Source organism: Ruoffia tabacinasalis, from assembly GCF_042652985.1.
Lineage (GTDB): Bacteria > Bacillota > Bacilli > Lactobacillales > Aerococcaceae > Ruoffia > Ruoffia tabacinasalis.
Genome location: NZ_JBHSHQ010000016.1, coordinates 57,672 through 100,096 on the forward strand (window position 1 = coordinate 57,672; position 42,425 = coordinate 100,096).

40 protein-coding genes, 1 rRNA gene, 1 pseudogene, 1 riboswitch and 2 other annotated features (1 of these 45 only partly in view) are annotated in these 42,425 nt (G+C 37.9%); of the genes and pseudogenes, 33 read left to right on the top strand and 9 right to left on the bottom strand.

Annotated features, from left to right (window positions below):
* The 3 genes from ACFO5Y_RS03125 to ACFO5Y_RS03135 form a co-directional block, all read right to left on the bottom strand.
* On the bottom strand, positions 1-619 hold the 5' portion of the coding sequence (locus ACFO5Y_RS03125) for an LPXTG cell wall anchor domain-containing protein (protein ID WP_197104072.1). It extends 1,427 nt beyond the left edge of the window; only the first 619 of its 2,046 coding nucleotides appear in the window; it begins with the start codon at positions 617-619; its stop codon lies off the left edge, out of view.
* Positions 620-779: 160 nt separating this feature from the next.
* Positions 780-2,069 (bottom strand): adenylosuccinate synthase, encoded by a 1,290-nt coding sequence (locus ACFO5Y_RS03130; RefSeq protein ID WP_197104071.1) that lies wholly within the window; start codon positions 2,067-2,069, stop codon positions 780-782.
* A gap of 310 nt (positions 2,070-2,379) precedes the next feature.
* On the bottom strand, positions 2,380-3,327 hold the full coding sequence (locus tag ACFO5Y_RS03135) for a C39 family peptidase (protein ID WP_197104070.1): 948 nt from the start codon (positions 3,325-3,327) through the stop codon (positions 2,380-2,382).
* 276 nt (positions 3,328-3,603) lie between these two features.
* Between ACFO5Y_RS03135 and ACFO5Y_RS03140 the strand changes: the two genes are divergently transcribed.
* The 6 genes from ACFO5Y_RS03140 to ACFO5Y_RS03165 all read left to right on the top strand — a co-directional run bounded on the left by ACFO5Y_RS03140 (position 3,604) and on the right by ACFO5Y_RS03165 (position 8,399).
* Positions 3,604-3,939: a MerR family transcriptional regulator gene (locus tag ACFO5Y_RS03140; RefSeq protein ID WP_138403749.1), complete on the top strand. Its 336-nt coding sequence runs from the start codon at positions 3,604-3,606 to the stop codon at positions 3,937-3,939.
* A gap of 27 nt (positions 3,940-3,966) precedes the next feature.
* A complete protein-coding gene (gene glnA / locus ACFO5Y_RS03145) occupies positions 3,967-5,310 on the top strand; it encodes a type I glutamate--ammonia ligase (RefSeq protein ID WP_138403748.1) in 1,344 nt (447 codons plus the stop codon).
* Positions 5,311-5,417: 107 nt separating this feature from the next.
* Positions 5,418-5,515, top strand: a riboswitch (TPP riboswitch).
* A gap of 109 nt (positions 5,516-5,624) precedes the next feature.
* A complete protein-coding gene (locus tag ACFO5Y_RS03150; protein ID WP_197104069.1) occupies positions 5,625-5,921 on the top strand; it encodes a thiamine-binding protein in 297 nt (98 codons plus the stop codon).
* The gene (locus ACFO5Y_RS03155) at positions 5,890-6,678 is read left to right on the top strand and encodes an ABC transporter permease (RefSeq protein ID WP_197104068.1); all 789 of its coding nucleotides are present in this window, start codon (positions 5,890-5,892) and stop codon (positions 6,676-6,678) included. Before ACFO5Y_RS03150 ends, ACFO5Y_RS03155 begins: the two co-directional genes overlap by 32 nt.
* A 1-nt stretch (position 6,679) precedes the next feature.
* On the top strand, positions 6,680-7,666 hold the full coding sequence (locus ACFO5Y_RS03160; RefSeq protein WP_197104067.1) for an ABC transporter substrate-binding protein: 987 nt from the start codon (positions 6,680-6,682) through the stop codon (positions 7,664-7,666).
* Position 7,667: 1 nt separating this feature from the next.
* The gene (locus tag ACFO5Y_RS03165) at positions 7,668-8,399 is read left to right on the top strand and encodes an ABC transporter ATP-binding protein (protein WP_197104066.1); all 732 of its coding nucleotides are present in this window, start codon (positions 7,668-7,670) and stop codon (positions 8,397-8,399) included.
* A gap of 43 nt (positions 8,400-8,442) precedes the next feature.
* Here the strand turns inward: ACFO5Y_RS03165 and ACFO5Y_RS03170 are convergent.
* Positions 8,443-8,829: pseudogene (locus ACFO5Y_RS03170) on the bottom strand (PPC domain-containing DNA-binding protein); the annotation flags it as partial.
* Positions 8,830-8,940: 111 nt separating this feature from the next.
* Complete coding sequence (locus ACFO5Y_RS03175) at positions 8,941-9,420, bottom strand: nucleoside deaminase (RefSeq protein ID WP_231606848.1); 480 nt, start codon at positions 9,418-9,420, stop codon at positions 8,941-8,943.
* Between the two features lie 136 nt (positions 9,421-9,556).
* On the opposite strand from ACFO5Y_RS03175, the gene ACFO5Y_RS03180 reads away from it, so the two are divergent.
* The 21 genes from ACFO5Y_RS03180 to rplL all read left to right on the top strand — a co-directional run bounded on the left by ACFO5Y_RS03180 (position 9,557) and on the right by rplL (position 29,109).
* Positions 9,557-11,041 carry an alpha-amylase gene (locus tag ACFO5Y_RS03180; protein ID WP_197104065.1) on the top strand — a complete coding sequence of 495 codons (1,485 nt, stop codon included), beginning with the start codon at positions 9,557-9,559 and terminating at the stop codon, positions 11,039-11,041.
* Between the two features lie 296 nt (positions 11,042-11,337).
* The gene (locus ACFO5Y_RS03185) at positions 11,338-11,898 is read left to right on the top strand and encodes a dCTP deaminase/dUTPase family protein (RefSeq protein ID WP_197104064.1); all 561 of its coding nucleotides are present in this window, start codon (positions 11,338-11,340) and stop codon (positions 11,896-11,898) included.
* A gap of 17 nt (positions 11,899-11,915) precedes the next feature.
* Positions 11,916-13,298, top strand: a complete 1,383-nt coding sequence (gene radA / locus ACFO5Y_RS03190; protein WP_197104063.1) for a DNA repair protein RadA — start codon at positions 11,916-11,918, stop codon at positions 13,296-13,298.
* Between the two features lie 52 nt (positions 13,299-13,350).
* On the top strand, positions 13,351-14,469 hold the full coding sequence (locus ACFO5Y_RS03195) for a PIN/TRAM domain-containing protein (protein WP_197104062.1): 1,119 nt from the start codon (positions 13,351-13,353) through the stop codon (positions 14,467-14,469).
* 33 nt (positions 14,470-14,502) lie between these two features.
* The gene (gene gltX, locus ACFO5Y_RS03200) at positions 14,503-15,981 is read left to right on the top strand and encodes a glutamate--tRNA ligase (RefSeq protein WP_197104061.1); all 1,479 of its coding nucleotides are present in this window, start codon (positions 14,503-14,505) and stop codon (positions 15,979-15,981) included.
* 1,062 nt (positions 15,982-17,043) lie between these two features.
* Positions 17,044-17,287: a binding site (T-box leader), on the top strand.
* Between the two features lie 80 nt (positions 17,288-17,367).
* Positions 17,368-18,528 (top strand): 5-methyltetrahydropteroyltriglutamate--homocysteine S-methyltransferase, encoded by a 1,161-nt coding sequence (locus ACFO5Y_RS03205; RefSeq protein WP_197104060.1) that lies wholly within the window; start codon positions 17,368-17,370, stop codon positions 18,526-18,528.
* A gap of 3 nt (positions 18,529-18,531) precedes the next feature.
* On the top strand, positions 18,532-19,272 hold the full coding sequence (locus ACFO5Y_RS03210; RefSeq protein ID WP_197104059.1) for a cyclase family protein: 741 nt from the start codon (positions 18,532-18,534) through the stop codon (positions 19,270-19,272).
* A gap of 163 nt (positions 19,273-19,435) precedes the next feature.
* Complete coding sequence (gene cysS / locus ACFO5Y_RS03215; protein WP_197104058.1) at positions 19,436-20,857, top strand: cysteine--tRNA ligase; 1,422 nt, start codon at positions 19,436-19,438, stop codon at positions 20,855-20,857.
* A gap of 1 nt (position 20,858) precedes the next feature.
* Complete coding sequence (locus tag ACFO5Y_RS03220) at positions 20,859-21,263, top strand: Mini-ribonuclease 3 (protein WP_138404233.1); 405 nt, start codon at positions 20,859-20,861, stop codon at positions 21,261-21,263.
* A 1-nt stretch (position 21,264) separates the two neighbouring features.
* Positions 21,265-22,071, top strand: a complete 807-nt coding sequence (rlmB, locus tag ACFO5Y_RS03225; protein ID WP_138404232.1) for a 23S rRNA (guanosine(2251)-2'-O)-methyltransferase RlmB — start codon at positions 21,265-21,267, stop codon at positions 22,069-22,071.
* A gap of 11 nt (positions 22,072-22,082) precedes the next feature.
* Positions 22,083-22,616: an NYN domain-containing protein gene (locus ACFO5Y_RS03230; protein ID WP_197104057.1), complete on the top strand. Its 534-nt coding sequence runs from the start codon at positions 22,083-22,085 to the stop codon at positions 22,614-22,616.
* A 61-nt stretch (positions 22,617-22,677) separates the two neighbouring features.
* Positions 22,678-23,271, top strand: coding sequence for a sigma-70 family RNA polymerase sigma factor (locus ACFO5Y_RS03235; RefSeq protein WP_197104056.1), 594 nt, complete (start codon positions 22,678-22,680; stop codon positions 23,269-23,271).
* A gap of 113 nt (positions 23,272-23,384) precedes the next feature.
* A complete protein-coding gene (gene rpmG, locus ACFO5Y_RS03240) occupies positions 23,385-23,537 on the top strand; it encodes a 50S ribosomal protein L33 (protein WP_138404229.1) in 153 nt (50 codons plus the stop codon).
* Between the two features lie 14 nt (positions 23,538-23,551).
* The gene (secE, locus tag ACFO5Y_RS03245) at positions 23,552-23,725 is read left to right on the top strand and encodes a preprotein translocase subunit SecE (RefSeq protein ID WP_138404228.1); all 174 of its coding nucleotides are present in this window, start codon (positions 23,552-23,554) and stop codon (positions 23,723-23,725) included.
* 128 nt (positions 23,726-23,853) lie between these two features.
* Positions 23,854-24,399, top strand: a complete 546-nt coding sequence (gene nusG / locus ACFO5Y_RS03250; protein ID WP_197104055.1) for a transcription termination/antitermination protein NusG — start codon at positions 23,854-23,856, stop codon at positions 24,397-24,399.
* A 38-nt stretch (positions 24,400-24,437) separates the two neighbouring features.
* Positions 24,438-25,241, top strand: coding sequence for a hypothetical protein (locus ACFO5Y_RS03255; protein WP_197104054.1), 804 nt, complete (start codon positions 24,438-24,440; stop codon positions 25,239-25,241).
* A 123-nt stretch (positions 25,242-25,364) separates the two neighbouring features.
* Positions 25,365-26,408, top strand: a complete 1,044-nt coding sequence (locus ACFO5Y_RS03260) for an acyl-CoA thioester hydrolase/BAAT C-terminal domain-containing protein (RefSeq protein WP_197104053.1) — start codon at positions 25,365-25,367, stop codon at positions 26,406-26,408.
* Positions 26,409-26,549: 141 nt separating this feature from the next.
* Entirely contained in the window at positions 26,550-26,975 is a 426-nt protein-coding gene (rplK, locus tag ACFO5Y_RS03265) for a 50S ribosomal protein L11 (RefSeq protein WP_138404224.1), read from the top strand.
* Between the two features lie 83 nt (positions 26,976-27,058).
* Complete coding sequence (rplA, locus tag ACFO5Y_RS03270) at positions 27,059-27,751, top strand: 50S ribosomal protein L1 (protein ID WP_197104052.1); 693 nt, start codon at positions 27,059-27,061, stop codon at positions 27,749-27,751.
* A gap of 212 nt (positions 27,752-27,963) precedes the next feature.
* Positions 27,964-28,095 (top strand) — a sequence feature (ribosomal protein L10 leader region).
* Positions 28,096-28,143: 48 nt separating this feature from the next.
* On the top strand, positions 28,144-28,686 hold the full coding sequence (gene rplJ / locus ACFO5Y_RS03275; RefSeq protein WP_138404222.1) for a 50S ribosomal protein L10: 543 nt from the start codon (positions 28,144-28,146) through the stop codon (positions 28,684-28,686).
* A gap of 48 nt (positions 28,687-28,734) precedes the next feature.
* Entirely contained in the window at positions 28,735-29,109 is a 375-nt protein-coding gene (gene rplL / locus ACFO5Y_RS03280; protein WP_138404221.1) for a 50S ribosomal protein L7/L12, read from the top strand.
* 145 nt (positions 29,110-29,254) lie between these two features.
* Here the strand turns inward: rplL and ACFO5Y_RS03285 are convergent, their stop codons facing one another.
* Positions 29,255-29,791, bottom strand: coding sequence for an IclR family transcriptional regulator (locus ACFO5Y_RS03285; RefSeq protein WP_465269118.1), 537 nt, complete (start codon positions 29,789-29,791; stop codon positions 29,255-29,257).
* Between ACFO5Y_RS03285 and ACFO5Y_RS03290 the strand changes: the two genes are divergently transcribed.
* Positions 29,778-30,314 (top strand): alpha/beta fold hydrolase, encoded by a 537-nt coding sequence (locus tag ACFO5Y_RS03290; RefSeq protein WP_197104050.1) that lies wholly within the window; start codon positions 29,778-29,780, stop codon positions 30,312-30,314. The two genes, ACFO5Y_RS03285 and ACFO5Y_RS03290, sit on opposite strands and share 14 nt — an antisense overlap.
* A gap of 71 nt (positions 30,315-30,385) precedes the next feature.
* Here ACFO5Y_RS03290 and ACFO5Y_RS03295 read toward each other — a convergent pair whose 3' ends face one another.
* Together ACFO5Y_RS03295 and ACFO5Y_RS03300 are read right to left on the bottom strand one after the other, a co-directional pair.
* The gene (locus ACFO5Y_RS03295) at positions 30,386-31,138 is read right to left on the bottom strand and encodes an alpha/beta hydrolase (protein WP_197104049.1); all 753 of its coding nucleotides are present in this window, start codon (positions 31,136-31,138) and stop codon (positions 30,386-30,388) included.
* Positions 31,139-31,201: 63 nt separating this feature from the next.
* Positions 31,202-32,074 (bottom strand): Cof-type HAD-IIB family hydrolase, encoded by an 873-nt coding sequence (locus tag ACFO5Y_RS03300; RefSeq protein ID WP_197104048.1) that lies wholly within the window; start codon positions 32,072-32,074, stop codon positions 31,202-31,204.
* A gap of 102 nt (positions 32,075-32,176) precedes the next feature.
* Between ACFO5Y_RS03300 and ACFO5Y_RS03305 the strand changes: the two genes are divergently transcribed.
* The 4 genes from ACFO5Y_RS03305 to rpoC all read left to right on the top strand — a co-directional run bounded on the left by ACFO5Y_RS03305 (position 32,177) and on the right by rpoC (position 40,889).
* On the top strand, positions 32,177-32,794 hold the full coding sequence (locus ACFO5Y_RS03305) for a class I SAM-dependent methyltransferase (protein WP_197104047.1): 618 nt from the start codon (positions 32,177-32,179) through the stop codon (positions 32,792-32,794).
* Between the two features lie 146 nt (positions 32,795-32,940).
* Entirely contained in the window at positions 32,941-33,129 is a 189-nt protein-coding gene (locus tag ACFO5Y_RS03310) for a hypothetical protein (protein WP_197104046.1), read from the top strand.
* Positions 33,130-33,506: 377 nt separating this feature from the next.
* A complete protein-coding gene (gene rpoB / locus ACFO5Y_RS03315) occupies positions 33,507-37,112 on the top strand; it encodes a DNA-directed RNA polymerase subunit beta (protein ID WP_197104045.1) in 3,606 nt (1,201 codons plus the stop codon).
* A gap of 96 nt (positions 37,113-37,208) precedes the next feature.
* Entirely contained in the window at positions 37,209-40,889 is a 3,681-nt protein-coding gene (rpoC, locus tag ACFO5Y_RS03320; RefSeq protein ID WP_138404210.1) for a DNA-directed RNA polymerase subunit beta', read from the top strand.
* Positions 40,890-40,962: 73 nt separating this feature from the next.
* Here the strand turns inward: rpoC and ACFO5Y_RS03325 are convergent, their stop codons facing one another.
* A complete protein-coding gene (locus tag ACFO5Y_RS03325) occupies positions 40,963-41,661 on the bottom strand; it encodes a prepilin peptidase (protein WP_197104044.1) in 699 nt (232 codons plus the stop codon).
* A gap of 622 nt (positions 41,662-42,283) precedes the next feature.
* Between ACFO5Y_RS03325 and ACFO5Y_RS03330 the strand changes: the two genes are divergently transcribed.
* Positions 42,284-42,425, top strand: a 16S ribosomal RNA gene (locus ACFO5Y_RS03330); the annotation flags it as partial.

Here is a 42,425-nt window from a genome sequence, read left to right on the forward strand (position 1 = left end):
CTGCTTCAAATTCATCTTCAGGTGCTGGAGTTTCACCATTCCCATTGTCTTCGCCATTTTCTCTTTCAGTACGACGTTCGATGTAAGCATCACGTGCTTGGGTAATTTGTGGCACGATTGATTCAACAGCAGCTTGCTCGTCATCGTTATTTTCTAACAATGCGTTCGTATACCATCCTAAGATGTCACTAGGTAAAGCCGTGTTTAAATCTGAATAGCTATATTCTGAATAAGTAGAAATAGCCTCTGCTGCTTCATTATAAGCTTGTAAGTCCTCACCTGTTAAAAGGTTTAATTGAGGGTAATCGATTGCTAACTGGTTATACATTTCTAACCATACATCCAGTTCAGGATTCGATTCTGCTTCAGTATTTTTTGTAGTATATAAATCAACTAAATATTGATCCTCTACTTCTAATAATTGTTCTAAGTTAACAGGTTGAACGCCCGCTAAGTTATTTTTTATTTGAACGAGTAATTCTTGGTCCACCTCTGTTGTTGTTTCTTCTTGGGCATGAACGGTTTGACTCGTTGGTAGTAAAGCATTATTTCCAAGAGTAGTTCCTGCTCCGATTGCTAAAGCACATGTAGATACTAATAATAATTTTTTTAATCTCATTTTGCGCCCTCCTCTATCTGTTAATTCCATCATACGCTGTAAATGTGAATTTTTATCGAAGGAAAAATGTGGAATTCGCCATTTATTTTGTGAATATTGTATTAAATTTAAAACAAAAAAGAGCCAGAGGTTATATAACCACGGGCTCTTAAAAGGGAGTTTATCCCCAAACGCTATCTAAAATCATTGTTTGTTCACGGTCAGGACCAACAGATAAAGTTGCAATCTTAACTCCAACTAATTCACTGATGCGACGAACGTAGTTACGTGCATTTTGTGGTAAGTCTTCTAAAGATTTTGCACCTGTGATATCTTCTGTCCAACCAGGTAATTCTTCGTAAACTGGCGTACAGTCAGCTAGAACTTTTAAACTTGCTGGGTAATATTCAATACGTTCACCAGCAGAAGTTTCGTAAGCAGTACAAATCTTAACTGTCTCTAAACCAGTCAATACGTCGATTGAGTTTAATGATAGATTTGTAATACCTGATACTCGGCGTGAGTGACGCATAACAACTGAATCAAACCAACCAACACGACGTGGACGCCCTGTAGTTGTTCCGTATTCTCTACCTACTTCACGAATTTGTTCTCCAACTTCATCAAACAATTCTGTTGGGAATGGTCCATCTCCTACACGTGATGTATAAGCTTTACATACACCAACGACTGTATCAATTTTTGATGGTCCTACTCCACTACCAATCGTTACCCCACCAGCTACTGGGTTTGAAGAAGTAACGAATGGATATGTACCTTGATCGATATCTAACATGACACCTTGAGCACCTTCGAATAATACACGTTTACCTTCATCAATCGCATCGTTTAAAATGACTGATGTATCAGTAACATACTTCGCAATTTCTTGACCATATGCGTAGTATTCTTCGAAAATTTCTTCAAAAGATAAAGGTGAATTGTCATAAACACGCTCGAATAATTTATTCTTTTCAGCTAAGTTTACTTCTAAACGCTCTTTAAAGATTTCTTTATCTAATAAATCAGCAATACGGATTCCAACACGAGCAGCTTTATCCATGTAAGCTGGGCCAATCCCTTTAATCGTTGTTCCGATTTTGTTATCACCTTTAGAATCTTCTTGAAGTTGATCCATTAAGATGTGGTAAGGCAAGATAACATGAGCGCGTGAAGAAATACGTAAACTACTTGTATCAACACCTTCATCTGCTAAATAGTTCAATTCTTTAACAATTGACTTTGGATTCACGACAACACCGTTTCCGATAACACTGATTTTACTATTATCAAAAATACCTGAAGGGATTAAGTGTAATTTAAATGTTTCACCATCAAATTGAATCGTATGCCCTGCATTGTCTCCACCTTGATAACGTGCAATTACTTCAGCGTTATTACTTAGAAAGTCAGTAATTTTACCTTTACCTTCGTCTCCCCATTGTGTTCCTACAACTACTACTGATGTCATTGTTAGATCTCCTTTTTATATAATAATATTTCAATCATGAATACAATATGTCTCCACGCGATACATAACATCCCGTCTCCTATATTATACCTTATTATCTGTGCAACGTCTTTCGCTAATTCAGTTGAGCAGATGAGATTGAATAATATTTCGCCATCAATCATAACATTGATGGCGTATTTATCTCAAAGTCTAATAATATCATAATGCCTATAACAATAAAACAAGCAAATGTTGTTACTCAATAAATCACTTGTAAAAAAAGAAACATCCATCCCAATTTTTTGGAATGGATGTTAGATTATTTAAATTATTTTGAGAAAGACCAGTAATTGATTCCTTCTGCGAGTAACACTTCTTCATCAATGCCTTGGATACTATACATTTTTTGAGCATCATCATTTGGATCATTGACGTAGACTTGACCGTTTTCGTAGCCACGAATGACAATTATGTGACCAACTTCTGTAAAGAAGCCTGGTACGACAGAGGCAACAATTAATTCACCGTTGTTTACAGCTTCCATTGCGCTATAGAAATCATTTCCATAGTTATAAAAGTCGTAATTATGTTCAACCGCAAAATCATGGAAGATTTGCCAAGATGTTCCGGCATTATCTACCCAATATTTTTCCTCGCTCCATTCAAGTATTTCTTTTGGATTCACTTCACGATTCTCAAAAGCAGCATGAACCATGGCTAGAGACAGGATTGCACAGCCATTTTCACCCAGTTGTTGGGTTGTATTACTTCCGTATTTTTCTGTTCGCCAGTTCGCATCTTTTTGTAGATACAATGGAACATCAATTTGGTTTCCAGTTGCAGCAGCTGTGTTTTCTGCTGGATAATCTGGTAAGAATAAGTAACCAAGTTCTTCCACATCAAGATCATTTGCATGGATGGCCGCAAGAATCTCGTCTTGGGCTTGAATTAAGTTTCCATCAAATTCTGTTTGGGTTAATTCAGCAATCGTTTCTTCCATTGCTTTATCTTTAGGCGAGTATGTACTCAGTGTTTCTGCCAGAGTGGCTGGTACTTCGATGCTTTCATCGGGGACACTTTCAGTCTGTTGAGAAACAACGGGCTCAGCTTGTAAAGAAATTAACTCTTCTTGAGTAGATTGTTGTTGGTGATCTGCGATAATTAAATTATTGTTCGCAGTTAATTTATTTAAAAGTATAATTAAACTTAAACAAATGGCAATGAATATAAGTGAGCCAATTGTTGCTATTGGCGTATAGTTACGCGTTTTTGGCATTTCAATAACTCCTTTACAAAAAAACATTTCTAAATGTATTCTAATATAAAAGAATACGCTAACTGACTCGAGAATACCATAGGAAATGTTGAATATTTGAATAAAGTAATGAAAGTTTAATACTCTGTTCATAATTGCAAAAGCTAAATGTCTTTATCACAACAATTAAAAGTATGAGATTCATTCATGTGATATTTCTTTACAAATGGTGTTATAATATGTTTGCGAGAGCTTTTTAATCATCGTATAATAATTTTCTAAGAGAGGAGAATGGTGATGGCAAGAAAGGAATTTCGTAAGTCACTAGCAGTTTTTCCAATAGGTACGGTTATGGAGTTGACGGAGTTAACCGCTCGTCAAATTCGTTATTACGAAGAACAGGGTTTAATCGAGCCTCAACGTAGTGAAACCAACCGTAGGCTATACTCTTTAAATGATGTCGATCGATTACTGGACATCATTGACCTAATGGATGAAGGCATGACAATTAAAGGTATTAAAAATAGATATCGCTTTAGTGACCGAGTATCTAAAAACTCAGTACCTCTAACTGACCAAGATGTGCGACGTATCTTAAGGGATGAACTAGATTTTCAATCTAGATTCGAATAACCTATTAAAAGAGAGGATTTTGAAGCAATGACAAAATGGACGAAAGATCGTATTATTGCTGATGCGCATGAGAATAACGTACACTTTATACGATTAATGTTTACGGATATTAGAGGAACAATTAAGAATGTTGAAATTCCTTTAACGCAGTTAGAAAAGGCATTAGAAAATAATATGACATTTGATGGCTCATCAATTGAAGGATTTGTACGTATTGAAGAGAGTGATATGTATTTAATTCCTGATTACGACTCTTGGATGATTTTTAACTGGGATGTCCCATCAGATGGTGGACGCATTGCTTGTTTAATCTGTGATGTAGATACAACTAAACGAGAGCCTTTCTTAGGTGACCCTCGTGGGAATTTAAGACGAGTGTTAGATAAGATGGAGGCTTTAGGCTTTTCTTCATTCAACTTAGGCCCAGAACCTGAATTTTTCTTATTAAAACTGGATGAAGATGGTCGACCAACGATGGATTTAAATGACGATGGTGGCTACTTTGACTTTGCACCAACGGATTTAGGCGAGAACTGTCGACGTGATATTGTGCTTGAATTAGAGCGTTTAGATTTTGAAATCGAAGCAAGTCACCACGAAGTAGCGCCAGGGCAACATGAGATTGATTGGAAATATAATGATGCGATTCGCGCCTGTGATAAAATTCAATTGTTTAAATTGATTGTTAAAACAGTGGCTCGTCGTCATAATTTATATGCAACATTCATGCCTAAGCCTATCTATGGTGAGAGTGGATCTGGAATGCACTTTAACGTTTCTTTATTCGATAAAGAAGGAAAAAATGCTTTCTTTGATGAATCGACTCCAGATCAATTATCGAAGGATGCTCATTACTTTATTGGTGGTTTAATTAAGCATGCAAGTGCTTATACAGCCATTTGTAATCCATTAGTGAATTCTTACAAACGATTAGTTGAAGGGTATGAAGCACCAGTATATATTGCTTGGAGTGAGAGAAACCGTTCTCCACTGATTCGTATTCCTTCATCACGTGGAAATTCAACGCGTATTGAATTAAGAAGTGTGGATCCTTCTGCGAATCCTTATCTAGCTTTAGCAGTAATCTTGCAAGCTGGTTTAGATGGGATTGAGAACAAGATTGAACCACCTATGCCAATTGACCGTAATATTTATACGATGACTCCTGAAGAGCGTATGGCTGAAGGTGTTTTTGACCTGCCATCATCACTTAGCGAAGCAATTGCTGAATTTGAAGCTAGCCCAATTATGAGAGATGCTCTAGGTCCACATATTTCAGGTAACTTTATTGCTGAGAAAACAATGGAATTTGAGTCATATAAAAAACAAGTGACACAATGGGAATTAAATAAATATTTAATGATGTATTAAATTATTTGAATCAGCTCGAAGGACCTATTTATCTGGGTTCTTCGAGTTTTTTTATACAAAAATTTGAATCCGGTTGCACATTGCTTATGAATATGCTAAGCTTTCTTTTATAACACAAGGGGTGCTTCGGCTGAGATGGGATTAACCCGAACTCTATGAACCTGAATGAGTTAAGACTCGCGTAGGGATGTGAATAAGTAAAGTTTATGTATATTGGTGCAGTATGCAATTTGTGCGAATATATCTTTATAAATATCACTCAACCTGCCTTAATTCAGACACTTTGTGTTGTGAATATGAGGGAGGTTTTTTTTATGGTTAATTGTAGTATTGCTTTACAAATTTTACCGTTAGGTGCGACGCAAGAAGCGACACTTGAGGTGGTTGATTCTGTCATTGCTTTTATTGCATCGAAGACGGATAACTATGAAGTGGCGGCGTTTGAGACAACGATTCAAGGAGACTATGATACTTTGATGCCCATCTTAAAAGAGGCAATCGAAGTTGCTTCTCAAACACATCACAAAATTTTTACAAACGTCAAAATTAGTTATGATACGAAAGGGTCAGTGTTAACGATTGAAGATAAAACTACAAAACATCGCCACTAAATATGCTCCATGGATCTTAGGTCTGGGGTTATTACTGCTTTGGGAAGTGGCTGCTAGAGTTGGTTGGTTACCAGAATTTATTATTCCTGCACCAAGTGATGTCCTGATTGCTTTGTGGCAAGACCGAGAGAATTTATGGATGAACAGCCGGGTGACGCTGATTCAAGCGTTTATCGGTCTCGCTTTGGGGATTTTCCTCGCTTTCTTTTTAGCGATTATTATGGATGTGATTCCTTGGTTGAACCGAGCCTTATATCCAATGTTGGTGGTTACACAAACCATTCCAACTGTAGCAATTGCACCGATATTAGTGCTTTGGCTAGGTTATGACATGACTCCAAAGATTGTTTTAGTCATTTTAACGACATTATTTCCCATTATTATTAGTATATTGAACGGCTTTGCTAACGCGGATAAGGATGCGATTCAATTACTCCAATTAATGGGGGCAAATCGTTGGCAAATATTACGTCATGTGAAGTTACCGTCGAGTATGTCATTTTTCTTAAGTGGATTGAAGGTCAGTGTGTCTTACGCTTTTGTGAGTTCGGTTGTAGCTGAATGGTTAGGTGGCTTTGAAGGTTTAGGGGTTTATATGATCCAAACCAAACGCGCTTTTGCCTATGACAAGATGTTTGCGGTCATTGTTTTAATTTCATTATTAAGTTTGTTCTTTATGGGTGTTGTATCTTATATTGAGAAATATTTAACACCTTGGCGTTTTAATCAAAAAAAGAAAATCAGAGGAGAAAAATAATATGATGAATCATTTCAAGAAAATGCTTGTAGCTTTAATCATCAGTATGTCAGTATTAATTCCTATGAGCGCATCTGCTCAAGCAAGTCAGATTGAGTTTATTCTAGATTGGGTACCGAACACAAATCATACCGGATTATATGTCGCTTTAGAAAAAGGGTATTTTGAAGAAGCGGGCGTGGAAGTAACAATTCGCCGTCCACCTGAAGGCAGTACCACTGAATTAGTAGGTTTGGGTCAAGCTCAATTTGGAATTAGTTTCCAAGATTCTTTAGCTACACGTCTAGCAGGTGGTTTACCTGTAACAGCTGTCGCAACGATTATCGAACATAATACGAGTGGTATTATTGCTAGAGAAGACAGCCAAATTACAAAACCTGTCGAGATGGAGGGTCATACTTATGGAACTTGGAATGATCCCATTGAACTAGGCATGTTAGAGCATATTATTAATAACGAAGGTGGCGATTATTCACAAATTGAATTAGTCCCTAATCAAGCAGATAACTCCATTGTTGGTTTAGCTAATTCGATGTTTGAATCAGCGTGGGTTTATTACGCTTGGGACGGTATGATGGCTGAGAGCCAGGGTGTTTCAACGAACTTCTTTTACTTCAGAGACTATGCAGAAGAATTAGATTTCTACTCGCCAATTATTATTGCCAATAACGATTACTTAGCAAATAGTCCAGAAGAAGCGACGCAAGTAGTTCAAGCCATCAAACGCGGTTATCAATACGCCATCGAGAATCCAGAAGAAGCAACCGATATTCTCTTGAAACATGCACCGGAATTAGAAGGGCAGCGCGACTTCGTTCTTGCTTCACAAGAATGGATTAACGAAGCCTATACAAGTAATCCAGAGCAATGGGGTTATATCGATGAAGAGCGCTGGAATGCTTTCTACACATGGTTATATGAGAGTAACTTAACGGAAGTTGACTTGACCCAAGAGTCATACTTTACGAATGAATTTTTAGGAGAATAACATGTTATCAATTCAAGATGTTGGTTTTCGCTACGGGGACCGTCAAGTACTAAAAAATATTAACATTCAACTTCAAAAAGGGGAGACCGTTGCCATTATTGGGCCGAGTGGGGTTGGGAAAACAACCCTTTTTAACCTCATTGCAGGAATTATCGATGCCCAACAAGGTCAGATTGAGTTGGATGGATCCAAAGAAATTAAAGGTAAGATAAGTTACATGCTTCAAAAAGATATGTTGTATCCACATTATACTGTCATTGAAAATATTATGTTGCCGCGGATTATCCAGGGCGAAAGCAAGAAACATGCACAGGAGCATGCGTTGGAATTACTCGATATCTTTCAATTTAAAGAATGGGCGAATTATTATCCCCATGCCTTAAGTGGTGGAATGAGACAACGTGTGGCTTTTATGCGAACAGCTGCTTTTGATCGACCGTGGCTATTGTTAGATGAAGCCTTTAGCGCCCTTGATGCCATTACAAGACGTCAACTTCATCAATGGTTTAAGAATTACCGTGAGAAGATGGGCTGGTCTTCATTAATCATTACCCATGATGTGGATGAAGCTTTAATCTTATCGGATCGGGTTTATATTATTAAAGGCCAACCGGGCGAAATTACATTTGAGTTGCCAGTTGACTTTAAAGGCTTTGATGTTGAGAAAATAATTTTTGAACCTGAGTTTATCGAAGCCAAACGTCAGTTACTTAATGAATTAAAAGAATCATAAAAAAATAGCAAGGCAGCTTCGTTCGAGCGCCTTGCTATTTTGTTTATTTATCAAAGTCTAATACATTTAAACCAGTCACGTCATCAACAGATCGTTCAACAGTGCCGTTAATAATATGAATAAATATCTCACCGGCTGCACCAATAATAGCTTCGTCTAAATCTCCACCGAAAGCATAGCCCTTACTATCCCCAACAGTTGCATGGAAATGGCCATAATATTCTCCGTCCATTTGAGTGACATTACCTAACAAGGAAGTTAACTCTAAAAACTCATTAAATTCATTAATCTTATAATCCGAAGTGTCAAAATTATAAATGCCAATCGAAGCACTATCTAAGCCTCCGATACCATTCACTGTTGCGAGCGTTACATTTTCTTTTTCACAAACCGTTTGAATGGATTCTTTTACCTTTTCTCCGCGGTCTAAACGAAAACGATGGTTTGATCAAAGCGTTTGTAATTCATACCTATCACTCCTCTTATCAATACGATAACGAAATTGAGTTTCAAACACAATGAAAAGGGTTTCGTGAATGGGTTATTTGGAATGAAGTTGAATATGCAATTGACGAACAGCTTCAGCTAAGTCTGGATCGGGGCCATCAACATTTGCGTCGCGGATGACTTCTTCAATTGGAAGGTTATAAACGGGTGATGGGTCCACATTAAGTTCTTCTAGCCAGGTTGCTAGTTGCTTCGAAGAACTTGCATAGACAATCCGGTCCAAACCAACCCAAGCATGGGCAGCTGAACACATTGGACAATGTTCACCCGAAGTATAGACAGTTGCTTTTGCTCTTTCTTCTGGTTTCATATTTTGCGCAGCCCAGCGCGCAATCGCAAATTCGGGATGTTGTGTATGGTCGCCGCCCGAGACATGATTATAATCTTCAAATAAAGTTTCTCCATCTTCAGAAACAAGGACCGAACCGAACGGTTCGTCGCCTTTTTCTAAGGCTAATTGCGCTAATTCAACACAACGAGTTAAATATTTTTTATCATTTTCTGTAATCATCATCCATCACTACTCCTTTAATTGATTATACCAAAGAAAGGTAAATTACTTTCAATAATGCCTATTAATGTTTGCTTTTGGAATATTATGGTAAGATAAATATAATTTCAATATCAACTTAAAAGAAGCGAGGTATACAATGAATAATTTAAACAGTGTATTAATGCAGTATTTCGAATGGTACTTGCCTGATGACGGAAAACATTGGCAACGTTTAAAAGATGACGCAAAACACTTAGCTTCAATTGGGATTACGTCGGTTTGGATGCCACCAGCCTTTAAAGCAACAGGGACAAATGATGCAGGTTATGGTGTCTATGATATTTTTGATTTAGGTGAATTTGACCAAAACGGAAGTGTTAGAACTAAATACGGAACAAAAGATGAATATTTAGATGCTATTAATGCGTTGAAAGAGAACGGCATTAAGCCAATTGCAGATATCGTCTTGAACCATAAGGCAAATGGAGATAAAAAAGAGACCTTTACTGTAATGAAAATGGATCCAGAAAATCGCCAACAACCGATTTCTGAACCTTATGAAATTGAAGGCTACACGCATTTTAATTTCCCAGGACGTAATAAAAAATACAATGATTTTGAATGGCATTGGTATCATTTCTCAGGGCTCGATTATGATGCGCGTAATGACGAGACAGGAATCTTCCAAATCCAAGGTGAGAATAAAGGTTGGGCCGACAATGAAGATGTTGATGACGAAAAAGGGAATTTCGACTTTTTAATGTTTTCTGACATTGATTTTGATCACCCTGAAGTCATTCAAAATGTTAAAGATTGGGCGAGTTGGTTCATTGAAACCACTGGTATATCTGGATTCAGATTGGATGCGATTAAGCATATCGACAGAAAAGTTGTGGCAGATTTAGTATCTATCTTAACGGATGCAATGGGGGCAGAAAACTTCTACGTATTCGGAGAATATTGGGTAGCAGATTATGAATCAAAAGTAGACTATCTAGAAGATATTGAATATGGCTTTGATTTAGTAGATGTAAAACTTCATATGAACTTCTTTGATGCGAGTAAACAAGGGGAGTCTTATGATTTAAGTCGAATCTTTGATGGAACCCTGATGAAGGAAAATCCTTGGAATGCGGTAACTTTTGTTGAAAATCATGATACTCAACATGGGCAATCATTAGAAAGCTTTGTTGAAGATTGGTTTAAACCGCTTGCTTATGGTATTATACTCCTAAGTGAATCCGGCTTACCTACGGTCTTCTATGGAGATTATTACGGTGTCGAAGGTGAGTTTGGTCAAACAAGTTTCCAAGAAATCATCGATAAATTATTATATATTCGCCGTACGTTTGCTTATGGTGAGCAATATGATTATTTTGATGATGCGCATGTTGTTGGCTGGACTCGTCAAGGGAATGAAACTTTTCCAGATGGTTTAGCTGCAGTGATTAGTAACAATAGTGGTGGAGAGAAACGCATGCAAGTGTCAACTGCTAAGCCAGGTGAAGTGTTTGTTGACTACTTAGGTCATCATGACGGAGAAGTAACTATTGAAGATGACGGTTGGGGAACTTTTCCAGTAAATGGTGGCTCCATTTCAGTTTGGGCACCGCGAGATACTGAAGAACATTTAAACGAATAATATAAGTCACTTAAAAGACAATATAAAAACCAAAACCCTGTATGTTTGTTAGACAGATTAGCGTATAATTTGTACCAGCTACATCTAACAAACAAGCGGGTTTTTGGTTTTTTATTTGAGTGAGTAAACTTCACTTTAGACCGAATATAAAGAAGTTCATAAATTGTTCAACATATTATGATACTTTATAGGGAGACGTTCATAAATTAATCATAGAAAAAGAAATGCTTAGTCTCCATTTAGTGGCTAAAATTTGATAGAATAGAATATAAGAAACTGATAGAAAGAGGACGACCATGACAGAAGAAAAATTACGTGGCTTTGAAGTAGTCAAAGCGTATCATGATAAAGATATCCAAATTCCACAACGCTCAACAACACATGCGGCAGGGTACGATATCGAATCAGCCGAGACAATTGTGATTCCAAGTATGGTGAAGCAATTACTCGGTTATTTTGCTGATGAATTCAGAAAAATCTTTAACATCGCACCAGCAAAGCCAACTGAGGCAGAGGAAAATACTTCTCTTTTGAAATCAACGCTAGTGCCCACAGGACTTAAATCATATATGCAAGAGGATGAATACTTACAAATTGTTAACCGTTCAAGCAATCCTCTTAAACGCTTTTTAAGCTTACCGAATAGTATCGGAATCATTGATCAAGATTATTATGATAATGAGAAAAACGAAGGACATATTTATGTTCAACTCATTAATTATGGTTTAACAGACTTCACGATTCAAAAGGGTGATCGTATTGCTCAAGGAATCTTTACGAAGTTCTTAAAAACAGATGGAGATGAAGGTGGCTTAACTCAACGTACAGGTGGGTTTGGTTCTTCAGACACTGAATAAATAAAAGGAGGACAATCGTGGCTAAAAAGAAAATAATGTATGAATGTTTAGCCTGCGGCTATGAATCTCCTAAATGGCTAGGTAAATGCCCGAGTTGTGGTGCATGGAATCAGATGGAAGAAAAACCAGCTGATATTGTTGCTGCAGAGGGTAAAGACCAAATAAATGTCCAAACATCGAAGCAACGCCAAGAAGGTAGCGCTCTGAAATTGGACGAAATAGAATATACTCAAGAAGATCGAATGAGTACAGACTTTCAAGAGTTTGACCGGGTCCTCGGTGGCGGAGTTGTCGAAGGTTCACTCGTATTAATTGGTGGGGATCCAGGGATTGGTAAATCAACACTCCTCCTACAAGTCGCGATGCAACTTGCTCAAAAGCAAAAGATTTTGTATGTGACAGGAGAGGAAAGTTTCTCACAAATTAAGATGCGTGCGGAACGTTTAGAGTTAAATAACGATAATTTCTACTTGTTAGCGGATACGAATTTAGCTTTAATTGCCCGTGAAATCCAGCGCTTAGAACCTGACATGGTTGTGATTGACTCGATTCAAACGATGTCAATTCCTGATCATACTGGCGTTGCTGGCTCTGTGTCACAAGTCCGTGAAGCGACTGCTACTTTAATGCGTATTGCTAAGTCAAACCGAATTGCAATTTTTATTGTCGGTCACGTGACGAAAGAGGGTAATATTGCTGGACCACGTATGTTAGAACATATGGTAGATACGGTCTTATACTTTGAAGGTGAGAAGCATAACCGCTTTAGAATTCTTAGAGCAGTAAAAAACCGTTTCGGATCAACAAATGAACTCGGTGTGTTTGAAATGTTAGACGTTGGATTGAAAGAAGTTGGAAATCCGTCACAACTCTTCTTGGAAGAACGAATTCCTGGAGCAACAGGATCAACGGTGGTTGCGGCCTTAGAAGGGACACGGACTATCTTAGCCGAAGTTCAATCACTCATGACACCGACAGTCTATGGGACTGCTAAGCGAACAGCGAGCGGGATTGATTATCAACGTATATCACTGTTACTAGCAGTCATGGAGAAACATTGTGGTCTCCTAGTTCAAAACCAAGATGCTTTCTTCAAGATTACGGGTGGAATTAAATTAGATGAGCCTGCCATCGATTTAGCGATTGCGATGAGTATTGCTTCAAGTTATTGGAATAAGCCCACGCAAGTGGATGATTGTTATATTGGTGAGATTGGCCTGACTGGAGAAATCCGTCGCGTGAGTCAAATCAAAGAACGTCTGAAAGAGACGGCTAAATTAGGTTTTAAACGGGTCTTTATTCCAATGAATAATTACCAAGATTTAAAAGATGTTTTTGACATTGAAATTGTTCCTGTCAAAACCATTCAAGAAGCTGTAAGAAAAGTATTTCCACGCTAACTACGTGAAAGTAAGATTATTAAGAGTCAAAATATGATTAGGAGGTGACATAATGTATAAGAGAATTATTATATTTTTATCCATTATTATTGGATTAAGTTTTGGGGTATCTGTTGGTCCGCATTTGTGGGCTAATTTAAATATTCGTTTAAGTTACTTAAGTAATCCTTATATTAATGCTATTATTTTCGGTCTATTATTCATTTTATTGGGTACATTGACAGCCCCACTAATAGAAAAATCAGTGAAACGACTTATGGAAAAAATTAATCAATTATCAATTTCAAACCTTGTTTTAGGTTTAATTGGGATTTTAATCGGTTTAATCTTAGGGTATTTAATTGCTCTGCCTTTTGCATCATTAAATATTCCTTTTGTTTCAGAAGTTTTACCCGTCGTATTATCAGTGACACTTGCCTTAGTAGGTTATAATACAGCAACTAGTCGTAAAGAAGAGTGGCGTAATTTCATTGGTCAGTTTAGCAAGCCAGTAGTCGAAAAAGAGGAAAGCTCAGACAATCAAGTGTTAGAACGTAAGGCAGATGAGACGTTTAGAAAGTATAAATTACTCGATACGAGTGTTATTATTGACGGGCGGATCGCGGATATCGTTCACACAAACTTCTTAGAAGGTGTGTTAGTGATACCAAACTTTGTTCTTCAAGAGTTACAATATATTGCTGATTCTGCTGATTCATTAAAACGCGCAAAAGGACGCCGCGGACTTGACATATTGAATGAATTGCAGAAAAATGAAGTAGTACCGATTGAATTTTATGAGGGTGACTTCGAAGATATTGATGAAGTCGATAGTAAACTTGTTCGCTTAGCTAAATTAATTGATGCAGCGATTGTGACGAATGATTTCAACTTGAATAAAGTGGCTGAATTCCAAGCAATTCCAATATTTAATATCAATGAATTAGCGAATGCAGTTAAACCTGTATTAATCCCTGGCGAGGAATTAGATGTATTAGTGATTAAAGCGGGTACCGAACGTAAGCAAGGGGTAGCCTACTTAGAAGATGGTACAATGATTGTTGTAGAAGAAGGTCAGCACTTTATGAATGAACGAATTTCTGTTGTAGTCACAAGTACTATTCAGACAGCAGCCGGTCGTATGATTTTCGCAAAACCTACACATTCAAGTGGTAGAATTGAAAGTAAATAAAATTAAATTAATTATAAAAGGAGTTTGAATCGAATGAGTTCTAAAATTCGTGTAAGATATGCACCAAGTCCAACAGGAGAATTACATATTGGGAATGCGCGTACAGCGTTATTCAATTATTTATTTGCTCGCCATAACGGGGGAGAATTTATAATTAGAACGGAAGATACAGATACTCGCCGTAACTTAGATTATGGTGAAGCAAGCCAGTTAGATAACTTAAGCTGGTTAGGTATTGATTGGGATGAATCCCCACTAAACCCGGGTGAATATGGTCCATACCGTCAATCTGAACGACTAAGCATTTACCAACCATTAATCGATCAATTAATCGAAGAAGATAAAGCATACAAATGTTATATGACTGAAGAAGAGTTAGAAGCTGAGCGTGAAGCACAACGTGCACGTGGAGAAATGCCACATTACGGCGGTCAACATTCTAACTTAACTCAAAAAGAGCGCGACGCTTTTGAAGCAGAAGGACGCGTTCCAGCGATTCGCTTCCGTGTTCCTGCAGACGAAGTCTATGAATTTGAAGATATGGTTAAAGGGAAAGTAAGCTTTGAATCAAAAAATATCTCAGGTGACTGGGTTATTCAAAAGAAAGATGGTATGCCTACTTATAACTTTGCTGTTGCTGTGGATGACCACTTTATGGAAATTTCTCACGTTTTACGTGGTGACGACCATATTGCGAACACACCAAAACAAATGATGATTTATGATGCGTTTGGTTGGGAATATCCAAAGTTCGGTCACATGACATTAATTGTTAACAGTGAAACGAACAAAAAATTAAGTAAACGTGACGGTGGAATTTTACAATTCATCGAACAGTACCGCCGTTTAGGTTACTTACCAGAAGCAATGTTTAACTTTATTACGTTATTAGGTTGGTCACCAAAAGGTGAAGATGAAATCTTCTCTAAAGAAGAATTTATCAAAATCTTTGATGTTGATCGTTTATCAACCTCTCCAGCCGCGTTTGACACGAAGAAATTAGAGTGGATTAATAATACTTACGTTAAAGCCGCAAGCTTAGATGAGATTGTTGATTTATCGTTACCTCATTTACAAGAAGCTGGTTTAATTGATGGTGAGCCTGATAAGAAAGAAATCGAATGGGCTCGTAAATTAGTGAGCTTATATCACGACGAAATGTCATATGGGGCACAAATCGTTGATTTATCTAGTTTATTCTTCAATGATGATTTACACATTGACGAAGCTTCGAAAGAAGAGTTAAGTCAAGAGACTGCTTCTGTTGTTATCGACGCAATGGCTGAGAAATTAGAGGCTTTACCAGCAGCTGAGTTTGTTTCAGAAAACATTAAACCGTTAACGAAAGAGATTCAAAAAGAAACTGGCGTTAAAGGTCGCAAGTTATTCATGCCTATTCGTATCGCTGTCAGCGGACAAATGCATGGTCCAGACTTACCAAGCGTGATTGAAGTTTTAGGTAAAGAAAAAGCGTTAGATCACATTAAACAAGTGAAAACTCAAATGAATTAAGCATATTTTTAATACAAGGATCCGACGCTGTCGGGTCCTTTTTATTTTGAAGTTATTTCATATATTCCAGTGAGAAGGGTTCGGTTACCTTAGTGGAACGTCTTCAGCTAATCCCGTCGACTTACGTCGAGTGATTGATCTTCCGTCTCGCTGTACTACTGAACCCTTACTTCGCTCTGCTCTTACAGTTTCAAGTGCAACCAGTCGTCCTGTTACTACGGTACCTCACTCTTCTCACTTCCATAAACGAGTCAATTAACTTGAGAGATATAACATCGGTTTGGGTAAGTAAAAAGGTTCGTTAAGTTTATTCCAGTGAGAAGTCTTCGGTGACCGTAGTGGAACGCCTTCAGCTAATCCCGTCGACTTTCGTCGAGTGATTGATCTTCCGCCTCGCTGTCCTACTGACCCCTTACGTCGCTCTGCTCCAACGGTTTCAAGTGCGTCCAGTCGTCCTGTTACTACGGTACCTCACCCTTCTCACTTTCATAAACTAACTCTGTCATAATTATTTTTAAATAGTATATTTCATTAAATTACTACTCAGCATATTGAAGCGACAGCAGGGAATTCATGAGCCATGCAAAGGACGAACTACCACATTAGATTCTGTACGAACGAAGTGAGTTACAGAATCAATAGGTAGTCGAATCGTAAGCTCCTTTACAAAAAAAGATTTTTGTAAAGAGCTGAAGAAGTTCCCATGGCTTCAATGAATTCCCTGATGGAGTGAAAAGATGCGTATTTATTAGAATACACTTCAACATATTGAAGTGACAGCAAGGAATTCATGAGCCATGCAAAAGACGAACTACCGCATTAGATTCTGTACGAACGAAGTGAGTTACAGAATCAATAGGTAGTCGAATCGTAAGTTCTTTTACAAAAAAAGATTTTTGTAAAGAGCTGAAGAAGTTCCCATGGCACAATGAATTCTTTGCTTGAACGAAAATATGACTATTCACAAAGCTTTTATAAACAATTATGAGATATTGAAAAGATTTTGCTTGACTTATTCTTATTTAAGAGTTAAATTATAATCAAATACTAATCAAGATTTAAAGAAACATATCGAAGAGAAGAGTACTTACTGAAGACATGTAAAGAGAGCCCGGTTGGTGAGAAAGGGTCTAGTTAAAGGTAAGGAAGATGAGCTCTAAGTGGCTAGCATGGTTAACGCTATCTAGACGGGTGCAACCGTTATATTGCCGAATCTCAGATAGAGTTAGTTTGTCTGGCATTGTTGAGGCAATCGTTGTAAAACGATTGTAAATTAGGGTGGTAACACGGATAATCCGTCCCTTTGTTTTTATAACAAAGGGGCGGATTTTTTTATTACCATAAATTCTTTGATTAAATTATTTTAAAATATTAGGAGGAACACACATGACTACTTTTACAAAACGCACACGTTCACCATTTCGCTATGATGTTGTAGGAAGTTACTTAAGACCAGAGGAGTTAAAAGCAGCTAGAGCAAAGTTTGCTGAAGGAAAAATTACACAAGCAGAGTTAAAAGACGTTGAAGATAAATTCATTATTGAATTAATCAAAAAACAAGAAGAAGTTGGACTTAAAGCAGTGACAGATGGTGAGTTTCGCCGTAGTTGGTGGCATCTTGATTTCTTCTGGGGCTTAAACGGGGTTGAAAAAGTTAACGACGGTGGTTATCAATTCCACGGTGAGTATACTCGTGCCGAAACAGCTCGATTATCAGGACCAGTTTCAGGTGAAAATCATCCGTTTGTTGAGGATTTTAAGTTTGTTCGTGATCATGTGTCCGAAGGTATTGAAGCAAAACAAACTTTCCCAGCACCAGCTCAATTACTTGCTGAATTATATCGCCCAGAAAACATTGAAGCCACTCAAGCAGTATATTCTAGTGAAGAAGCATTAGTTAACGATGTAGCAAAAGCTTACCAACAAGTTATTCGTGATTTATATGACGCTGGAGCTCGTACAATTCAATTAGATGACTGTACATGGGGGATGATTGTGTCAGAGAACCCTGAAGGCGTATCTACTAAATTACAGTTAAACTCAGATAATAAGGAAGAAAGAGAAAAAGCTGAAACTCGTCAAAAATTAAAAGAACTTTATATTACTGCCAATAATAAAGCTTTAGAAGGTGCACCGGAAGATTTAGTTATTAATACCCATGTATGTCGAGGAAATTATCACTCAACGTGGGCAACTGAAGGTGGTTATAATGAAGTTGCACAACCTTTATTTGACCGAGGAAATTACGATGCTTATTTCTTAGAATACGATACAGACCGTGCGGGTGGATTTGAACCATTAGAGCATGTATCGGATGACAAATATGTTGTTCTAGGTTTAGTGACATCAAAAGATGGCGAATTAGAGGACCGAGAAACATTAATTGAACGTATTCATGAAGCGGCAGAATTTGTTCCCTTAGAACGCTTATGTCTAAGTCCACAATGTGGTTTTGCTTCAACAGAAGAAGGGAATATCTTAACAGAAGAACAACAATGGGATAAGATTCGTTTAGTTCAATCGGTCGCTGAAGAAGTGTGGGGATAAACTATGACTCAAACTGATTTCGCTCAACTATTATTAAGTGCTAAGCGAGTTGATTTAAGCCATCCTGTCTCAAATGAGATTCCAAAGTTTTCAGCCTTAGAAATTTTAACGGAGAAAGTCATCTTTAATATTGATCCAGATGGATTTTATGCTAAAGAATATACATTACCAAGCCAATACGGTACCCATATTGATGCGCCGATTCATTTTGCGACAGGCAAGCGTACTTTAGACGAGTTAACTGTAGATGAGTTGATTCATCCATTATATGTGTTGCATTTTGAAGAGAAAGTCGAAGTGGATGCTGATTTCACAGTGAGTGTAGCAGATATTCAAGCCTATGAACAAGAGCATGGGCAGATTCCAACTGGAAGTTTTGTGGCCTTTTCAAGTGGCTGGTCTAAACGTTGGGAAGATCACAATGCTTTCTATAATAAAGATGAGTCAGGTGTGAGTCACACGCCCGGTTGGTCAGTGGAGGCTTTAGAATATTTACATAAGGAACGTCAAGTGACTGCCATTGGACATGAGACTTTAGATACAGATAGTGGTGTCGATTATGCTCGCGCGGGGTCTCTTCCTGCAGAATATTACTGGTTGGCTTTAGATAAGTATCAGGTCGAAGTGATGAATCATTTAGATCAATTACCGACTCAAGGAGCCGTAATTATTGTCGCCCCCGTGAATATTGTCGGATCACCAGGCTTTAGTGTTCGTGCTTTTGCTTTAGTACCGAATGAATAAGTACACCGAATAATCATTGAACCATCACTAAGCGCAAGCGTTTAGGTGGTGGTTTTTCTTTATATAGGAAGTTTGAACAGAAGAATCTTCCACATTCTCTCCATAGGTAAACGGCGGTAATTATGATAAGATATGAATACATTAAATAAAGGAGTCAATAACAATGAGTATCCAATTATATAATACATTAACTAGACAAAAAGAAGTTTTTACACCACAAAAAGAGAATGAAGTGACTTTTTATGTTTGTGGACCCACTGTATATAATTATATTCATATTGGGAATGCTAGAAGTAGTGTGGCATTCGATACCATTCGTCGCTATTTAGAGTACCGTGGCTTTACTGTTAACTATGTATCAAATTTTACCGACGTTGATGATAAGATTATTAAAGCAGCTAAAGAAGAAGGATTAACGCCTAAAGAGGTGGCAAATAAATATATTGAAGCATTTATGGAAGATACGGGTGCTTTGAATATTAAACCTGCGAATAAATATCCACGCGTCATGGATCATATAGAAGATATTGTGGCATTTAATGAGCGTTTAATTGAAAAAGGTCACGCCTATGAAGCAGATGGGGATGTATATTTTAGAACAGACTCCTTTGAAAAATACGGTGAACTGTCTCATATGTCTTTAGATGAATTGCGTGTTGGGGCAAGTGAGCGAACAAATGATGAAGAACTTGCACGTAAAGAGAATCCAATTGATTTTGCTTTATGGAAAAAGGCTAAAGACGGTGAGATTAGTTGGCCATCTCCATGGGGAGAAGGACGTCCGGGTTGGCACATTGAATGTTCAGTGATGGCAACGAAACATTTAGGCCATACATTAGACATTCATGCAGGTGGGCAAGACTTAGAGTTCCCTCATCATGAGAACGAAATTGCGCAATCAGAAAGTCATTATGACCAGACTTTTGCTAATTACTGGTTACATAATGGGTTCGTGACGTTTGGACAAGATGAAGAGAAGATGAGTAAATCTTTAGGGAACTTTGTTCTATTGAGAGATTTAATTGAGGCGGTTGATCCAATGGTTGTCCGCTATCTTCTAGGAACAGTTCACTACCGTCGTCCGTTGAAATATGATGATGCGGCTTTAGAGGATGCGCGAAATAATATTGCTCGTTTAAGAGAGGTATTACGTCGTACAAATTACCGTATTGACCAAACGGAAGAGACAACCGAAGTGCAAGATTCTGACTGGTTAGACCGAGTAAATGAGATCGAAACATCGTTTAAAGTCGCCATGGATGACGATTTCAATGCGGCAAATGGTATGACAGCAGTGTTTGAACTGGTTAAAGTGATGAATCACTATCTTGAAGAAGAAACAGTTGAAAAAGTCGTTCTAACTGAAATGAAACAAAAATTAAATGAATTATTAAGTATTTTCGGCTTAGTCCTTGAGAAAGAAGACTTAGTTGACGAGACAATCCAGGCTTTAATCGATGAACGTAACCAAGCACGCGCTGATCGTAATTTCCAACGTGCCGATGAAATTCGCGATGAGTTAAAAGCCCAAGGAATACTACTAGACGATACGCCACACGGAACACAATGGAAACGAGAGAATTAATATGAATGAAAAAGCAAACTTACTCAACGGCGCAGCCTTAGCTTATATTGGAGACGCTGTTTATGAAGTCTTTGTCCGTGATTATGTCTTAAGTAAAGGCGAAACAAGCCCGAATAAATTACATAAAGCAGCCGTTAAATACGTCGAAGCACGTGGGCAAGCAAGAGTGATGCAACATTGGTTATCTTTTGATGACTACTTAACTCAAGAAGAGATTACGATGTACAAACGTGGTCGAAATAATAAAGCCAATACAAAAGCTAAAAATGCATCGATCGGAGATTACCGCCAAGCGACTGGCTTTGAGTCACTTGTTGGCTGGTTACATATGAGCCGTAAATTTGATCGCCTACAAGTACTTCTACAGGCAGCCGTTGATTATATCGATGAGAATCAGGAGGGATAATATGTCTGCGAAGCCAAATAGAAAAAATAACGACCCCAAAAAATCAAAGAATAACGAAGAAATATCACAGGATTCCGAATTTCAGTATGGAAAACACGTTATAATCAATTTATTGGAGTCAAAATCACAAATAAATAAACTATTTCTACAAAAGGGAATTTCAGGTCCAGCAATTACTGATATATTAAATCTAGTGAAGCAACAAGGCATTGTATTCCAAGAGGTTCCCAAATCGAAACTCGATGATATGACAGATAATGCAAATCACCAAGGTGTTGTTGCCACTGTACCACCATTTGAATATTCGACATTGAATGATGCGTTTGACTTAGCTGAGTCACAAGAAGTGCCACCTTTCTTCCTTATCTTAGATGGAATTGAAGATCCGCATAACTTAGGCTCAATTATCCGAACGGCCGATGCCGTAGGTGTTCATGGAATTATTATTCCGAAACGCCGCGCCGTAGGTCTTACAGGAGTCGTTGCGAAGACGTCAACCGGAGCGATTGAACATGTGCCGGTGATTCGCGTAACGAACCTTTCTCAAACAATCACTGAGTTAAAAGAACGCGGTGTTTGGATCTTTGCGACAGCTATGGAAGGCGAAGATATGCGAACTTGGAACAGCGAAGGAGCGATTGCACTTGTTATCGGTAACGAAGGGCAAGGCGTATCACAAAATATTCTAAAAAATGCAGACGGTACAGTAACTATCCCGATGATTGGACATGTGCAAAGTTTAAACGCAAGTGTTGCAACAGCAATCCTTGCTTATGAAGTTGCCAGACATCGTATTCCAAAGATGTAAGGAGCGATAAAATGCGCAGAAAAGAAGTTCTCTTCGTGGATGGCTATAACATGATTGGTGCTTGGCCTGAATTAGAGCAATTAAAGAAACGCGACGAAATTCAAGGCGCCAGAGATTTGCTATTATTTGAACTTTCAAACTATCGTAAGTATCGAGACATCGAGGTCATTGTGGTGTTTGATGCACAATTTGTCCCAGGAATTACCTCAACGTTTGAGGAGTTTAATGTCACTGTTGTCTTCACACAAGAAGGAGAAACAGCAGATAGTTATATTGAACGGACAGTCAAAAAATACATTAATGCCCTGACTCGGGTAGTGGTCGCAACAAGCGACGCTGCTGAGCAGTGGATGGTCTTTCAACAAGGTGCTCTAAGACAATCAGCCAATGAGTTACTGATGGAAGTGAATTACGCCAAATCACAAATTAGAAGCGACGTGAGCACTTTTTATGACTCTCGAATTCGAAGGCGAAGTCCATGGAACGTCACTCACTTAGAGAAATTGGACCGCTTGCGAGAAGAGATTGAAGGCCAAAACGACTAATCCCCTCAAGACATAACCTCATCTGTTTCATCCTATTCTAAAACAGGAAGGATACAGAACGATGAAGACAATGACCATTGAAGCGTTGGTTGTAGGATTAAAGAAGGAATTTAATACAGATGTTTTTGAACATATAGTGAATAGATATGTCCCTTTATATAAAAATTGTTTTAATCAGATCAAAGTCCCTAATTATGATTTAGAAGATTATTATCAAGAAGGCCAAATTATTATGTTAGAAGCTATCGATATGTATGATCCAGCAAAGCAACACCGATTTTCAGGTTTCTTTAAATTATTATATAAGAACCGAATCATTAATCTTTGTCGTGCTGACCAGGCCTATAAGCGTGGTGGGGGTATTAGAGAGTTACCACTTGAATATAATAGTAATAAAAACCACAATGAGATCAGTGTGTTAGATCAAATTGAGAATCATTATCATATATCAGCTCAAGATATGATTGAATTGAAAGAAGTCCATAACTTATTTATTGATTCATTGTCATCGTTAGAACGTAAAGTATTCTTCAATTATCAAAAAGGTGATAGCGTTAGAGAGATAGCGAAACAATTAGTCATCAGTGAAACGCAAGTTCAAAGTGCCTATGATCGATGTAGGAAGAAGTTAAAAGATTCATTCTCTCTTGAATAACTTTAGAAATTAAAAATAATAGAACTTATGCAATCAATGCTTGACAATTGTAGGTACTTTTCATTATGATTTATTGAGATGTAAAGTTGAATCTATAATAGGAGGGGTTGCATATGGCACAGAGAAAAGCAGCTTTGGCATGTACAGAGTGTGGCCAACGCAATTACCAAATGACACCGACACAAACGGGTCAATCTGTTCGTCTAGAACTTAAAAAGTTCTGTCGATACTGTAATAAGCATACAATACATAAAGAAACTAAGTAGATAGGTGGATAAGAATGAACTACATTAAATCAGTCGGAAACGAAATGAAAAAGGTAAGTTGGCCATCAGTTAAAGAAGTCAATCGCTTTACTTGGATTGTTGTTATCTTTGTCGTTATTTTCGCATCTTATTTTGCATTAACCGATGAAGTATTCTCGTCACTAATGGATTGGTTATTTAGTGTTTAATTAAAAAGAGCGTGATTTATAGTTTTTTTATAGTAATCATTGAATGATTAATGGTATAATTGACGCAAGGAACAAACCTACTGTTTTGTAGGTTTTTTATTTTGAGAATTTTTTGAAAGGAGTTCAATATGGAATCAAATAAAGCATGGTATGTTCTACATACTTATTCAGGATATGAAAACAAAGTTAAAGAAAATATTGATTTACGTAAAGATAGTATGGCAATGGGGGAGAATATCTTCCGTGTGGTTGTCCCTACACAAGATGTTACAGAAGTGAAAGACGGCGAACCAAAAACTAAAACACAAAAAACTTTCCCAGGTTATGTTTTAGTTGAGATGGTTATGTCAGATGATGCATGGTTTATCGTTCGTAATACACCAGGGGTAACAGGTTTCGTTGGCTCGCATGGTGCCGGAAGTAAACCAGCACCACTTTTAGATGAAGAAATCGCCTATATTCTAGGTGACGGTGAACAACCGAAAGAAATTATCGACTTAAATATCAATACGGGTGATCGTGTTGAAATTACAGATGGTGCCTTCTCAGGTCTTGCAGGTGTTGTTGAAGAAGTGAATCAAGAACATCAGAAAGTTAAAGTTCTTATTGAAATGTTCGGTCGTGAAACAGTGGCTGAATTAGAATTCAACCAAATCAAAGAAGAAGAACTGTAGTAAGCAACTAAATCACGATAGTTAGGAGTACAAACTATATGAACTCATTTCATAAATATTATCGTTGGGCTGTGCCAGTATTCTTCGCATTATTACTATTATTGAACTATTTGAGTGCGGCAGGGATTATCTTACCAGCAACTCAAGCAGAAGTTTCAGATAAATATGTGAATTTATTTGCACCAGCAGGCATTACTTTTTCAATTTGGGCTGTGATTTATATCGGAATGGCATTGACCATTAGTATTGATTTTATCCGTCCAAAAGGAGATCGTTTCGGTGCGCTTTACCGTCAATTGATTCTACCGCGAATGATAGAATGGATTGCTTTAAACATTGTCTGGATTATTTGTTGGAGTAATGAATGGTTACTTGCTTCACTGATCGTTATTTTATTATACACAACTAGAATTATGAAAAGTGTTGAAGCTATTAGTGCTACACCCACATTAAGAGAAAACCCTTGGTTTTTAAAATACTCAATGGGTCTACATTTTGGTTGGTTATTAGTGGCGAGTATGGCTAACTTAACTACTTATACTGTAAGTCAAGGTGTTGATTTAACCGGTACAATAGGTATTATTTGGACGGTTGCGTTAATGATTGTTGTGGCAGCACTTTCAGCTTATTACTATACAAAGTTAGGTAATGAGATGATTATGCCAGTAGCATTATGGGCTATCCTAGGAATATTTATTAAACATAGTCCGTTTTCATCCTTTGAATATAAAAGTAATATCGTCATGTATGTAGCTGCAGTCCTTTTTGTGATTAGTGCCGTTGGATTCGTTCAACTGTTCCGACTACAAAAAGAACAACGAGCTAAAAGAGCGAATAAATAAGTTAAAAGATGAATCTAATCTAGGTTCATCTTTTTTTGCGCTTCTTCGGATACGCTTTCATTTATGGTAAAATGACTATAACAAGGTCACTCAGTTTTCTTAAGAGAGAGTAGGAGACACATTATGAGACTCATCTTAAAAGTTTTACTCCGGATTGTAGTGATTGCTATTCTAATCACGGTTATTATCTTCGGAATACGTTGGGTTCAAACGAATCGGTATAGTGAGTATATTGCAACGGATGAAGAAAGTGTCTATGTCGAGCCAGCCAATTTAGCATTGTATGAGACAGAACAAGCCAATATGACAGTTGAAACAATCGAAGAAGGGTATGTTAATGGCTTCCATCTTGTTCCAGATGAAATTTTAGCTGAGGGAGCGATCTTCACCTTTGGGGGTTCCGAAGGTTCGCCCAATTATGAGTTAGCGGTTCAATTGGCAAATGAAGGATACGAAGTTTACAGTTTATTCTTTTTTGGACCAGGTGAATTACCTGAAAGTATTCATGAAGTTCCCCTCGATTTCTACCAAGAAGTCTTAGCTTATCACGAAGAACATAGTCAATCGGACGGTCCTATCACAGTCTTAGGTGCTTCTAAAGGAGCGGAATTAACTTTAAACTTAGCTACCATCTATGAAGAGATTGATCACATCGTATTATATGCACCGTCTGCTTATAATTTCTTCTCACTAGACCAACAAAATGCAGACGCCAGCTCATGGTCTTACCAAGATGAGCCATTGCCGCATTTGAGTAATCAATCAGGTAGTATGATAGAAACAATGCAGATGATTGCAGGCTTTATCACCTATACACCGGTGTCATATCAACCAATTTATGACAGTGTGATTGAAGGAAGCGAAGCAGAGAGTCTAGAAGCAGCTCGCATTAAAGCTGAAGAATTTACAGGGGAAGGAATTATTTTCGCCGGTGGCGACGATTTAATGTGGAATTCAAGTCAAATGGGTGAAGCGATTATTGAACAGGCAAACCAAATTGAATTACACAATTATCCAGAGGCAGGTCATTTATTCTCAAATAAAAGATATTTAGGAGACTCTGCAGGATTGATTGCCTTAGGTGGGAATGATGAAGCCAATCAAGCCGCTTTAGAAGAAAGTCATGCCATTTTGTTAGAGAATTTAGCTAATTGGCATAATAAATAATAAAAAATGTAGATTAGCACTTGCAATATGGAATAAACATGGTATACTATTTCGGTGCGCAAGAACGCACACTGAGTGGGAGGAGTGAAGCTCACTCCGTAAACCACATCACGAAAAAAATTTTACAAGGAGGAATGTTTCGTGGCTAAAAAAGTCGTAACACAAGTCAAATTACAAATTCCAGCGGGACAAGCAAGTCCAGCGCCGCCAGTTGGTCCAGCATTAGGTCAAGCGGGAGTTAACATCATGGCGTTTACTAAAGAATTTAACGCTCAAACACAAGATCAAAATGGGATGATTATTCCAGTAGTAATCGATGTGTATGAAGACCGTTCATTTAGTTTTATTACTAAAACACCACCAGCTCCAATCTTACTTAAAAAAGCAGCTGGCTTATCTAAAGCTTCTGGTGAACCAAACAAAAACAAAGTTGGTTCAGTAACAAAAGCACAAGTACAAGAAATTGCTGAAATTAAAATGAAAGACTTAAACGCAGCAGATGTAGAAGCTGCTATGCGCATGATCGAAGGAACAGCTCGTTCAATGGGAATCACTGTCGAGGGCTAAGCATAACGCAGCTTCCAGCCCGTATTCTATCGGGTGTGGGAGGTATTACCGTTAATACCACAAATATAGGAGGAATAAATTAAATGGCTAAGAAAAGTAAAAAATTTCAAGCGGCATTAGAAAAAGTAGACCGCAACAATTTCTATAGCGCAGACGAAGCAATCGCATTAGCGAAAGAAATCGACTTTGCGAACTTTGATGCAACTATGGAAGTATCTTACAACTTAAATATTGATGTTAAAAAAGCTGATCAACAGATCCGTGGAGCAATGGTATTGCCACATGGTACTGGTAAAACTCAAACAGTTGTAGTAATTGCATCTGGAGATAAAGCTAAAGAAGCAGAAGCAGCAGGTGCTGATTTTGTTGGTGAAGCAGACCTAATCGAAAAAATCAACGGTGGTTGGTTAGACTTCGACGTAATGGTAGCAACACCTGACATGATGGGACAAGTTGGTCGTCTAGGACGCGTATTAGGACCAAAAGGCCTAATGCCTAACCCTAAAACTGGTACAGTAACACAAGATGTTACTAAAGCAGTTAACGACATCAAAGCAGGTCAAGTTACTTACCGTGCTGACAAAGCAGGAATCGTTAATGTTCCAATCGGTAAAGTATCATTTGATGATGCTAAATTAAAAGAAAACTTTAACGCATTACACGAACAAATCGTTCGTTTAAAACCAGCTTCAGCTAAAGGTATTTACATGACAAGTTTAACATTGTCTACTACTTTTGGACCTGGTATCAAAATTGACGCTCCAGGAATGGAATAATCAATTTTAACATAAATAATTACGAGCTTAGAATTTGAAGTAAGTCTTCATTTTCTAAGCTCTTTTTTTATAATAAAGGGGCATTCTTTTAGAGGCTGACTAATATTTTCAGGTAATAATTGGAAATATTATCTAAATGAAAACAGATTCAAAGAAAAAAGTTAAAAACATTAATAAAAAGTGTTGACAACACAGTCGGTATCCATTATGATGTTCTATGTGTTAAACGACCGAAGACAGTAAGTGGCAAATGCCTTAATTTCTTACCGAGGAAGTTCCTAAGTGATAAACAACAGGAATGTATCTCTATGTCTAAGGTGACATGGGGGTTTTTTTATTGGATAAAATAATCAATAAATACTCTCTATACCAAAATGACGGAGGTGAACTAATTGGGAAAAAGAAAAGTGACTCTTGAACAAAAACAAAACGAAGTTGCAGAAATCACTGAAGAACTTAAAGGTTCTGCAGGTGTTGTAATTATCGATTACCTAGGTCTTAACGTTACTGAAGTAACAGAATTACGTAAAAACTTACGTGATGCAGGCGTGAAAATGAAAGTTGTGAAAAACACAATCTTACGTAGAGCAGCTGCAGACGCAGGTATTGAAGGTTTAGATGAAGTTTTCGCTGGTCCTACTGCGATTGCTTTCCATTCTGAAGATGTTGTTGCTCCAGCTAAAATCATCGTTGAAGCCGCAAAAGATTTAGAGAAATTAGAAATCAAAGGTGGATTAATTGAAGGTGCTGTTGCTTCAGTAGCTGAAATCGAAACATTATCTAAATTACCAAGTCGCGAAGGTCTATTATCTATGTTACTATCTGTACTGGAAGCTCCAATGCGCAATACAGCTTCAGTATTATCACAAATGAATCCTGCTCGCAAGATGGCTTATGCGCTTAAAGCTGTTGGTGAAGCAAAAGACGCTGCTTAATGTAGCACAATAAATAAAAAAACACATATAAAACGGAGGAAACAAATCATGGCATTAAACATTGAACAAATTATTGAAGATATCAAATCAGCAACTGTTGTAGAATTAAACGAATTAGTAGAAGCAATCGAAGAAGAATTCGGTGTATCTGCTGCTGCTCCTGTAGCTGTAGCTGCTGCTGGTGGCGCTGGTGAAGCTGCTGCTGAAGAACAAACTGAATTCGACGTTGAATTAACTTCAGCTGGATCAGCTAAAATCAAAGTTATCAAAGCAGTTCGTGAAGCAACTGGTTTAGGACTTAAAGAAGCTAAAGAATTAGTAGATAACGCTCCAAAAGTAATCAAAGAAGGATTATCTAAAGAAGATGCAGAAGCATTAAAAGCTGCAATCGAAGAAGTTGGAGGAGCTGTAGAAGTAAAATAATCTCTGATTATTTAACTTTATACACTCTAAACCAGAGGTTTTTACCTCTGGTTTTTTTTGTACAAAAAATAATTACTACTATATAAGATACGAAAAGCGACACGGTAATTGAACCTAACTCAATTACTGTGTCGCTTTTTATTATTTAACCATCATAGCCTAATCTTTCTGAAGCTTCTTGGGCACCGTGACGTAAGATCCGCATATAGTCTTTTAATTTATCTTTATTCATACGAGTTAGAGGATCAACAATAGAAAGGGCGCAGACAACTTCATTCTCATAATTCCAAACTGGGAGAGTCAGTGGATAATTACTTTCAGTTAATTCAGCCACACTAAAACTATACCCTTGGCTACGAACTTTTGATAATTCTTTCTTCAATTGAATCGGATTTGTAATTGTATGCTCTGTGAAAGCAGAGTGTGGAAGGTTAATCGCTCTCTCAATTGTTTCTTCATCTGAATAAACGAGAAGCACTTTACCAGTACTGGTTGCATGTACCGGATTTTTCATTCCAATTTGTGTATTGATATCTGAGTAATATGGACCGTTCATCTTATGGACGTAGAGGACATCTGTTCCCTTGAACGCAGTGATTTGTGCACTTTCATTTGTTCTTTGAATAATATTGCTAAGTACTAGACCAGCTTCGCGGTAAATTTCATTTGTGTTTGCAAATATACCTGCGTTAGTAACTTATTACCCAACATGTAACCATGACTTTGGAAATCACGGGCTAGAAGGTTTTCTTTTTCTAATGGGTGCTATGGGTGTTGAAATGGATATGCCATACGGACTGAACGAAGTTTGGGGTTACAAAGGAACAAGAGAACATATGGCTGAGTTAATTGATTTATTCGCTTATGACAAAAAATTTGCGACTGAAGAATTAATTACTGTTCGTCATGAAGCAAGTCAAGAGCCTGGCTTCCATGAAGCATTCAGTTCAATGTTCCCACATCCACGCCAAAGCTCTGCGGATAACTTATCGTTCCCAGACAAAGAAATTAAGAAAATCAAACATAAAACTTTATTAGTTCATGGACGTGAAGATAAAGTTGTTCCAGTAGAAAACTCATATCGATTAATCAATCTACTTGAAAACTCTGATTTACATATCTTCGGAAAATGTGGTCACTGGGTACAAATTGAGAAATCACTTGAATTCTCTGCATTAGTGAATGACTTCGTAAAAGAAGACTAATATGTCATTCACACTTTATAAATGATAAAAACCTGAAGAACTCATACTAGATGTGAGTTCTTCAGGCTTTTTTATGACCAAGCAAGTTGATCAAGGTAGTCAATTAAGGCTTCTTGAAAGTCACGAAAAGCAGGGCTAGTCGTTATGACATGGCGACCATCTTGGAAACTATCAAGGTGAACCGTTGCGTGAGTTAATTTACTCGCAATATCATCTTGCGTCTTAGGATCAATCAGCTCATCTTGAATTGATTTAGCAATGTAAGTAGGTGTCGTAACTTTCGGTAAGTTATCACGAACACCAATAATTAACTCATCAATTTGCTCGATTTGCTGATTCATTAATGGGGTCAAGCTTTCAACTTCCTGTTGAATATCCTCATCGGACCATTTTCTATGTGAAAGAATGCGTCGAATGGAGCTTGTGATGTATCTTCGAATAGGTGTTGGGTCTAGGCCATTAATACATGGACTGTTGAAGGCGCCAATTCCGGTGAAGTGATTTGGGTACTTTTGAGCGGCATTCAAAGCTAATATTCCTCCTAGAGACAGCCCCATAATTGCAATTTGCTCATAACCCTCATCTTCTAAGAACTGAATCGCTTCATCAACTTGCTGAATCCATTCATTAGGATGGACCTCGAATAAATCGCCCACAGGTTTTGTCCCATGTCCTGCTAGGTTAAAAGCATAGACACTGTAACCAGCCTTGCGAAGCGCTCTAGCCGTTCGTCCAATTTCTTGAATGCTTCCGACAAAGCCGTGTAATAATAAAACACAACGTGGACCTTCTTGATAATAGATCGTGTCTTTTGAGTCAGGCATGTTAATTCTCTCCTTTAATAAAAAACAAGCAATATAACGGGTGTTATACTGCTTGTCAAAGTTTTATAATTGGTTTAAAATTTCTTCGATGACAACAGCAACGCCGTCTTCCCGGTGTGAAGGAGCTATAAACTTAGCCATTTCTTTCACTTCTGGTGACGCATTATCCATGGCATAACTATGTCCTGCCATTTGTAACATCGAGCGATCATTTAATGAGTCCCCGATAGTCGCAACGTCTTCCATAGCAATACCGCGAGAAGCTGCATACTCAGCAACTGCAAACCCTTTTTGAGCTTTTGAATGTGTGACTTCTAAGTTATCTGGTCCCGAAGACGTAATGTCTAAATCTTCATAGCCTTCAAAAGTTTTAAGGAAGTTAGGCAACTTGCTATCAGAGGGTTCACCGAAAATCATAAATTTTAGAGCAGTGGTATCATCTGTATAACTAAACTCACTCATATCTTTAATGTAAGCAAGTTCATGAATGAACTGCGCATCACTGGAATAAGCATCGTCTGTTTCGATATTGGTATATTTCTCGATTTCTAATTTGCGAAGCATTCCCTTCACACGATTAACGAAAGCTTTTTTATCTCCTACATAGAAGTATTTATCTGTCATGACTGAATAAGCCGTTTTAGTTTCTTCTAGGTAGTTCAGCATTTCTTTAACAGTATCAATTTCTAACGGGATTTTTGTTTCGATGTCACCATCTAAGTTGTAGACGGCGGCCCCATTTAAGTTAATCATTTTACAGTTGATTTTATGAGCATCTAACATTGGTCTTGCTGAATTGTAGGCACGCCCAGTAGCGATCACAAATTCGATGCCTGCTTGTTGTAGCGCCTTAATTGCTTTCGCATTTCTTTCAGAAACCACGTGTTCTTCATTGAGAAGCGTCCCATCCATATCCGAGACAAATAACTTAACCATTTAATATCCTCCAATAATTTTTAGATTATTTTCTAGCTATAGTTTAACATGAATCAAAATAAAGTGATATGATATTGCTAAGTATATAAAGAGGTGAAGCATATGAATGAACAATATTTTTCTAATAATCCCCAAAGTCAACATCAAGAAAAGCAACTAGATACTGTAGTAAATGGGTTCAATCTTAAATTGATTACCGATAGCGGTGTGTTCTCAAAAGACCGCGTAGACTATGGATCACAGCGTTTAGTAGAGACGTTTATGGAAGAGAAACAAGTCCTTGAAGGTCAAAAAATTTTAGAATTAGGTAGTGGTTATGGACCAATCGTTATAACCTTAGCTAAAGCATTTCCTCAAGCCTCGATTACCGCTGTGGAATTAAACGAGCGAGCCTATCACCTTGCCCAGAGAAATAGCTCATTGAATCAAGTTGGGACGATTCAATGGTTACTAGATGATGCGACATCAGTCGATCTGAACGGGGAGGTTTTCGATTATGTTCTAACCAACCCACCGATTAGAGCAGGAAAACAGACGGTTCATCAGTTTATTACCCATAGCTACAAGCAATTGAAACCAGGAGGCTCCTTATGGGTCGTCATCCAGAAGAAACAAGGAGCACCATCTTTATATAAACATATGGAAGATATTTTTGGTAATGCTGAGAAAGTAAAGCAAGATAAAGGTTACTGGATATTAACGAGTGAGAAAATCGTGTAAAAAATATAAAATATGACGATACAACCTAATATTGAAGTGTCATTTTAATCATGATATAATTATATTAAGGGTAAGGTAGTAGTTCCGTTACAGTGCCAATCAACCTGACAAAGATGCAAAGACAACATAATAGGAGGTTTGCTGTTATGAGTTTCAATAGTGTCCATGATGCACATCGACGAGCGGTTATACAAACGCAACAGGCAATAGTGAAAGAAAGTCGAGATAACAATAAGAAAGACAACAAGAAACATTTTAACGTAGATGATACTACACGAGTAGTGAAGGCAGATACATGGGTGGAGCGGTTAAAACAAAGACTAGCTAAAAAATAGTAGACATGCGAACATTAAATAAGCTAAGAAGAGTGAGTTTAACTTACTCTTCTTTGTATTGTTTCCACCAAAAAATTCGAAACGAGTTGTAAGTAAGCGTGTTAATGATAAATAAGACAAAAAGTATTGACATAGGACTAAAATTCTAGTAATATAGATAAACGCAAAGAATAGGTATAGATGAAGGGAAGTCTGCTGAAATATTGTCCAGCCGACATTCCGCCAGAATAAAACAAAAGATTGAGTCGCTTTTTCCAAGAGTCCACAATCCTTTGTTATTTTTTTGCCCAAAATTGGGTAAAAATCTCAGATGTAACCCAAGGTTAATATTTGTAACATTCTTGTAATATCTAACTTAGTTCTAAAATTTATAAGGGGTGAAGAGCTTGAGTAATCATCATATTGTGAAATATGGTAAAAAAGCAGAGCGTCGTAGTTATTCACGTATTAACGAAGTACTAGAATCACCAAACTTAATCGAAATCCAAACTGATTCATATCAGTGGTTCCTTGAGGATGGGTTAAAAATTATGTTTGAGGATATCTCACCAATCGTTGACCACACAGAAAACTTAGAGTTACATTTTGTAGACTATGAATTTAGAGAAGCGAAATATAACGTCGACGAAGCAAGAAGTCATGATGCAAACTATTCTCAGCCAATTTACGTAAAATTACGTTTAGTGAATCGTGAGACAAATGAAGTAAAAGAACAAGTTGTTTTCTTTGGGGACTTCCCAATGATGACAGAAATGGGAACATTCATTATTAATGGAGCGGAACGTGTTATCGTTTCTCAATTAGTACGTTCGCCGAGTGTATATTTCCATGATCGCCTAGATAAGAAAAACCGTCACACATTTACATCAACAGTCATTCCAAACCGTGGTGCATGGTTAGAATTTGAAACGGATGCTAAAGGTGTTGCGTATGTACGTATTGACCGTACACGTAAATTACCATTAACAGAATTAGTTCGTGCTTTAGGATTCGGATCAGATGAAGAAATCTATGATATCTTAACTGAATCAGAATTATTAAACACAACCATCGACAAAGACGTACATAAAAACGTTGCTGACACTCGTGTGGAAGAAGCACTTAAAGATGTGTACGAACGTCTACGTCCAGGTGAGCCAAAAACTGCGGAAAGTGCAAGAAACTTATTAACAGCTCGTTTCTTTGACCCACGCCGTTATGACTTAGCGCCTGTTGGACGCTACAAGATCAACAAAAAACTTCACTTAAGATACCGTTTATTAGGCTTAACATTAGCTGAAACTTTAGCGGATCCTGAAACTGGAGAAGTATTGTTCACTGAAGGTACTAAACTAGAGCAAGATGACATTGAAAAATTAGTTCCTTATTTAGATAAAGGCTTAAACATGGTGACGTTACACCCTGCTCCAGAAGCAGTTGTTGCAGAACCAATCGATGTACAAGTTGTTCGTGTTTATTCACCAGAAGATCCAGAACAAATTATTAATATTATTGGTAATGGTCATCTGACTGAAGAAGTTAAGAGCTTAACACCAGCAGATATCATTGCTTCAATTAACTATTACTTATTCCTAGACTATGGTATTGGTGGAACAGACGACATTGACCACTTAGGTAACCGTCGTATTCGTTCAGTAGGGGAATTATTACAAAACCAATTCCGTATCGGATTATCCCGTATGGAACGTGTTGTTCGTGAACGTATGTCACTACAAGATACATCGTCAATGACACCACAACAATTAATTAACATTCGTCCTGTAGTTGCTGCAATCAAAGAATTCTTTGGTTCATCTCAACTATCTCAATTCATGGACCAATCAAACCCACTGGGTGAGTTAACACATAAACGTCGTCTATCAGCCTTAGGACCTGGGGGATTAACCCGTGACCGTGCTGGATACGAGGTACGTGACGTGCATTACTCTCACTACGGTCGTATGTGTCCAATTGAGACACCGGAGGGACCAAACATTGGGTTAATTAACTCACTCGCAACTTATGCGAAAATCAACGAGTTTGGCTTCATTGAAACGCCATTCCGTAAAGTTGACCGTGAAACAAACCGTGCAACTGAAGAAATCCATTATTTATCAGCAGATGAGGAAGATTTATATATCGTTGCGCAAGCAAACGCATTACTGAATGAAGATGGAACATTTACAAACGAAACTGTTATGGCTCGTTACAAGTCTGAGAATATCGAAGTTCCAAGAGAACAAGTCGATTTCATGGATGTATCGCCTAAACAGGTTGTATCAGTTGCGACGGCATCAATTCCTTTCTTGGAAAACGATGACTCGAACCGTGCCCTAATGGGAGCGAACATGCAACGTCAAGCTGTTCCATTGATTAATCCTAAAGCACCATATATTGGTACTGGTATGGAATATCAAGCAGCACATGACTCAGGAGCAGCATTATTATGTAAACGTCCTGGTACAGTTACTTATGTAGATGCAGACCGTATTCGCGTTAAATTAGAAGATGGATCATTCGATGATTACCGTTTAACTAAATTTGCACGTTCGAATGCTGGTACATGTTATAACCAACGACCAATTATTGAATCAGGTGAAACTGTTGCTAAAGGAGATATCTTAGCGGATGGACCTTCAATGGAAAATGGAGAAATGGCCTTAGGTCAAAACCCATTAGTAGCCTTCATGACTTGGGATGGATATAACTACGAGGATGCGATCATCATGTCAGAGCGACTTGTTAAAGATGACGTATATACCTCAATTCATATTGAAGAATATGAATCAGAAGCTCGTGATACTAAGTTAGGACCTGAAGAAATTACACGCGAAATCCCGAACGTTGGGGAAGACGCACTTAAATATCTAGACAAAGACGGAATCATTGCTATCGGTGCTGAAGTCCGTGATGGGGACATTTTAGTAGGTAAAGTAACACCTAAAGGTGTAACAGAACTATCTGCAGAAGAACGCCTATTACATGCAATCTTCGGTGAGAAAGCACGTGAAGTCCGCGATACATCGCTACGTGTACCACATGGTGGAGGCGGAATCGTTCATGACGTGAAGATCTTTACGCGTGAAAACGGAGACGAATTATCACCAGGAGTAAACATGTTAGTCCGTGTTTACATTGTACAAAAACGTAAAATTAGTGAAGGGGATAAAATGGCCGGACGTCACGGTAATAAAGGGGTTGTCTCTTTAATCGTGCCTGAAGAAGATATGCCATTCTTACCTGATGGAACACCAGTGGACATTATGCTGAACCCATTAGGGGTACCTTCACGTATGAACATCGGACAAGTATTCGAACTTCACCTTGGAATGGCAGCGCGTGAGATGGGTATTAATATCTCTACACCTGTATTCGATGGTGCAAGTGAAGAAGACGTTTGGGAGACAATCAAAGAAGCTGGTTTAGCAGACGATGCTAAAACTACTTTATATGATGGTCGAACAGGGGAGCCGTTTGATCGTAAAGTATCAGTTGGTGTTATGTACATGCTTAAATTAGGACACATGGTTGACGACAAGATCCATGCTCGTTCAACTGGACCTTACTCATTAGTAACGCAACAACCATTAGGTGGTAAAGCACAATTTGGTGGACAACGTTTTGGTGAGATGGAGGTTTGGGCCCTTGAAGCTTATGGTGCAGCTTACACATTACAAGAGATTCTAACTTACAAGTCAGATGACGTTGTTGGACGTGTGAAAACTTATGAAGCCATTGTAAAAGGTGAGCCAATTCCAAAACCAGGTGTGCCTGAATCATTCCGAGTATTAGTAAAAGAATTACAATCATTAGGATTAGACTTACAAGTACTTGATTCAAATCACAAAGAGATCGACTTACAAGACGATGAAGAAGATGACGATATCATTAACTTTAACGCCTTAGAAAAATACAAAGAAGATCAAAAGCAAGCAAGTCAACAACAAGCAGTTAATAAACCAGTTGCTGCAAGCGAAGCTGTAGAGAAAAACACTGATAAATAATTAAAAGTTAGTATAACAGGATAGATTGATAAGAGGACCACTCTTTAAACGAGTGGCTCTGTCGACTATCGGCAATTTTATAAGGAGGTTGGCCCTTTGATAGATGTTAATACTTTTGAATCAATGCAGATTGGTTTAGCATCCCCAGAGAAAATCCGTAGTTGGTCATACGGTGAAGTTAAAAAGCCAGAAACAATTAATTACCGTACATTAAAACCAGAAAAAGATGGCTTATTCTGTGAGCGTATTTTTGGTCCGTCAAAAGACTGGGAATGTGCGTGTGGTAAGTACAAACGTATTCGCTATAAAGGTCGTGTTTGTGAACGTTGTGGTGTAGAAGTTACACGTTCTAAAGTACGTCGTGAACGCATGGGGCATATTGAATTAGCCGCTCCAGTAACTCACGTATGGTATTTCAAAGGAATTCCAAGTCGTATGGGGCTTATCCTTGATTTAAGTCCACGTTTATTAGAAGAAGTTATTTACTTTGCTTCTTATATCGTGATTGAATCAGGTGATACACCTTTAGAAGTTAAATCACTATTAACTGAGACAGAATACCGTGAAAAACGCCGTGAATTCGGTAATCGATTTAAAGCTAAAATGGGAGCCGAAGCAATCGGTGACTTATTAGCAGCCGTTGATATCGAAGCAGAAGTAGCAGAATTAAAAGAGACGTTAAAAACAGCGACAGGACAAAAACGTACACGTGCGATTCGTCGTCTTGATATTCTAGACTCATTCTTAGAATCAGGTAATGATCCAACTTGGATGATTATGGATGCACTGCCAGTTATTCCACCAGAGTTACGTCCAATGGTACAACTTGAAGGTGGACGTTTTGCAACAAGTGACTTGAACGATTTATACCGTCGTGTTATTAACCGTAACAACCGTCTAAAACGTTTATTAGATCTTGGAGCACCAAACATCATCGTTCAAAACGAGAAACGTATGCTACAAGAAGCTGTTGACTCATTAGTTGATAACGGTCGTCGTGGTCGTGCTGTAACTGGACCGGGTAACCGTCCATTGAAATCATTATCACACATGTTAAAAGGTAAGCAAGGACGTTTCCGTCAAAACTTACTTGGTAAACGTGTTGACTATTCAGGACGTTCAGTAATCGTCGTTGGACCATCATTAAAAATGTACCAATGTGGATTACCAAAAGAAATGGCTATTGAATTATTCAAACCATTTGTAATGAAAGAATTAGTTGAACGAGATATCGCAGGAAATATCAAAAACGCGAAGAAAATGATCGAAACTCAAGATGACGCAATTTGGCCAGTTATTGAAGATGTGATTAAAGAACATCCAGTTCTATTAAACAGAGCACCTACGCTTCACCGTTTAGGTATTCAAGCTTTCGAACCAGTGATCGTTGAAGGTAAAGCGATTCGTCTTCACCCATTAGTATGTGAAGCTTATAACGCCGACTTTGATGGTGACCAAATGGCTGTTCACGTTCCGTTATCTGAAGAAGCTCAAGCAGAAGCAAGACTATTAATGTTAGCTGCACAACATATCCTGAACCCTAAAGATGGTAAACCAGTTGTTACACCATCACAAGATATGGTTTTAGGTAACTACTACTTAACATTAGAAGAAGAAGGACGTATCGGAGAAGGTATGGTGTTCTCTTCTGTAAGTGAAGTTGAATTAGCTTACCAAAACGGATATGTACACTTACATTCACGTATTGCCATTCCTGCAGCTTCATTAGAAGGAAAACCATTTACAGATTGGCAAAAAGAACGTTTAATGGTAACGACTGTTGGTAAAGTGATTATTAACCAAATCATGCCAGAAGAGTTCCCATACTTAAACGAGCCAACAACTGAAAACTTAATTGAACGCACACCTGATAAATACTTCATCGAGCATGGAGTAGATGTCAAAGAAGCGATTAAAGAAATGGACTTAGTTCCTCCATTCAAGAAAAAACATTTAGGTAACGTGATCGCAGAAGTGTTCAAACGTTATCAAGTTACTGAAACATCTATCATGCTTGATAAGATGAAAGACTTAGGTTATAAATACTCAACTCGATCAGGTATTACTGTTGGGGTTGCGGACGTTATTAACTTAGATACTAAAGAAGGAATCATTACAGATGCTCATGACCGCGTTGAGAAAATCACTAAGCAATATCGCCGTGGTTTAATCACTGAAGATGAGCGTTATAATAATGTTATCCGTACTTGGGAACGTGCGAAAGACCAAATTCAAAACGAACTGGTTGAAAAACTTCCACGTCTTAACCCAATTAACATGATGTCTGACTCTGGTGCCCGTGGTAATATCTCTAACTTCACTCAGTTAGCTGGTATGCGTGGTAACATGGCGGCTCCAAGTGGTAAGATTATCGAGTTACCGATCACATCGAACTTCCGTGAGGGATTAAACGTACAAGAAATGTTTATCTCTACCCATGGGGCTCGTAAAGGTATGACCGATACTGCCTTGAAGACAGCCGATTCAGGTTACTTAACACGTCGTTTAGTTGATGTGGCACAAGATGTTATCGTTCGTGAAGATGACTGTGGAACAGACAAAGGTTTAGTAATTAGAGCGATTAAAGATGGAAATAGTGTCATTGAATCACTAGAAGAACGTCTAATCGGTCGTTACTTACAAAAAACTTTACGTCACCCAGAAACAAATGAAGTTATTATCTCTAATAACGAATTAATTACAGAAGATATCGCGCAACAAATTATTGCTGCTGGTATCGAAGAAGTAACGATTCGCTCAGTATTCACTTGTGATACGATTCATGGTGTATGTAAACACTGTTATGGACGTAACTTAGCGACTGGAGACGAAGTTGAAGTTGGTGAAGCAGTTGGTACAATCGCTGCCCAATCAATCGGTGAGCCTGGTACACAATTAACAATGCGTACATTCCATACGGGTGGGGTTGCCGGTGGTGGAGATATCACTCAAGGTCTTCCTCGTATCCAAGAGATCTTTGAAGCACGTAACCCTAAAGGGTTAGCTCAAATCACGGAAGTGGCTGGAGAGATTGAAGCGATCGAAGAGAAAGCTTCAGACCGTACTAAAGATATTACTGTTCGTGGTATTACAGATACACGTACATATAACGTGCCATTCCAATCAAGACTTAAAGTTACGGTTGGAGAAACTGTAGAACGTGGTCAAGCCTTAACAGAAGGTTCAATTGATCCGAAAGAATTACTACGTGTAACTGATGTTATCACTGTTGAAAACTATCTATTACATGAAGTACAAAATGTTTACCGTGGACAAGGGGTAGAAATCGGAGATAAACACGTGGAAGTAATGGTTCGCCAAATGCTTCGTAAAGTACGTGTTATGGACCCAGCTTCTACAGATATCTTGCCAGGTGCATTATTAGATATCGCTGACTTCTCTAAAGCCAACGAAGCAGCAATCAAAGCAGGAGAAGTTCCTGCAACTGCACGTCCAGTTTTACTAGGAATTACAAAAGCAGCTCTAGAGACAAATTCATTTATCTCTGCTGCATCATTCCAAGAAACGACACGTGTCTTAACTGACGCTGCTATTCGTGGAGATCGTGATGAATTGATCGGATTGAAAGAGAACGTTATTATCGGTAAACTAATTCCTGCCGGAACTGGTATGAACCGTTACCGTTCACTTGAAACATCAACTTCAGAAGATATCGAACGAATTTTAGAAGAAGAAAGAATTGCGAAAGAAAAAGCCGAAGCTGAAAAAGCTGAAGCCGAAAAAGAAGAAAAAGACGCTAAGTCTTCATTTAAATAATTAAATATCTTCATATGCAAACGCCCGCTCACTGAGTTAAATTAGTGAGCGGGCGTTTTTTTGTATTCATATTCTATATAGAGAGGATACAATACAAACCGAAAAATATAAATGGGAAAAAAGGTAAAGCGCCTGTGGACTTAAATCTAAATAAGTAACCAAATAAGAAATAAAATAGGGCGGTAGCGGAAGTAATGAACAAATACATAGGGAATAGAGAAACAGGGATACATAATGAAAGAATCGTAAAGACTTTAATATCTGCCCCTCCAATAGAAGCAGGCCTTAGTGTGTTAAAAATCAAGAAAGAAACAAAGGTTACCGATGAAAGCAATAATTGCATATCAAATTCAAGATCGCTGACGTAAACAATATACAAAACAAGACATAAAAGAATGAACTGAAGCAAATCAGGTACCATCATAGCGTGTATATCACAGTAGATCATTAACAAGCTTACTAAGGTAAAGACCAAGATAAAGTAGAAGTGATACTCCTTAAACACAAAGCTAGTCCATACGAACAAAAGACCACTCATGACTTCGACTATTATATAGAAGGAACTCGTTGGCTTCTGGCAGTAGCGACACCTAAATCGACTTAAGACTTGAGAAACGATTGGAATCAAATCAAAAGCTTTAAGTGTAGTAGAGCAATGATCACAAGTAGAGCGACGAGTTAAACAGATTTGCTGGTGTACCCAATCAAACGCAAAGCAATAAGCAAAGGATCCAAGACAACTACCGATAACAAACTGAAAAATATACATCATATAAAAACCTCCTAATGATATATACAAGAAAAAAGGCCAATTCCATTATTAAATTTATGTAAAGTAGAAAATAATAGATAAAAGTGAAAAAAAGGTTGACCTGTAGCTAAATTTCATGCTATATTAGTTCTTGCTGTTACGAGACAAAGTAACTAATATCTAACAGCAAAGAATGTTTACATTAAATTTACAAATAATTTACAAAACTATTGACAGATTGTAAATGCAGTGTTAACATTATATAAGTCGTTACAGTAATGTTTGTAGCGGTTACAAAGAAAACCAAAAACGCATAAAAAATTCAAAAAACTTTAATTAGTTATTGACATTGTTATGGCGCACATGGTATTATTTAAAAGTTGTCTTAGCAGACAACGAGCACGAGAAACCAAATAAATACTTTTAAAAAGTTATTGACTTTGACTTCATAAACGTGCTATACTAATAAAGTTGCATCACAACCGCAACGAAAGCTCATTGAAAACTGAACAAAGATAAACACACCAAATGTGTAAGGGGATCTGTTCTACGGAACAGACAACCAAACAATTTCGCTGGACGACCACCAGTTTAAAAAAGGTCAACAAAGCTAGAATAGTAATGAGCAAAAGCTCAAACAATCAATTATGAGAGTTTGATCCTGGCTCAGGACGAACGCTGGCGGCGTGCCTAATACATGCAAGTCGAACGCACCGACGGAGAACTTGTTCTCTTGACGTGAGTGGCGCACGGGTGAGTAACACGTGGGAAACCTACCCTTCAGC

Bases quoted from the DNA above. Each gene is read 5' to 3' on its own strand.
- secE (WP_138404228.1), top strand. From the start codon at position 23,552: ATGAACTACATTAAATCAGTCGGAAACGAAATGAAAAAGGTAAGTTGG.
- ACFO5Y_RS03130 (WP_197104071.1), bottom strand. From the start codon at position 2,069: ATGACATCAGTAGTAGTTGTAGGAACACAATGGGGAGACGAAGGTAAA.
- ACFO5Y_RS03255 (WP_197104054.1), top strand. From the start codon at position 24,438: ATGAACTCATTTCATAAATATTATCGTTGGGCTGTGCCAGTATTCTTC.
- ACFO5Y_RS03195 (WP_197104062.1), top strand. From the start codon at position 13,351: ATGTATAAGAGAATTATTATATTTTTATCCATTATTATTGGATTAAGT.
- ACFO5Y_RS03165 (WP_197104066.1), top strand. From the start codon at position 7,668: ATGTTATCAATTCAAGATGTTGGTTTTCGCTACGGGGACCGTCAAGTA.
- ACFO5Y_RS03160 (WP_197104067.1), top strand. From the start codon at position 6,680: ATGATGAATCATTTCAAGAAAATGCTTGTAGCTTTAATCATCAGTATG.
- rlmB (WP_138404232.1), top strand. From the start codon at position 21,265: ATGTCTGCGAAGCCAAATAGAAAAAATAACGACCCCAAAAAATCAAAG.
- rplA (WP_197104052.1), top strand. From the start codon at position 27,059: ATGGCTAAGAAAAGTAAAAAATTTCAAGCGGCATTAGAAAAAGTAGAC.
- ACFO5Y_RS03135 (WP_197104070.1), bottom strand. From the start codon at position 3,327: ATGCCAAAAACGCGTAACTATACGCCAATAGCAACAATTGGCTCACTT.
- ACFO5Y_RS03230 (WP_197104057.1), top strand. From the start codon at position 22,083: ATGCGCAGAAAAGAAGTTCTCTTCGTGGATGGCTATAACATGATTGGT.
- ACFO5Y_RS03295 (WP_197104049.1), bottom strand. From the start codon at position 31,138: ATGCCTGACTCAAAAGACACGATCTATTATCAAGAAGGTCCACGTTGT.
- nusG (WP_197104055.1), top strand. From the start codon at position 23,854: ATGGAATCAAATAAAGCATGGTATGTTCTACATACTTATTCAGGATAT.
- ACFO5Y_RS03185 (WP_197104064.1), top strand. From the start codon at position 11,338: ATGACAGAAGAAAAATTACGTGGCTTTGAAGTAGTCAAAGCGTATCAT.
- glnA (WP_138403748.1), top strand. From the start codon at position 3,967: ATGACAAAATGGACGAAAGATCGTATTATTGCTGATGCGCATGAGAAT.
- ACFO5Y_RS03220 (WP_138404233.1), top strand. From the start codon at position 20,859: ATGAATGAAAAAGCAAACTTACTCAACGGCGCAGCCTTAGCTTATATT.
- rpmG (WP_138404229.1), top strand. From the start codon at position 23,385: ATGGCACAGAGAAAAGCAGCTTTGGCATGTACAGAGTGTGGCCAACGC.
- cysS (WP_197104058.1), top strand. From the start codon at position 19,436: ATGAGTATCCAATTATATAATACATTAACTAGACAAAAAGAAGTTTTT.
- ACFO5Y_RS03210 (WP_197104059.1), top strand. From the start codon at position 18,532: ATGACTCAAACTGATTTCGCTCAACTATTATTAAGTGCTAAGCGAGTT.
- ACFO5Y_RS03310 (WP_197104046.1), top strand. From the start codon at position 32,941: ATGAGTTTCAATAGTGTCCATGATGCACATCGACGAGCGGTTATACAA.
- ACFO5Y_RS03180 (WP_197104065.1), top strand. From the start codon at position 9,557: ATGAATAATTTAAACAGTGTATTAATGCAGTATTTCGAATGGTACTTG.
- gltX (WP_197104061.1), top strand. From the start codon at position 14,503: ATGAGTTCTAAAATTCGTGTAAGATATGCACCAAGTCCAACAGGAGAA.
- ACFO5Y_RS03305 (WP_197104047.1), top strand. From the start codon at position 32,177: ATGAATGAACAATATTTTTCTAATAATCCCCAAAGTCAACATCAAGAA.
- ACFO5Y_RS03235 (WP_197104056.1), top strand. From the start codon at position 22,678: ATGAAGACAATGACCATTGAAGCGTTGGTTGTAGGATTAAAGAAGGAA.
- ACFO5Y_RS03205 (WP_197104060.1), top strand. From the start codon at position 17,368: ATGACTACTTTTACAAAACGCACACGTTCACCATTTCGCTATGATGTT.
- ACFO5Y_RS03300 (WP_197104048.1), bottom strand. From the start codon at position 32,074: ATGGTTAAGTTATTTGTCTCGGATATGGATGGGACGCTTCTCAATGAA.
- ACFO5Y_RS03260 (WP_197104053.1), top strand. From the start codon at position 25,365: ATGAGACTCATCTTAAAAGTTTTACTCCGGATTGTAGTGATTGCTATT.
- ACFO5Y_RS03325 (WP_197104044.1), bottom strand. From the start codon at position 41,661: ATGATGTATATTTTTCAGTTTGTTATCGGTAGTTGTCTTGGATCCTTT.
- ACFO5Y_RS03140 (WP_138403749.1), top strand. From the start codon at position 3,604: ATGGCAAGAAAGGAATTTCGTAAGTCACTAGCAGTTTTTCCAATAGGT.
- rplL (WP_138404221.1), top strand. From the start codon at position 28,735: ATGGCATTAAACATTGAACAAATTATTGAAGATATCAAATCAGCAACT.
- ACFO5Y_RS03175 (WP_231606848.1), bottom strand. From the start codon at position 9,420: ATGATGATTACAGAAAATGATAAAAAATATTTAACTCGTTGTGTTGAA.
- ACFO5Y_RS03150 (WP_197104069.1), top strand. From the start codon at position 5,625: ATGGTTAATTGTAGTATTGCTTTACAAATTTTACCGTTAGGTGCGACG.